Source organism: Erwinia mallotivora, assembly GCF_000590885.1.
GTDB classification, from domain to species: Bacteria; Pseudomonadota; Gammaproteobacteria; order Enterobacterales; family Enterobacteriaceae; genus Erwinia; species Erwinia mallotivora.
This window is the reverse complement of sequence record NZ_JFHN01000046.1, coordinates 1-51,436: the sequence shown is the minus strand read 5'-3', so window position 1 is coordinate 51,436 and position 51,436 is coordinate 1. Positions and strand designations below refer to the sequence as shown.

Annotated in this window: 47 protein-coding genes, 1 tRNA gene, 5 pseudogenes and 1 other annotated feature; of the genes and pseudogenes, 27 read left to right on the top strand and 26 right to left on the bottom strand. The window is 49.4% G+C overall.

Features of this window, described 5'->3' with window-relative positions; genetic code table 11:
- Positions 1–758 (bottom strand): annotated as a pseudogene (locus tag BG55_RS21445) (hypothetical protein); the annotation flags it as partial.
- A gap of 471 nt (positions 759–1,229) precedes the next feature.
- Here BG55_RS21445 and dnaX point away from each other — a divergent pair.
- The 4 genes from dnaX to htpG all read left to right on the top strand — a co-directional run bounded on the left by dnaX (position 1,230) and on the right by htpG (position 6,114).
- Positions 1,230–3,161, top strand: coding sequence for a DNA polymerase III subunit gamma/tau (gene dnaX / locus BG55_RS11020; protein ID WP_034937539.1), 1,932 nt, complete (start codon positions 1,230–1,232; stop codon positions 3,159–3,161).
- Positions 2,506–2,567, top strand: a sequence feature (DnaX frameshifting element). (Overlaps the previous gene by 62 nt.)
- 43 nt (positions 3,162–3,204) lie before the next feature.
- Positions 3,205–3,534, top strand: coding sequence for a YbaB/EbfC family nucleoid-associated protein (locus BG55_RS11015; RefSeq protein ID WP_034937538.1), 330 nt, complete (start codon positions 3,205–3,207; stop codon positions 3,532–3,534).
- Entirely contained in the window at positions 3,534–4,139 is a 606-nt protein-coding gene (recR, locus tag BG55_RS11010) for a recombination mediator RecR (RefSeq protein WP_034937536.1), read from the top strand. Before BG55_RS11015 ends, recR begins: the two co-directional genes overlap by 1 nt.
- A 103-nt stretch (positions 4,140–4,242) precedes the next feature.
- Positions 4,243–6,114 carry a molecular chaperone HtpG gene (htpG, locus tag BG55_RS11005; protein WP_200871614.1) on the top strand — a complete coding sequence of 624 codons (1,872 nt, stop codon included), beginning with the start codon at positions 4,243–4,245 and terminating at the stop codon, positions 6,112–6,114.
- On the opposite strand, the gene BG55_RS22565 is transcribed toward htpG, so the two are convergent.
- Positions 6,080–6,355 carry a hypothetical protein gene (locus BG55_RS22565; protein WP_152542739.1) on the bottom strand — a complete coding sequence of 92 codons (276 nt, stop codon included), beginning with the start codon at positions 6,353–6,355 and terminating at the stop codon, positions 6,080–6,082. The genes htpG and BG55_RS22565 overlap by 35 nt on opposite strands.
- 88 nt (positions 6,356–6,443) lie before the next feature.
- Between BG55_RS22565 and adk the strand changes: the two genes are divergently transcribed.
- From adk to BG55_RS10990, 3 genes are all read left to right on the top strand, one after another.
- A complete protein-coding gene (gene adk / locus BG55_RS11000) occupies positions 6,444–7,088 on the top strand; it encodes an adenylate kinase (RefSeq protein ID WP_034937533.1) in 645 nt (214 codons plus the stop codon).
- 114 nt (positions 7,089–7,202) lie between these two features.
- Complete coding sequence (gene hemH / locus BG55_RS10995; protein WP_034937530.1) at positions 7,203–8,162, top strand: ferrochelatase; 960 nt, start codon at positions 7,203–7,205, stop codon at positions 8,160–8,162.
- Between the two features lie 80 nt (positions 8,163–8,242).
- Complete coding sequence (locus BG55_RS10990; RefSeq protein WP_034937529.1) at positions 8,243–9,550, top strand: inosine/guanosine kinase; 1,308 nt, start codon at positions 8,243–8,245, stop codon at positions 9,548–9,550.
- A 29-nt stretch (positions 9,551–9,579) separates the two neighbouring features.
- On the opposite strand, the gene ybaL is transcribed toward BG55_RS10990, so the two are convergent.
- On the bottom strand, positions 9,580–11,262 hold the full coding sequence (gene ybaL / locus BG55_RS10985; protein WP_034937526.1) for a YbaL family putative K(+) efflux transporter: 1,683 nt from the start codon (positions 11,260–11,262) through the stop codon (positions 9,580–9,582).
- Positions 11,263–11,480: 218 nt separating this feature from the next.
- Positions 11,481–12,683, bottom strand: a complete 1,203-nt coding sequence (locus BG55_RS10980) for an MFS transporter (RefSeq protein WP_034937525.1) — start codon at positions 12,681–12,683, stop codon at positions 11,481–11,483.
- 84 nt (positions 12,684–12,767) lie between these two features.
- On the opposite strand from BG55_RS10980, the gene ushA reads away from it, so the two are divergent.
- Together ushA and BG55_RS23240 are read left to right on the top strand one after the other, a co-directional pair.
- Positions 12,768–14,411, top strand: a complete 1,644-nt coding sequence (gene ushA / locus BG55_RS10975; RefSeq protein WP_420889618.1) for a bifunctional UDP-sugar hydrolase/5'-nucleotidase UshA — start codon at positions 12,768–12,770, stop codon at positions 14,409–14,411.
- A 261-nt stretch (positions 14,412–14,672) separates the two neighbouring features.
- A complete protein-coding gene (locus BG55_RS23240) occupies positions 14,673–14,831 on the top strand; it encodes an antiterminator Q family protein (RefSeq protein WP_235192749.1) in 159 nt (52 codons plus the stop codon).
- Between the two features lie 409 nt (positions 14,832–15,240).
- On the opposite strand, the gene BG55_RS10960 is transcribed toward BG55_RS23240, so the two are convergent.
- From BG55_RS10960 to BG55_RS10950, 3 genes are all read right to left on the bottom strand, one after another.
- A complete protein-coding gene (locus tag BG55_RS10960; protein ID WP_034937518.1) occupies positions 15,241–16,254 on the bottom strand; it encodes a membrane protein in 1,014 nt (337 codons plus the stop codon).
- Positions 16,255–16,504: 250 nt separating this feature from the next.
- Entirely contained in the window at positions 16,505–16,849 is a 345-nt protein-coding gene (locus BG55_RS10955; RefSeq protein ID WP_052018793.1) for a hypothetical protein, read from the bottom strand.
- 432 nt (positions 16,850–17,281) lie between these two features.
- Entirely contained in the window at positions 17,282–17,740 is a 459-nt protein-coding gene (locus BG55_RS10950) for a multidrug/biocide efflux PACE transporter (RefSeq protein WP_034937516.1), read from the bottom strand.
- Positions 17,741–17,827: 87 nt separating this feature from the next.
- Between BG55_RS10950 and BG55_RS10945 the strand changes: the two genes are divergently transcribed.
- Entirely contained in the window at positions 17,828–18,703 is an 876-nt protein-coding gene (locus BG55_RS10945; RefSeq protein ID WP_034937515.1) for a LysR family transcriptional regulator, read from the top strand.
- Positions 18,704–18,736: 33 nt separating this feature from the next.
- Here BG55_RS10945 and ybaK read toward each other — a convergent pair whose 3' ends face one another.
- The 3 genes from ybaK to copA form a co-directional block, all read right to left on the bottom strand.
- Positions 18,737–19,216, bottom strand: a complete 480-nt coding sequence (ybaK, locus tag BG55_RS10940; RefSeq protein ID WP_034937513.1) for a Cys-tRNA(Pro)/Cys-tRNA(Cys) deacylase YbaK — start codon at positions 19,214–19,216, stop codon at positions 18,737–18,739.
- Between the two features lie 181 nt (positions 19,217–19,397).
- Positions 19,398–20,198, bottom strand: a complete 801-nt coding sequence (locus BG55_RS10935; RefSeq protein WP_034937512.1) for a TraB/GumN family protein — start codon at positions 20,196–20,198, stop codon at positions 19,398–19,400.
- Positions 20,199–20,275: 77 nt separating this feature from the next.
- Complete coding sequence (gene copA / locus BG55_RS10930; RefSeq protein ID WP_034937510.1) at positions 20,276–22,789, bottom strand: copper-exporting P-type ATPase CopA; 2,514 nt, start codon at positions 22,787–22,789, stop codon at positions 20,276–20,278.
- Positions 22,790–22,884: 95 nt separating this feature from the next.
- Here copA and cueR point away from each other — a divergent pair, with 95 nt between their 5' ends.
- Positions 22,885–23,295 carry a Cu(I)-responsive transcriptional regulator gene (cueR, locus tag BG55_RS10925; RefSeq protein ID WP_034937509.1) on the top strand — a complete coding sequence of 137 codons (411 nt, stop codon included), beginning with the start codon at positions 22,885–22,887 and terminating at the stop codon, positions 23,293–23,295.
- 59 nt (positions 23,296–23,354) lie between these two features.
- Here cueR and BG55_RS10920 read toward each other — a convergent pair whose 3' ends face one another.
- From BG55_RS10920 to tesA, 5 genes are all read right to left on the bottom strand, one after another.
- Positions 23,355–23,819 carry an NfeD family protein gene (locus BG55_RS10920; protein ID WP_420842908.1) on the bottom strand — a complete coding sequence of 155 codons (465 nt, stop codon included), beginning with the start codon at positions 23,817–23,819 and terminating at the stop codon, positions 23,355–23,357.
- Complete coding sequence (locus BG55_RS10915; protein ID WP_034937504.1) at positions 23,819–24,733, bottom strand: SPFH domain-containing protein; 915 nt, start codon at positions 24,731–24,733, stop codon at positions 23,819–23,821. The genes BG55_RS10920 and BG55_RS10915 overlap by 1 nt, the downstream gene beginning before the upstream one ends.
- 111 nt (positions 24,734–24,844) lie before the next feature.
- Positions 24,845–25,702 carry a co-chaperone YbbN gene (locus BG55_RS10910; RefSeq protein ID WP_034937501.1) on the bottom strand — a complete coding sequence of 286 codons (858 nt, stop codon included), beginning with the start codon at positions 25,700–25,702 and terminating at the stop codon, positions 24,845–24,847.
- Between the two features lie 77 nt (positions 25,703–25,779).
- Positions 25,780–26,553, bottom strand: a complete 774-nt coding sequence (locus BG55_RS10905) for an SDR family oxidoreductase (RefSeq protein WP_034937499.1) — start codon at positions 26,551–26,553, stop codon at positions 25,780–25,782.
- Between the two features lie 4 nt (positions 26,554–26,557).
- Positions 26,558–27,208, bottom strand: coding sequence for a multifunctional acyl-CoA thioesterase I/protease I/lysophospholipase L1 (gene tesA, locus BG55_RS10900; protein WP_034937547.1), 651 nt, complete (start codon positions 27,206–27,208; stop codon positions 26,558–26,560).
- Here tesA and ybbA point away from each other — a divergent pair.
- Together ybbA and ybbP are read left to right on the top strand one after the other, a co-directional pair.
- Positions 27,179–27,865 carry a putative ABC transporter ATP-binding protein YbbA gene (gene ybbA / locus BG55_RS10895; RefSeq protein ID WP_034937496.1) on the top strand — a complete coding sequence of 229 codons (687 nt, stop codon included), beginning with the start codon at positions 27,179–27,181 and terminating at the stop codon, positions 27,863–27,865. The two genes, tesA and ybbA, sit on opposite strands and share 30 nt — an antisense overlap.
- Positions 27,862–30,279 carry a putative ABC transporter permease subunit YbbP gene (ybbP, locus tag BG55_RS10890; RefSeq protein WP_034937494.1) on the top strand — a complete coding sequence of 806 codons (2,418 nt, stop codon included), beginning with the start codon at positions 27,862–27,864 and terminating at the stop codon, positions 30,277–30,279. The genes ybbA and ybbP overlap by 4 nt, the downstream gene beginning before the upstream one ends.
- 100 nt (positions 30,280–30,379) lie before the next feature.
- Here the strand turns inward: ybbP and purK are convergent, their stop codons facing one another.
- The 4 genes from purK to ppiB all read right to left on the bottom strand — a co-directional run bounded on the left by purK (position 30,380) and on the right by ppiB (position 33,333).
- Positions 30,380–31,462, bottom strand: a complete 1,083-nt coding sequence (gene purK, locus BG55_RS10885; protein WP_034937491.1) for a 5-(carboxyamino)imidazole ribonucleotide synthase — start codon at positions 31,460–31,462, stop codon at positions 30,380–30,382.
- Positions 31,459–31,968 (bottom strand): 5-(carboxyamino)imidazole ribonucleotide mutase, encoded by a 510-nt coding sequence (gene purE, locus BG55_RS10880; RefSeq protein ID WP_034937489.1) that lies wholly within the window; start codon positions 31,966–31,968, stop codon positions 31,459–31,461. The genes purK and purE overlap by 4 nt, the downstream gene beginning before the upstream one ends.
- A gap of 139 nt (positions 31,969–32,107) precedes the next feature.
- Entirely contained in the window at positions 32,108–32,839 is a 732-nt protein-coding gene (lpxH, locus tag BG55_RS10875; protein WP_034937483.1) for a UDP-2,3-diacylglucosamine diphosphatase, read from the bottom strand.
- Positions 32,839–33,333, bottom strand: coding sequence for a peptidylprolyl isomerase B (gene ppiB, locus BG55_RS10870; RefSeq protein ID WP_034937481.1), 495 nt, complete (start codon positions 33,331–33,333; stop codon positions 32,839–32,841). Before ppiB ends, lpxH begins: the two co-directional genes overlap by 1 nt.
- Positions 33,334–33,567: 234 nt before the next feature.
- On the opposite strand from ppiB, the gene cysS reads away from it, so the two are divergent.
- Positions 33,568–34,959, top strand: a complete 1,392-nt coding sequence (gene cysS / locus BG55_RS10865) for a cysteine--tRNA ligase (RefSeq protein WP_034937479.1) — start codon at positions 33,568–33,570, stop codon at positions 34,957–34,959.
- 173 nt (positions 34,960–35,132) lie between these two features.
- On the opposite strand, the gene ybcJ is transcribed toward cysS, so the two are convergent.
- On the bottom strand, positions 35,133–35,345 hold the full coding sequence (gene ybcJ, locus BG55_RS10860) for a ribosome-associated protein YbcJ (RefSeq protein ID WP_034937477.1): 213 nt from the start codon (positions 35,343–35,345) through the stop codon (positions 35,133–35,135).
- The gene (gene folD, locus BG55_RS10855; protein WP_034937475.1) at positions 35,345–36,211 is read right to left on the bottom strand and encodes a bifunctional methylenetetrahydrofolate dehydrogenase/methenyltetrahydrofolate cyclohydrolase FolD; all 867 of its coding nucleotides are present in this window, start codon (positions 36,209–36,211) and stop codon (positions 35,345–35,347) included. Before folD ends, ybcJ begins: the two co-directional genes overlap by 1 nt.
- Before the next feature lie 187 nt (positions 36,212–36,398).
- On the opposite strand from folD, the gene BG55_RS10850 reads away from it, so the two are divergent.
- The 3 genes and pseudogenes from BG55_RS10850 (at position 36,399) to BG55_RS10840 (ending at position 38,650) form a co-directional block, all read left to right on the top strand.
- A tRNA-Arg gene (locus BG55_RS10850) sits at positions 36,399–36,475 on the top strand.
- A gap of 164 nt (positions 36,476–36,639) precedes the next feature.
- Positions 36,640–37,827 (top strand): annotated as a pseudogene (locus BG55_RS10845) (tyrosine-type recombinase/integrase).
- A gap of 10 nt (positions 37,828–37,837) precedes the next feature.
- The gene (locus BG55_RS10840) at positions 37,838–38,650 is read left to right on the top strand and encodes a DUF6387 family protein (protein ID WP_034937473.1); all 813 of its coding nucleotides are present in this window, start codon (positions 37,838–37,840) and stop codon (positions 38,648–38,650) included.
- Between the two features lie 315 nt (positions 38,651–38,965).
- Here BG55_RS10840 and BG55_RS22560 read toward each other — a convergent pair whose 3' ends face one another.
- Genes BG55_RS22560 through BG55_RS23405 form a run of 3 tightly spaced genes read right to left on the bottom strand, consistent with a single transcriptional unit; the run spans position 38,966 to position 40,751 of the window.
- The gene (locus BG55_RS22560; RefSeq protein ID WP_152542735.1) at positions 38,966–39,643 is read right to left on the bottom strand and encodes an HNH endonuclease family protein; all 678 of its coding nucleotides are present in this window, start codon (positions 39,641–39,643) and stop codon (positions 38,966–38,968) included.
- Positions 39,640–40,584 carry an AAA family ATPase gene (locus BG55_RS10830; protein WP_084276271.1) on the bottom strand — a complete coding sequence of 315 codons (945 nt, stop codon included), beginning with the start codon at positions 40,582–40,584 and terminating at the stop codon, positions 39,640–39,642. Before BG55_RS10830 ends, BG55_RS22560 begins: the two co-directional genes overlap by 4 nt.
- 35 nt (positions 40,585–40,619) lie before the next feature.
- Complete coding sequence (locus BG55_RS23405) at positions 40,620–40,751, bottom strand: hypothetical protein (protein ID WP_268745057.1); 132 nt, start codon at positions 40,749–40,751, stop codon at positions 40,620–40,622.
- Between the two features lie 427 nt (positions 40,752–41,178).
- Between BG55_RS23405 and BG55_RS21870 the strand changes: the two genes are divergently transcribed.
- The 10 genes and pseudogenes from BG55_RS21870 to BG55_RS10755 all read left to right on the top strand — a co-directional run bounded on the left by BG55_RS21870 (position 41,179) and on the right by BG55_RS10755 (position 50,994).
- The gene (locus BG55_RS21870) at positions 41,179–41,391 is read left to right on the top strand and encodes a helix-turn-helix transcriptional regulator (RefSeq protein ID WP_034937468.1); all 213 of its coding nucleotides are present in this window, start codon (positions 41,179–41,181) and stop codon (positions 41,389–41,391) included.
- 40 nt (positions 41,392–41,431) lie between these two features.
- On the top strand, positions 41,432–42,037 hold the full coding sequence (locus tag BG55_RS10820) for a hypothetical protein (protein ID WP_152542733.1): 606 nt from the start codon (positions 41,432–41,434) through the stop codon (positions 42,035–42,037).
- Positions 42,038–43,063: 1,026 nt separating this feature from the next.
- Positions 43,064–43,594 (top strand): DUF2778 domain-containing protein, encoded by a 531-nt coding sequence (locus BG55_RS10815; RefSeq protein ID WP_034937465.1) that lies wholly within the window; start codon positions 43,064–43,066, stop codon positions 43,592–43,594.
- A gap of 439 nt (positions 43,595–44,033) precedes the next feature.
- Positions 44,034–45,180 (top strand): annotated as a pseudogene (locus BG55_RS10795) (IS3 family transposase).
- 1,347 nt (positions 45,181–46,527) lie between these two features.
- The gene (locus tag BG55_RS10780; protein ID WP_034937459.1) at positions 46,528–47,370 is read left to right on the top strand and encodes a YPO3983 family protein; all 843 of its coding nucleotides are present in this window, start codon (positions 46,528–46,530) and stop codon (positions 47,368–47,370) included.
- Positions 47,367–47,762, top strand: coding sequence for a DUF943 family protein (locus BG55_RS10775; protein WP_034937457.1), 396 nt, complete (start codon positions 47,367–47,369; stop codon positions 47,760–47,762). Before BG55_RS10780 ends, BG55_RS10775 begins: the two co-directional genes overlap by 4 nt.
- A 73-nt stretch (positions 47,763–47,835) precedes the next feature.
- Positions 47,836–48,261, top strand: a complete 426-nt coding sequence (locus BG55_RS10770; protein ID WP_034937456.1) for a hypothetical protein — start codon at positions 47,836–47,838, stop codon at positions 48,259–48,261.
- A 353-nt stretch (positions 48,262–48,614) separates the two neighbouring features.
- The gene (locus BG55_RS10765) at positions 48,615–49,220 is read left to right on the top strand and encodes a pesticin C-terminus-like muramidase (RefSeq protein WP_052018791.1); all 606 of its coding nucleotides are present in this window, start codon (positions 48,615–48,617) and stop codon (positions 49,218–49,220) included.
- Positions 49,217–49,636, top strand: a complete 420-nt coding sequence (locus tag BG55_RS10760) for a hypothetical protein (protein WP_034937454.1) — start codon at positions 49,217–49,219, stop codon at positions 49,634–49,636. Before BG55_RS10765 ends, BG55_RS10760 begins: the two co-directional genes overlap by 4 nt.
- Positions 49,637–49,911: 275 nt before the next feature.
- Positions 49,912–50,994 (top strand): colicin-like pore-forming protein, encoded by a 1,083-nt coding sequence (locus BG55_RS10755; protein ID WP_084276269.1) that lies wholly within the window; start codon positions 49,912–49,914, stop codon positions 50,992–50,994.
- 71 nt (positions 50,995–51,065) lie between these two features.
- Here BG55_RS10755 and BG55_RS22555 read toward each other — a convergent pair.
- Together BG55_RS22555 and BG55_RS22550 are read right to left on the bottom strand one after the other, a co-directional pair.
- Positions 51,066–51,248: pseudogene (locus BG55_RS22555) on the bottom strand (colicin E1 family microcin immunity protein); the annotation flags it as partial.
- A gap of 30 nt (positions 51,249–51,278) precedes the next feature.
- Positions 51,279–51,436, bottom strand: a pseudogene (locus BG55_RS22550) (IS630 family transposase); the annotation flags it as partial.

Sequence of the window (51,436 nt, the reverse complement as noted above, 5' to 3'; positions counted from 1 at the left end):
GAGGCTCGGGTGCCATTTGTTCCTGCCACACCACCACTGTTACCTGCACCGCCGTTGCCGCCACTCTGGCCCATCTGACCATCACTGGCATCGCCACCAGCCGCGCCAATCACACCATTTGTGATGGTGAAACTGCTCTGGCTGATGGTCAGATTGCCGCTGCCGCCTGCTGCGCCATCCCCACCGTCGCCGCCGTCAGCGCCGTTACCCCCTGAGCCACCATTGCCGCCGTTACCGCCATCGCCGCCAGTACCCGTGGTGCCGCCGTTGCCGCCGTTCCCCCCGGTGCCGCCTGTCCCGCCGTCAGTGCCTGCCGATGCCTCGCCAGCTGTCCCGCCTTCGCCACCGCTGCCGCCAATTTGCAACAACCCCAATTGATCTTTAACGTTACGTAATGCAGAGGTGGCGTCATCTCCACTACTCCCCGCCTCTCCAGCGGATCCGGCACTGCCGCTGGCGCCGTTGCCGCCGTCTGCGCCATTACTTCCGTTACCGCCATTACTGGTATCTCGTGCATTTGAACCATTACTACCATTGCTACCATTAGTGGCACCCCCCGCACTGCTGGCGGAACTGCCACTGCCACCGCTACCGCCCTGAGATCCGATAGCAACATCCACACTTGCGTAAGTAATATTCATTGTTCCCAGAAAGGGAAGGCTGATAATAGCCAGCGTATTGATGACTGTAATCAGATGACGACGTTGGGGCGTTACAGCGAGAATTGAGGAGGCCTTTTTGGCATTGTGTATTTCCATTTTTTATATTCCATTATCTTTTTGTTAACAAGGTTTTCAGTGTGTCCATTGCACTGTTAATTAAAAAACATGATTACCATGATTTAATTCAACCTCATGTAATTATTGTGTTTTATTTAATTAAACTTTGCTTTGAGGGTTTATATCAGCCTGGTAATTTAAGTGCCCAATTAAAACAGGTGACCCTCACGTGTATTACTTTAATTATGACCTGTAGAAATTGATACTATTTATTTTAATGATTTTTTAATTTTTATTGCCTTTTTCTGAATTGATGGTTTTTATTTCATCCCTGTTATTTTTAAATAATCTGCCTCTTTGCCTGTTAACATCTGAAGAGACAACAGGATTTACTTAAAGGTATAGGAATGGCAACAGACGTACTGATACACTGTCGCAATGAAGTAAACTGAGGCTGAACTGCGCTGAAGCGGGGTTCAGGTGAATGACCTGTAAAAAGATGATGTGTTAATGAGCTATCAGGTACTGGCCCGCAAGTGGCGTCCACAAGCGTTTACCGATGTTGTCGGTCAGCAACATGTATTGACCGCGCTGGCCAATGGATTATCCCTTGGCCGAATCCATCATGCCTATCTGTTTTCCGGCACGCGTGGGGTGGGGAAAACCACCATTGCGCGTTTGCTGGCTAAAGGATTGAACTGCGAAACGGGTATCACCGCCACACCCTGCGGGCAGTGTGACAACTGTCGTGAGATAGAACAGGGCCGTTTCGTTGACCTGATTGAGATAGATGCGGCATCGCGCACTAAAGTGGAAGACACGCGTGACCTGCTGGATAACGTGCAGTACGCTCCCGCACGCGGGCGTTTCAAGGTTTACCTGATTGATGAAGTTCATATGCTTTCACGTCACAGTTTTAATGCGCTGTTGAAAACGCTGGAAGAGCCGCCTGAGCATGTGAAATTTTTGCTGGCAACCACCGATCCGCAAAAATTGCCGATCACCATTTTATCGCGTTGCCTGCAATTTCACCTGAAAGCGCTGGATGTTGCACAGATCCGTGGTCAGCTTGAGCACGTCCTGCAACAGGAAAAAATCGTTGCAGAAACCCGGGCATTGCAACTGCTGGCCAGAGCCGCTGACGGCAGTATGCGCGATGCGCTGAGCCTGACCGATCAGGCGATTGCCATGGGACTGGGGCAGGTCACCACCGCTGCGGTCAGCGATATGCTCGGTACGCTGGACGACGAACAGCCGCTGGCGTTGATTGAGGCTCTTGTCAACGCGGAAGGTGAGCAGGTGATGTCTTTGCTTAACCAGGCTGCATCCAGGGGCGTTGAATGGGAAGCTTTGCTGGTTGAGATGTTAACTTTGTTACATCGGGTGGCAATGATTCAGCTGCTGCCATCGGCGCTGGATAATGAGTTTGCCGCCAACGAACAGCGCCTGCGAGAACTGGCCAGGGTGCTGCCACCCGCCGATGTCCAGCTCTATTACCAGACCCTGCTGGTCGGACGTAAAGAGCTGGCTCTCGCGCCCGATCGGCGCATGGGGGTGGAAATGACGCTGCTTCGTGCGTTGGCTTTTCATCCCAAACAGGTCATTGCTGCACCTGTAGCGGTGTCGCGTCCGGCTGTGAGCCCGGCATCCAGCAGCGTTTCAGAGGTTCCACCCGCCACTCCGGCGGCAATCCCGGCGTCTCAGGTTACCCGCCAGAGCGAACCGGCGACGAAATTACCCGATACCACCAGCCAACTGCTTCAGGCGCGGACACAGCTGTTGAGCCAGCAGGGTGCCACTAAACCAAAAAAGAGTGAGCCGGCGGCGCAGGGGGCGCGGTCGGCAGGTTCGGCACTGGAGAGGTTGGCTGCGGTTGGTGAGCGTAGCCAGAAACGGCGGCCTGATGCACAGTCTGCTGAGCCGTTAAAAAAAGAAGCATATCGCTGGAAGGCGCAAACGGCTGAGGTCAAACCGGAACCGGTCGCCACACCCAAAGCCCTGCGTACGGCGCTGGAGCATGAAAAAACGCCGGAGCTGATGGCGCGTCTGGCCGCAGAATCGCAACTGCGCGACGCCTGGGCCGCTGAAATCGCCGCGCTGACGTTGCCAAAACTGGTGCAACAGCTGGCGCTGAATGCCTGGAAACAGCAGTCGGAAAATGTCATCACCCTGCATTTGCGCTCCAGCCAGCGCCATCTGAATTCACCTTCTGCGCAGAAGGTGTTGACGGAGGCACTGAGTCAGGCAACCGGAGAGCCGGTTGAATTAACGCTGATTGAAGACGATAATCCGGCGGTGTTAACGCCGCTGGAATGGCGTCAGAAAATTTATGAAGAGAAACTGGCGCAGGCGCGCCAGTCGATTATCGCGGACAGTCATATTCAGACGTTGTGTCAGTATTTTGATGCCGATGTTGATGAAGAGAGTATTCGCCCCCTTTGAAACGCTGCGTGTCATAACGCGGCCTGAGCTGAGAGAGAGAACTATGTTTGGAAAAGGCGGACTGGGTAACCTGATGAAACAGGCCCAGCAAATGCAGGACAAAATGGCGCAGGTTCAGGAAGAGATCGCCGCCATGGAAGTCACCGGTGAATCAGGTGCGGGCCTGGTCAAGGTGACGATTAACGGCGCGCATAACTGCCGCAGAGTGGAAGTGGACCCCAGTCTGCTGGAAGATGACAAAGAGATGCTGGAAGATCTGGTCGCCGCAGCCTTTAACGATGCTGCCCGCCGTATCGCTGAGGCGCAGAAAGATAAAATGGCAGCAGTTTCCAGCGGGATGCAGTTGCCACCCGGCTTTAAGATGCCATTCTGATGCAAACCAGTCCGCTCCTTGAAAGCCTGATGGAGTCGCTGCGTTGTCTGCCGGGCGTTGGGCCAAAATCGGCGCAGCGTATGGCATTTCAACTGTTGCAGCGCGATCGCAGCGGGGGGATGCGTCTTGCTCAGGCCCTGACGCGTGCCATGTCAGAGATAGGGCACTGTGCCGACTGCCGGACTTTCACCGAGCAGGAAATCTGTACTATCTGCGCCAATCCCCGCCGTCAGCAAAATGGCATTATCTGCGTGGTTGAGAGCCCCGCAGACATTCATGCGATTGAGCAGACCGGGCAATTCTCCGGGCGCTACTTTGTGCTGATGGGGCACCTTTCTCCACTGGATGGCATTGGTCCTGATGATATTGGTCTGGATCGCCTCGAACAGCGGCTGGAAAAAGAGCCCATCACCGAAGTGATCCTCGCGACCAATCCGACAGTGGAAGGGGAGGCAACCGCCAACTACATCGCTGAAATGTGTGGACAGTATGGCGTTGAAGCCAGCCGTATTGCACATGGTGTACCGGTTGGCGGTGAGCTGGAGATGGTTGATGGCACCACGCTGTCACATTCTCTGGCCGGACGACACAAGATCAAATTTTAGTCATTCAACGGCACGTTGCTACGTGCCGTCTTGAAATCCCGCCAACAGCCCCCATTCTTCACCTCAACCTATACAAACCGTATCAGATGAGGTAGCAATGACTATGAAAGGACAAGAGACTCGTGGCTTCCAGTCAGAGGTGAAACAGCTTCTGCACCTGATGATCCATTCTCTCTATTCAAACAAAGAAATTTTCCTGCGTGAACTGATCTCAAATGCCTCTGATGCTGCCGACAAACTGCGTTTCCGTGCGTTGTCAGCACCCGATCTTTATCAGGGCGATGGCGATCTGCGCGTAAGGGTTTCTGTTGATAAGGAAAACCGCACCCTGACGCTGAGCGATAATGGTATCGGGATGACGCGCGAAGAAGTCATTGAAAACCTCGGCACCATTGCCAAATCCGGGACCAAATCCTTTCTGGAATCACTTGGTTCGGATCAGGCGAAGGACAGCCAGCTGATTGGCCAGTTCGGTGTGGGTTTCTACTCTGCGTTTATTGTGGCTGACAAAGTTTCTGTTCGCACTCGCGCTGCCTCTGCGAGCGCAGATGAAGGCGTATTCTGGGAGTCGGCAGGCGAGGGTGAATACACCATCGCCGATATCAGCAAAGAAGATCGCGGTACGGAGATCACTCTGCACCTGCGTGAAGGTGAAGATGAATTCCTCGATGCGTGGCGGGTGCGCAGCATCATCAGTAAATATTCTGACCATATTGCCCTGCCGGTAGAGATTGAATCCCGTAACGAAGAAGATGACACCATCAGCTGGGAAAAGATCAACAAAGCTCAGGCGTTGTGGACGCGCAATAAGTCAGAGATCAGCGACGATGAGTATAAAGAATTTTATAAACATGTTTCCCACGACTTTGCCGATCCGCTGACCTGGAGCCACAACCGTGTGGAAGGTAAGCAGGAGTACACCAGCCTGCTGTATATCCCGACTCAGGCTCCGTGGGATATGTGGAACCGCGATCATAAGCACGGGCTGAAACTCTATGTACAGCGCGTGTTTATCATGGACGACGCAGAACAGTTTATGCCGAACTATCTGCGCTTTGTTCGCGGCCTGATCGATTCCAGCGATCTGCCACTCAACGTCTCCCGTGAGATCCTACAGGACAGCCGCATAACTCAGAATCTGCGCAATGCCCTGAGCAAGCGCGCGCTGCAAATGCTGGAGAAAGTGGCGAAAGATGATGAGACACAATATCAGCAATTCTGGCAACAGTTTGGTCTGGTGTTGAAAGAGGGGCCCGCTGAGGATAGCAGTAATAAAGACACCATCGCTAAGCTGCTGCGCTTTGCATCCACCAGCAGCGAAGGCTCTGCACAGACCGTGTCGCTTGAAGATTATGTCAGCCGGATGATTGAAGGCCAGAACAAAATCTACTACATCACCGCTGACAGCTATGCGGCGGCGAAAAGCAGTCCGCACCTTGAGCTGTTCCGTAAGAAAGGGATCGAGGTACTGTTGCTTTCAGACCGCATTGATGAGTGGATGATGAGCTACCTCACCGAGTTTGATGGCAAGACATTCCAGTCGGTCAGCAAGGCAGATGATGATCTCTCTAAGCTGGCCGATGAGGAAGAGAGCGAAGAGCAGAAAGAAGCCGAAAAAGCGCTGGAGCCCTTTGTGGAACGGGTGAAAACGCTGCTGGGTGAGCGGGTTAAAGATGTTCGCCTGACGCATCGTCTGACTGACACACCGGCGATTGTGACCACAGAAGCGAACGAAATGACCACTCAGATGGCGAAGTTGTTCGCCGCGGCGGGCCAGGAAGTCCCTGAGGTAAAATACCTGTTTGAACTCAATCCGGATCACGCACTGGTTAAACGTGCCGCGGATACCCAGGATGATGCCCGCTTTGCGGAGTGGATCGAAGTATTACTGGACCAGGCGATGTTTGCTGAACGCGGTACGCTGGACGATCCTAACCTGTTTATTTGCCGCTTAAACCAGTTGCTGCTGGGCTAAACCCCGCACTTGCCGCCAGAGGACTGGCGGAATGCGTCAGCATTTTGCCCGGGATGCAACAGTCCGGGCGGTAAAGGTCGTCACTGTTCGCCTTTACTGCCCGGAAAAAGGGGCTGAGTGGCGTTTTTTCATTATTAAATTCTGTATCAGCCGCCAGAATGCGCAGGACAATCGACGAAAAAGGTGTTTTTACCGGGTTTATGACGTTTATCTCTCTGAAGTCGTTGTAAGGGATAACCACCACGTTCCTTGTGGAGAGCAGACCATGATGGTATGTTCTTGCCCTGGATAACGTGAACATTAAAGCAATTCGCAAGGGGATTTACGCAATGCGTATTATTCTGCTCGGTGCTCCGGGTGCAGGTAAGGGGACTCAGGCTCAGTTCATCATGGAGAAATACGGTATTCCGCAAATCTCTACTGGCGATATGTTGCGCGCGGCCGTTAAGGCTGGCAGTGAACTGGGTAAGCAAGCTAAAGAGATCATGGACGCCGGTAAACTGGTGACTGATGAGTTGGTCATTGCGCTGGTGAAAGAGCGAATTGCTCAGGATGATTGCCGCAACGGTTTCCTGCTGGACGGTTTCCCACGTACCATCCCTCAGGCTGATGCCATGAAAGAGGCGGGGATCCGTGTCGATAACGTACTGGAATTCGCTGTTCCGGACGAGCTGATTGTCGAACGCATTGTTGGTCGCCGTGTGCATGCGCCGTCAGGCCGGGTTTATCATGTCACTTTCAACCCGCCGAAGGTGGAAGGGAAAGATGATGTGACAGGGGAAGAGTTAACCACCCGCAAAGACGACCAGGAAGAAACCGTACGTAAACGTCTGGTTGAATACCATCAGATGACCGCGCCGCTGATTGCCTACTACAGCAAAGAGGCTGCCGACGGTCATACTGCGTATCACAAAATCGACGGCACACGCAAAGTGTCCGAAGTCAGCGCCGAGCTGGCGAAAATCCTCGGTTAAAATGTTGTGGCCAGGTCAGCCTGGCCCTGTTGTAGCAATTGGTTTTCCCTCCGTCATTTTCCGCTAGAATAAGTCTCGTTTTCATCACCTGATATGCCCGTATAAGGAATAACAATGAGGCAAGACAAACCCGGTGTGCTGCTGGTCAATCTTGGCACCCCAGATGCCCCGACCGCATCAGCGGTTAAACGCTACCTTAAACAGTTCCTCAGCGACCGTCGGGTCGTGGATACGCCACGTTGGTTGTGGTGGCCAATTCTTAATGGTGCCATCCTGCCAATCCGTTCGCCTCGCGTTGCGAAACTCTACGCTTCCGTGTGGATGGATGAAGGCTCGCCGCTGTTGGTTTACAGCAGACGTCAACGCGATGCGCTGGCTGCGCGGCTGGATATGCCGGTCGAGCTGGGGATGAGCTATGGCAATCCGAGCCTGAAGAGCGCCCTCGATAAACTGATGGCGCAGGGGATCACCCGGCTGATCGTGTTGCCTCTCTATCCCCAGTACTCCTGCTCAACCGTGGCGGCGGTGTGGGATGGCATCACCCAGGTTTTTGCCGGTTACCGCAGTCTGCCATCGGTGCAGTTTATTCGTGATTATGCTGAACATCCGGCCTATATCGCCGCGCTGAAAGCCTCTGTCGAACACTCTTTTGCCCAACATGGCAAGCCGGATTTGCTGGTGACTTCTTTCCACGGTATTCCACAACGTTTTGCCGACCAGGGCGATGACTATCCTCTGCGTTGTCACAACACCTTCGACGCGCTGGTGGCCGCTCTGGGACTGAACAGTCAGCAGGCGATGCTTACCTTCCAGTCGCGCTTTGGTCGCGAGCCCTGGCTGATGCCTTACACCGACGAAACCATGAAGGGACTTCCGGCAAAAGGCATTAAGCATGTGCAGATTATGAGTCCTGGTTTTTCTGCCGACTGCCTGGAAACGCTGGAGGAGATCAGCGGAGAGAACTGCGAATTGTTCCTCCATGCTGGCGGGACGAAATTCGAGTATATACCGGCTCTTAATGACAGCCCGCTGCATATCGATATGATGGTGGAGCTGGTTAACAGTCAGCGCTGAGCCAACCGCAGGGATGCGCACCCAATGGCGCATTCCTGTGTTATCATTTCGTGATTGTTCTCTTTTCTGTCATCTGCATAATGAAATTTCCCGGCCAGCGTAAATCCAAACACTATTTCCCCGTCAGCGCCCGCGATCCTCTCTTACAGCAAATTCAGTCTGAAAATCCGGAAACCAGCAGCAGCTGGATAGTCGGAATTGATCAGACGCTGGTGGATATTGAAGCGAAAGTCGACGATGCATTTATCGCCCGCTACGGCCTGAGTACCGGGCATTCAGTGGTGATTGAAGATGATGTGGCAGAAGCGCTTTACGCTGAGCTGACGTGTGAAAATCTGATAACCCATCAGTTCGCGGGTGGCACGATAGGCAACACCCTGCATAACTACTCTGTTCTGGCCGACGATCGCTCTGTGCTGCTGGGCGTGATGTGCAACAACGTACAAATTGGTGGTTATGCCTACCGCTATCTCTGCAACACCTCAAGTCGAACCGATCTTAACTACCTGCAAGGTGTGGATGGGGCTATTGGACGCTGTTTCACCCTGATCGGTGAGCATGGCGAACGCACCTTTGCCATCAGTCCGGGGATGATGAATCACCTGCACAAGGCAAGCATTCCTGAAGATGTGATTGCAGGCGCAGCGGCGCTGGTGCTGAGCGCTTATCTGGTGCGCAGCAAACCCGGAGAGCCAATGCCGGAAGCCACCATGCAGGCGGTTGCCTTTGCTAAAAAACACAATGTTCCGGTGGTACTCACGCTGGGCACCAAATACGTCATTGCCAGCGATCCGGCTTTCTGGCGTGATTTTCTGCGCGATCATGTGTCGGTGGTGGCGATGAATGAAGAGGAAGCTGAAGCGCTGACCGGGCTGGACGATCCGTTACAGGCTGCCAACATGGCGCTGGACTGGGTGGATCTGGTGCTGTGCACGGCAGGACCCAACGGGCTGTACATGGCTGGTTTTACTGAGGAAGAAGGTAAACGTAAAACGCAACATCCGTTGCTGCCAGGGGCGATTGCCGAGTTTAACCAGTATGAGTTCAGCCGCGCCATGCGTCAGAAAGACTGTCAGCAGCCATTGCGCATCTTTTCGCATATTGCACCCTATATGGGCGGCCCTGAAAAAATTATGAATACTAACGGTGCGGGAGACGGGGCACTGGCGGCAATGTTGCATGACATCACCGCCAATAACTATCACCGGCTTAATGTGCCCAATTCCAGTAAGCATGGCCGTCAGTATCTGACTTACTCTTCGCTGGCGCAGGTGTGTAAATACGCCAATCGCGTAAGCTACCAGGTGCTGAACCAGCACTCACCGCGTTTGACCCGTGGCCTTCCGGAGCGGGAAGACAGCCTGGAAGAGTCCTACTGGGAGCGGTAAGGGGCCGCGCTCTGTGATGACGCGGCCAGTCAGATCGGGCACGCTTTCGGTGCCGCATCTGACTCGATCTGCATCAGCGTCAACATGCTGTTGGCAATCTCCCGCTCGCCCATGACCACCTGGTCGGCACCCCGGGCGGTGATGTAGTCCACCTCATCGTCATAATGAGCGCGGGCGATGATATCGATGGTCGGACGTTTCTCTCTGGCTGCGGTGACAATCTCTCCGGCTTCGTAGCCATTCGGAATGGTCAACAGCAGCCAGCGGGCGCAGTCAAGCCGCGCCAGCTCCATCGTTTCAGCGCGCGCGGCATTGCCAAGCACCGCACTGATACCCTGTTCCCTCAATGCTTCCACCCTTGAGCGGCTGTTTTCCACCACCACGATGTCAATGCCGCTCTCCATTAACTTTCGTCCCAGCATACTGCCGACACGGCCAAAACCGACCACCACGGCATGGTGACAGATATCCACCGGGATCTGCTTTTCCTCCTCTGCTTCCAGTTCAGGCTGTTGTTCGTCGGTAACGGCCGTCCTGTCGGCATAGCGCTGCAACAGAGCAAACAGGACAGGATTCAGCATGATTGACAGGATTGCCCCGGCCAGCACCAGGTTACGCCCTTCTTCTGACAGCAGATTAAGTGAAATGCCAAGCCCGGCCAGGATAAAGGCGAACTCCCCAATCTGCGCCAGACTGACAGAGATAGTCAGCGCTGTGCGCCGCGAGTGGCCAAACAGGCGCACCAGCAGCAGCGCTGCCAGAGATTTACCCAACATAATAATTGCCAGCACACCGGCGACGGCCAGCGGCTCATTCAGCAGGATCATTGGATCAAACAACATACCCACGGAGACAAAGAACAGAACCGCGAAGGCATCGCGTAGTGGCAGGGTGTCATGCGCGGCACGGTGGCTGAGTTCGGATTCATTCAGCACCATGCCGGCGAAGAAGGCTCCGAGGGCGAAAGAGACATCAAACAATTCAACCGCGCCAAAGGCGATCCCCAGCGCCAGCGCCAGCACGGCAAGGGTAAACAGCTCACGGGAGCCGGTCGCGGCGCTGCGGGCAAGGATCCAGGGAACGGCCCGGCGGCCGACAACCATCATCAGCACCATAAAGGCCACGACTTTGCCGATGGTGATCAGCAAATCAATCAGGATGTTGCTGAAGGTGGCACTGCCTTCTTCAAACATCCCGGCGATAGCAGGCAGCAGAACCAGAGCCAGTACCATGACCAGATCTTCCACAATCAGCCAGCCGATGGCAATCTGGCCGTTTTTGCTGTCGATCAGCTGACGCTCTTCCAGTGCGCGCAGCAGCACCACGGTGCTGGCGGTGGACAGACACAGGCCAAACACCAGCCCGGTCAGCCAGGACCAGCCCATAGCCCAGGAAAGCGCCATTCCCAACAGTGTGGCAACGGCAATTTGCGCAATTGCACCGGGAATGGCGATCGCTTTCACGGCCATTAAATCTTTCAGTGAGAAATGCAGACCCACGCCAAACATCAGCAAAATAACGCCCAGTTCGGCCAGCTCCGGAGCCAGATTAGTATCGGCGACAAAGCCTGGCGTAAACGGCCCGGCCAGCACCCCCGCCAGTAAATAACCCACCAGCGGAGAGATGCGCAGCTTGTTCGCCAGCATCCCCAGCAGGAAGGCCAGAACCAGCCCGCCGACAATGGTGGTAATGAGTGGGGTGGTGTGATGCATATCTCTCTCCCTGGTACGGTAAATGTGTCCGGATGTAATAATTAATTGTATGGCATAACGCCGCCGGTCGCGTGTAAGGATTGGTAAAGATGGCAAAAAAAACAGAACTTCATGCAGAGATGAACTGTGATGTGTATTTTCAGCGGTTATCTGTTTGAGGATTTGATTTATTGCAGAAATAATACGGCATGGATATCAGTAATCCATGCCGCTGTGGCTTATTTCGTGTGGTTGTCAGGCAGGAATAGGGTGAGAATGCCAAGAAGTGGCAGGTAAGCACAGATTTGGTAGACATAATTGATGCTGGTGTGGTCAGCGACAACACCCAGCACTGCTGCGCCGAGGCCGCCCATGCCAAAAGCAAAACCAAAGAACAATCCCGAGATCATACCTATACGGCCAGGCATCAGCTCCTGGGCGTAGACCAGGATGGCCGAAAACGCTGAGGCAAGGATAAAGCCAATAATTACTGAAAGTACCCCGGTCCACATCAGAGAGGCATGTGGCAGCAGCAGAGTAAAAGGGGCGACACCAAGAATTGACACCCAGATCACCCGCCTGCGTCCCACTTTATCTCCCACCGGGCCGCCGATAATGGTGCCTGCTGCCACAGCAAACAGAAATGCAAACAGGTGGAATTGTGCATTCTGCACCGACAGGCCGAATTTATGCATCAGATAGAAGGTGTAATAGCTGCTCAGGCTGGTGAGATAGAAATACTTAGAGAAGATCAGCAGCAGCAGGATGGCGACGGCAAAAGCGACTTTACCGCGTGGCAGGGTGTTTTTTTCCGGAGTGGACTGGCTGGCTTTTGCTACCCGGTGCCGGGCCTGATACCAGCGGCTGACCTGTAACAGCAGCACAATAGCCAGTAGCGCGGCCAGAATGAACCAGGCGACGTTGCCGCGTCCATAGGGGGCAATGATCAGTGCCGCCAGCAGTGGGCCGAGAGAGCTGCCAAAGTTACCGCCAACCTGAAAAAGTGACTGCGCCAGACCATGACGACCACCTGAGGCCATTCTGGCTACGCGTGAAGACTCAGGGTGAAACACCGAGGAGCCAGTGCCAACCAGCGCAGCCGCCACCAGAATGGTGTAAAAATTACCGGCCATTGCCAGCAGAGCCAGCCCACACAGGGTAAAGGTCATGCCAATCGGTAAAGACCAGGGCTGGGGATGTTTATCGGTATAATAGCCAATTAGTGGTTGTAATAACGAAGCCGTGACCTGAAACGTCAGGGTAATCAATCCTATCTGTACAAAACTGAGAGAGAATTCACCCTGCAACAAAGGATAGATGGCGAGGATCAGCGACTGCAACATGTCATTAAGCAGATGTGCCACGCTGATCGCGCCCAGAATGCTGAAAACCGTACGTTGTGCCGCAACCGGGGAGGAGGGATAAATCTGTTCACTTGCCATTAAGTTAACCTGCCGTTAATTTTGATTATCACTTTACGCTAATAGTTTTTGACGTTTTTTAACAAGGAAAAGATGATGTCGGTTATGAAAAAAAATGCGCTGGCCCTGCTGGCGTTGACCATTTTCACCACGCCGCTGGCTGCACAGGCCTGGGTTAAAGATAAGGTGTATAAATTTACCGTACTGCACACCAACGATCACCACGGGCGCTTCTGGCAAAACGATCGTGACGAATATGGCCTGGCGGCGCAAAAAACCATGATGGACAAAATCCGTTATGACGTTCAGGCACATGGCGGCGCGGTGCTGGTTCTCTCCGGAGGCGATATTAATACTGGTGTGCCGGAGTCTGATCTGCAAGACGCAGAACCGGATTTTCGCGGGATGAATCTGGTGGGTTACGATGCGATGGCAATCGGTAACCACGAGTTTGACAATCCTTTATCCGTACTTCGCCAGCAGCAAAAGTGGGCTAAATTCCCGCTGCTTTCAGCCAATATTTACCAGAAAAGTACCGGTAAAAGGCTGTTTCAGCCTTATGCATTATTTACCCGCATGGGGCTGAAAATTGCCGTAATCGGTCTGACGACTGATGACACGGCAAAAATTGGCAATCCGGAATACTTCACTGATATGGAATTTCGTAAGCCCGCGACGGAGGCCAAAGCGGTAGTCGAACAGCTCCGTGCTAAGGATAAGCCGGATGTGGTCATCGCCGTCACGCACATGGGGCATTATGACAATGGCCATCACGGTTCAAATGCGCCGGGAGATGTGGAGATGGCGCGTGAACTGCCCGCTGGCTATCTGGATATGATTGTCGGCGGCCACTCTCAGGACCCGGTCTGTATGGCACAGGAAAACGTCAAACAGGTGAATTATGTGCCCGGTACGCCCTGCAAACCGGACCGTCAGAATGGAACCTGGATTGTTCAGGCTCACGAATGGGGCAAATATATTGGTCGGGCTGATTTTACCTTTACTAACGGCAAGCTGACGCTGGAACATTACGAACTGGTGCCGATTAATCTGCGGCATAAAGTCACCAATGCGGATGGCAGCAGCAGCCTGGTGAACTACACCGAAGAGATAGCCAAAAATCCGGCGATGCTGAAATTACTGACACCTTTTCAGAAAAAGGGCGAAGCGCAGCTGGGCGTGAAGATCGGTAGCGTCAACGGGGATTTGCATGGTGAGCGAAATAAGGTGCGTTTCGAGCAGACCAACCTGGCGCGAATGATTCTGATGGCGCAGATTGAACGGACCAGTGCCGATTTTGCAGTAATGAGTGGTGGCGGGGTGCGCGATTCGGTAATGACCGGGCCCATTACCTATAAAGATGTGCTGAAGGTACAGCCGTTTGGCAATACGCTGACTTATGTCGATATGAAAGGCAGTGAAGTGGAAAAATATCTGGCGGTGGTTGCCAACATCAGCGTTGACTCAGGTGGCTATGCGCAGTTTGCCCGCGTCAGTCTGGTGGCTGATGGCAAAGGGGTCAGTGATGTCAGAATCAACGGTGAGCCACTCCAGGCCGACAAAACATACCGCATGGCGACGTTGAGTTTTAATGCCACCGGCGGTGACGGCTATCCGCCGGTTAATCACCTGCCTGGCTACGTCAACACCGGATTTGTTGATGCGGAAGTGCTCAAGCAGTATATCCAGAAGCATTCACCGCTGGATGCAGCGGCTTATGCGCCAAAAGGTGAGATTGTTTATAAATAATTAAATACAGGGGTGGTTTTCTTTCAATGCGATTGAAAACCACCGGTTTCTAACCTTATTAAAACCCTTCTGCAAAACGGTACGTAAAACGACGGATATCAAACCGCAATGCAAGCATCCCTGTATTCCGCCAGCGGCGGGATACAAAGGCCTTCTACCTGAGAATGTCAGCGGCGTTAGTTGCACTGACAATGACGCGAGGATTGTTGATACCTGCCCAGGGGGCTGAAACAAAAGCGCCCGGATGAATATGCTTCGTTGGTGGACCACTACATCAGGGATATTTCAAAGCGGGCGCTGGGCCGAAAGCTGAAGCTGTCACAGGGCATAATCCGCATAAAGTTTCAGATGGCTGAGGGATTTATTGACGGATGTTTGTCGATGCTGGAAGTTGAGCTGAAGATGGATCACTCATTCTGACAAATGTGGCCCACAAAAGGGCCACACTAATAACTATGGTAAAAAGAGGGCGAGAATTGCAGAAAAAATAAAAAATACAGTAGCTGTAATCCACAGATAAGAATAAATTCTCATCCATGTTTGTACTTTAATAGCTGCATCATCGAAGAATGAGTATGCAGGATCATCATTCTTCATAAAAAAAATTTTGTTTTTATTGGATAGTTTTATAAAAAAACGTATCACAGTAAAAGCGCCGAAGAAACCAAGCATGTGATGAAATGAACTTGGAGCAGGAAACCTGAAGCTTTTCTTGTAAAGCGATATCAGGTCATAATAATTTTGTCTTTTGACAGCATAAATTATGAAAGATAGAAATATCATTGCACAGCCAGAGAGTGCAAAAAATAGCCCCATTGCAGCTATGTTTTTATAAGTTATCATAAAAATCTATAAATTTATCGACTAAAGTTTCAAGCCCCGAGCCTCCCAGGTAACCACCTGCGATGCCACCAACAGTTGCGCAGGCAATGCCCCCCACACCAGCAGTGACTATACCTATTCCTGTACAGACGCTTAGTGCGGCTGCACTACCATATGCACCCCCCACAATGCCCCCAGCAGTTCCGGCAGCAAAGGTTGAATACTTCCTGAAAGCTATTTTTCCACATTCACCTTCGCGCCCTGTCGTACAGGCATTGGCTACTTCATTTGTGGTGCCTAAAAATGAAAAACCTATCCCAATAAAGCCCCCGCCTTTAAGGAAACGAGCCGCCCTTGCTGCATTACCCACATACCAGGAATAACCGGGAATGCCTCCCAGCCCTGCCGTTGACCACTCATACACAATGAATTTACTCGACAGGTTTAACGCCCGCTTCAGATTCTCATACTGCTTGAATTTCACAACATAACGCGCAAGTGATTTTAAAAGCGGCTTGTTGACCAGCTCCTTTAACTGATTCAGCAGCCGATTACGCTCAACAAAAAACTGCTGACCAATCAGCGTTCCCTGAGTGCGGAACTGATTCTGATAGCTGACCTCAATTTTTTTCAGGGTCTGCTCAATGGCTCTGAAATATTTCTCACCGGCATCGCCTGCGATGCTGAAAATCTTATCTCCGGCACCGGTCAGCGCGGCAATCAGCCCGTAATGCTTCTGCATAAAACTGGCGTCGTCGCTACTAACGCCGGTAAAGGCCCGGTTGGTCTTGTTCTTCGCCTGCCTGAGCGAATGCAGCATATGCATAGTAAGCTGAGTGGGTGTGTCCGGGTCAGCCACAATCAGAATCTGTCCGGGCTTCAGATACGGCGTATCCGCATTGAGTTGCATAAACAGGCTGACAGCAGGGGAACGCATATCCCTGAACAGTTCCCGCGCCTGATAATCCAGCGTACCGGGCCTTTCCACCACACAATATCCGGGGGCTATGTTACGCGCCATGCTTCCGTGCTCCGTTCGTTATTAATTAACGTTGGTGATTGCCGTCAATGGCAGTACCAGAGGTGTCGAAAAAAACTGCGGTGAATATAAACAATCCGGCTGCGTTACGCAAAAAGTGTTGTCACTCAGCCGCGAAATGCGAAATGCGAGATCGAAGAAAACCATGCTGATGCAAAATTCAGGAAGTTCACACGTTAATTTAAAGCGTTACAGAGGGGGTAAAGATCCCCTCTGGTATGTAAAGCCAAAATCAAAGATCGGCATATTCAAGAATATCCTCTCCCATCAGGGCGCAGTCCGCTTCAGGATAGTAAGTAAAGCGCATTCGGTACTTACCTTTGTAGATATACCCCCAGGTTTCCAGTACATCAAATTTCTGGGAATTATTCTGAGGGTTATTTAATCTATTTAGTGGGGTAACTTTTTCCTCAATTAATATGCGGTCGTCGTTATCACGATAAAATGATAAAAGCTTTTTGGCATCTTTAAGTGTATTTTCCTTGCATGTCATTGAAGACTTTTCAGCAGCCCCAAAAGAATTAAAGGCAGTAATCATCAAAGCGGCGGCAACAATATTTTTTAATTTAAGCATCATGAAATACCCATCTCTTTTTTTATGCGGTCCAGTGCCTGTTTTCTCATAACAAGGCCGTTATAACCACCGTTAACGATGTAGGTTACTGAGTGTAAATCATCCCTGTCAGCGTGAGGGTTAATGTTCCGTCTGCGCCAGAATTCACATGCAGTTCTGACGGCAATATGCTTTTGTCAGTTCTATTGGCTCCGGGGCGATACAAAGAATCGTAGCCCCGGCCATTTCAATGGCACCCATAATTAGCTCAATACTGCCTCAGAGGCGATTACGCATGCGGTCAGATTGCTGAGGTTGTCTTTGTTAAAAAATAAATTTAAAGCTTTGTTATTTAACGGAGTTAATGGCGGTCAGGCAGCGGCGCTTCACGGCACCAGTAGCCTTCACCTGCGTTAAACCTGTATGCCGCCATCTGAGCTTTGTTGCCAGACGGCACTATTCTGAAGAGTGATGAACACGCTGGCTGTCACCATTTTTATGGCGGATAAATCTGCCGCGCAGCGTGTCATACAACCAGTTGTAGCCGATGGTATAAGGCAGAAAAAACAGAAAAAAAGCCACTTCAACCATAAATGCATGCCACAACGTGATATCCAGCATTCTGGCAGCAATCGGTAAACCGATACAGATAAAACCGCCTTCAAATCCCAGGGCATGAGTAATGCGCAGCGGCCAGCCACGACGGGCGTCTGCTGGTTGGAAAATCCGGTCAAAGGCGGCGTTGTAGATCACGTTCCAGCCCATTGCCACAGTTGACAACATAATGGCTAACGCCCCCATCTGAAAAAGAGGTTTTCCCATAATATATGCCGCCAGAGGTGCCACTAATAAAATGGCTAACACCTCGAAGCCCACTGCGTGACAGATGCGTTCTTTGATTGTCCGGGTATACATATCGACTCCTTAACTGAATCCGCGACTATTTTCTGGCGGTTATCTGCTAAGGTAAAATGAGGTTCTATCTAAAAAAGCGATACATCTGTGCGATATTCACCGGAATCATTGTTAGCATTTGTGCAGACCGTGGAGAGTGGGTCTTTCTCTGCCGCCGCACGGGTGCTGCGTAAAAGTCAGTCCACGGTCAGTACCGCCGTGGCAAATCTGGAAACTGACCTCGGTTTTACCCTGTTCAGCCGTGATTCCCGGCTGCCTGTGCTGACAGAAAATGGTCGTCGGGCACTGGTGCAGGTCAGGGAGATCCTCGCCGCCAGCGCGCAGTTGGATGAGCTGGCCGTCAGACTGGCAGAGGAGTCAGAACCCTGCCTCAGCCTGGTGATGTCTGATTTCTGGCAGGCTGATTATCATGAGTCTCTGCTGAAACGTTTTGCCGTACGCTATCCGGAAATTGAGTTTGATTGCATGATTGCCGAGGACAACGATGTCATTGACCTGCTGCTGGCGGGCAGAGCACATGTTGGCATCATCCGCGCGCAACCTGACTATCCGCCAGATATCGTCAGTTCCCGCTTGCAGGTGGAAGCACAAATGGCGTTGTACCTGCGCTATGATCACCCTCTGGCACAACAGCAACAGGTCAGCGAGACCAGTCTTAAACGGGTGCGACAACTCTGTCTGAATACCTGGGTAGAAAATGCGCGTTACCAGCCTGGTAAAGGGGGCTGGTCAGCCCCGTCCTACTTACTTTTGCTGGAAATGGCAGAGCAGGGATTTGGCTGGAGTATTCTGCCGCGCTGGCTGGTGCAGCAGTTCGGACATCAACTGCTGTGCGAACTGCCCGTTAAGGGCTGGCCGCAGCGGATTTCGGTCGACGCCGTCTGGTCACGTCGTACTCCACCCGGACCGGCCGGTCGCTGGATGATCGACCAGCTGCTGGCGCAAAAAGCCGATGAGCCGTGACCTGATGGCGCTCAATACAGTGTAGCGTTGCTGTTAATCCCGTCTGGCGATATCACTGAATGAGGCGTTTACCTGCTGCGCCAGCGCTTCAGCGGCCAGTTCAATCTCCAGCCCGCGTTTACCGCCGGAGACAAAAATGGTCGGGAAACTCAGTGCAGAGCGATCGATCACCGTCGGCAGACGTTTTTTCTGACCCAGCGGGCTGATGCCGCCCAGCAAATAACCGGTGGTTCGTTGGGCAATCTGCGGACTGGCCATTTCAACCTTTTTCACTGCGAATGCTTTTGCTACCTGTTTCAGGTCCAACTGTCCGGCAACAGGTGTGACGGCAACAGCCAGCGTTTTATTGTCACCGTTGAGGGCCACCAGCAGCGTTTTATAGACCTGGCTGGCATCCTGATTCAGCTGTGTTACTGCCTCATCGCCAAAATGCGTTTCGTTGCTGTCATGCTCATAGGAGTGCAGACGAAAACTGACTTTATGTTTTTCCAGAAGTTTTACTGCTGGCGTCATCAAAACCACCCCATTGATAATTAACCTGATAAACAGAGTCTTTGTTGTTGAAAAAAAGTACTGGCGAAAATCCAGGCTTTACGCGACAATCTGCTACCGCCAGCAACCTGATTGCTGGTGGCTAACTAAAATCATTAAAAATTTCTCTTTGACAGGCCGATATTCATATTGGCCTTTTTTTTCAGGTTTTTTTCAGCATCTCCGGCAAATTGCCGTCACCGTAGAGATGTAATGCACCCACGGCCACGACATACTTTCCTGGCGGTAAACACTGCAATATCTGGCACCAGCGCTGATTGCGCTGCAACATCAGTATGTCGTTCAGTCCTGCATTAAAGGTGGCAGGCAGAGCGCTTTGCGGGCGGGATGGGGGACTTTCCAGCCACCAGCCGATCATCATTTGCAGCAGGCGGGCATTGGTGTGCCAGTGTGTCAGCGTATCTTCCAGCAGCGAACGGCCATTATCCGGCAACGCTTTCAGCAGCGCCAGCTGGGTTTCCGCACCCTCCAGCTCAATCACTTTTTTTTGCTGCGAACGGGCGGCTTTCAACAGCTGGTAATCGATACCACAACCGGCATCCAGTCCGAGTCTCTGCGCCTGCTGTGCCTGAAGCATCAGCGCTATCTGCCAGGCAGGCAGCAGGTCGATTCCTTCACGCTCAATCATCACTTCGTTACAGCAGCGGTTCAGGGTCTCCAGCTGTGAGGTGGTAAGACGTTCTGTCAGCGGTGGGCACTGTTGGCGCTCACTGAATGGCGACGCGCCTGTAGCGATATCTGCTTCAACAATCAGCGCATCTGCCTGTTCCAGCTTTAAAAGCAGGCCGCGGGGCAGCGGCACCATGTTTTGCGTACCCATGTGAATACTGCCCACCAGATGCAGCCGCCTTTGCCCGAGGGTGATATCCACTGCCGGCCAGCTGTAGCCTGTCGCAAAGAATTTTTGCCACAGAAAAGCGACCCTACGCCATAGTTTTGCCATACTTTCCGCCTTAGCCGTTGTCGCACTATGCTAACGCGTTAACGGAGTGAGGACCAGGCCGCAGCCGTTGGCTGGCATTACTTATCAGACGGTGGCTGGTAGCGAATCAGTCGGTTAGCGTTGCTGACAACAGTAACTGATGACAGGGCCATCGCCGCCCCCGCCACCACCGGACTCAGTAGCGTACCGGTCAGTGGGTAAAGCACCCCGGCAGCAATCGGAATACCACAGGCGTTATAGATAAATGCCCCCAGCAGATTCTGTTTCATATTCCTCAGTGTGGCTTTGGCGATGGCCAGACCATCTGCCAGCGCCGTCAGATCGTTGCGCATCAGCGTCATACCGGCGGTTTCAATTGCCACATCGCTGCCGCCACCCATGGCAATACCCACATCAGCCTGGGCCAGCGCCGGGGCATCATTGATGCCATCACCCGTCATCGCCACCTGATGGCCCTGCTGTTGCAGAGTGCGAATCGCCTCTGCTTTACCTTCTGGCAATACGCCAGCAATGACCTTATCCAGTCCGGCCTCATCTGCAATCGCTCTGGCGGTAAGCTCGTTATCACCGGTCAGCATCACCAGTTGATAACCCCGCAGCCTGAGACGTTTCAGCGTTGATACCGTGTCGGCCCTTAACGGATCGCGTACTGAAAACATGGCTTTTATTTCACCATCAGCGGCAAACAGAACCGGGGTAATCCCTTGCGCAGACTGCGTAGCTATCTGCGCTTTGGCCGCTGTGATGTCAATCTGCTGCTGTAACAGCAGCGTGCTGTTTCCCAGCCACAGTGCGGTGCCGTCTGCCTTGCCGCTGACACCCAGTCCACGCAGGGTACGAAACTCGGTTATTTCCGTCAGGGGCTGGTCGGCGGCGCGATTGAGGATAGCGCGGGCCAGTGGATGCTGTGAACCCTGCTCCAGCGCGGCAGCCCAGCTCAGCGCCTGCTGTTCGGTGGTGCCGTTGTAGAGTGATATATCCACCACTCTGGGTGTGCCTTCGGTCAGCGTTCCGGTTTTATCAAACACCAGCATCGAAACAGTACTGGCTTTTTGCAGGGCATCGGCGTCGCGGACCAGCACGCCGGCCTCAGCAGCGCGTCCAACCCCGGCGATAATGGACATCGGGGTCGCCAGACCCAGCGCACAGGGACAGGCAATAATTAATACCGTGGTGGCGATGACCAGCATATAAACCATCTGTGGTGCCGGGCCAGTGAAATACCAGACGGCGGCGCTGAGCAGGGCAATCGCCACCACGGCAGGCACAAAAATGGCTGAAATCTGGTCTGCCAGTTGGCCTGTTCGGGGTTTGCTGCTTTGAGCCTGACGAACAAGCGTAATAATGCGCGACAGCGTGGTATTTTTTCCCACGGCGCGGGCAGTGAACAACACGCTGCCATCCTGCATAACGGTGCCTGCATGAACATTGTCACCGGCAGATTTATGCAGCGGCTGTGCTTCGCCAGTTAACATTGCTTCATCAAGCCAGGCTTCACCCTGCGTGATAATGCCATCTACCGGCACTCTGTCGCCGGTTGTCAGGCGCAATGTCATTCCTGGCTGCACTTCGCTCAGGTCGGTAATTTTATCTCCGTCCGCTGTCACCACGCAGGCCGTCGGCGGTGTCAGGTCAAGTAAGCGTTCCAGTGCCTGTGAGGAGCGCTGGCGAGCACGCTGTTCCAGCATATGACCCAGGTTAATCAGCCCGATAATCATGGCGGAGGCTTCGTAATAAAGATGGCGGGATTCTGGCGGGAATGCCCCAGGCCACAGATTAACGGTAATGGAAAAGAGCCATGCGGCTGAGGTCCCCAGCGCCACCAGTGTGTCCATGGTGGATGTGCCTTTCAGCAGGCTGCGCCAGGCACTGCGATAAAAATGTCCCCCTGCGACCACCATCACCAGCAGGGTCAACAGGCCCACTACCAGCCAGCCGTGGCGATTACTGTCAGTCAGCATCATGTGGTCGCCTGCCATACCCCAGATCATCAGTGGGATACCCAGCGCCAGTGCCAGCGTCGCCTGCCAGCGGAACCGGCGGATGGCGTTATCCGCCGTCTGCTGCTGTTTTTCCCGGCGCTGACGCTCATCTCCGATAATTTCTGCCTGATAGCCAGCGTTTTGCACCGCCTGAATCAATGCGGAGGGGGAGGGCGCACCCAGCACCAGAGCACTGCGTTCAGCCAGATTGACGCGTGCCTGGCTGACCCCGGACACCTTATGCAGTGCCTGCTCTACCCGACTGACACAGCTTGCGCAGCTCATGCCATCAATCAACAGATGAAAACTCTCACTCTCCTGTGCCGGAAGCTGATTAATAGCCGCTGTCAGCGCTTCCGGCTGAGGTTCTGATACTGTCAGCGGATCAGGCTTTGGGTGTGAAGCGTCCTGTGCCGGGACGGCGTGGTATCCGGCCTGTTCAACGGTGGCGATCAGATCTTGCTGACTGGCTGCACCGCTGATACGGGCTTCAGTGGTGGTGACTTCGGCCTGCTCAACGTCGCCACGCTGTTCCAGCGCCTCTTTCACCCGTTTTACACAGTGGCCGCAGGATAACCCCTCCAGCATCAGTACCGTAGTCTGTGTCATGGTAAAACTCCTTGCATTCAGGTTTGACCCCAGCGGGGTTTTGGAATAGTTATGGAGCTTAAACCCTCCTTTGAGGGGAAGGTCAAGGAGATAAAATGAATATCAGCGATGTGGCTCGTAAAACCGGGCTGACTGCCAAAGCTATCCGGTTTTATGAGCAAAAAGGGCTGGTTACCCCACCTTTACGCAGCGAAAATGGCTATCGCAGTTACACGGCAAAGCATCTTGAAGAACTAACATTATTACGCCAGGCCCGCCAGGTTGGATTCAACCTGGAAGAGTGCCGGGAAATGGTTTTACTGTTTAACAATCCCCGGCGTCACAGTGCCGATGTTAAAGTCCGTACGCTGAAAAAAGTGGCGGAGATTGAGGCGCACATCCAGGAGCTGACACTGATGCGCCAGCGTTTGCTGGCGCTGGCTGAGAGTTGCCCCGGCGATGAAAGCGCTGACTGCCCGATAATTAATCAGCTGTCAGGATGCGGTAATGATAAAAACTGCGTTTGAGGCCGTTTATATCGTTGAAGGCTGGCCCTGCTATTGTCATCTGCCGGCCGCCCGACGGCTCAGGGGGCGGGACTATATTCTGCAAACCGGATTATCTGTAGGGTGATACCTTCCACCGCCACCACGACCACCTGCGTACCCGCCGGATAATCCTCCGCTGCCTGCACCCGCCAGCTGCTGTCGCCAATTTTTACATGGCCAAACCCGTCAACCAGGGGTTGATCCAGTGTCAGTCTGCGGCCTGTTAACTGACCGCCACGCTGATTAAGGAAAGAATCAGGCTGTTTACGCTGACGGCTCTTCAGCCAGTAATACCAGCCCAGGGCGGAAAGGACGGTCAGAATGGCAAAGCTGATGCTTTGCCATTCCCATGACAACGGCACCAGCCACACCAGCAGGCTGACCAGCAGGGCTGCCATGCCGCTCCACAACAGATATCCACTGGTGCCCAGCATCTCTGCTACCAGTAGCAGACCGCCGATGGCAAGCCAGAGTAACCAGGGATTTGCGAATAATTCAGCCATCAGCGTTGCCGATCTTTTTTGGTTTCGCTCAGCAGTTCTGATATCCCGGCGATGGAGCCCATCAGGCTGCTGGCATCCAGTGGCATCAACACCATTTTACTGTTATTCGCCGTACCGATATGTTGCAGGGCATCGGTATATTTCTGAGCCACGAAGTAGTTAATGGCCTGAATATCGCCAGCGGCAATGGCCTCTGAAACCATTTTCGTGGCGGCGGCTTCAGCTTCGGCACTACGTTCCCGTGCTTCGGCCTGTAAAAATGCGGACTGTCGTTCCCCTTCAGCTTTAAGGATTTGTGCCTGTTTTTCTCCTTCCGCACGGAGAATCGCCGCCTGACGCACGCCCTCAGCTTCAAGAATATCGGCGCGCTTGGTGCGTTCAGCCTTCATCTGCGCATTCATTGATGCAGTGAGTTCGGCTGGTGGTCGCACATCGCGAATTTCGATACGGGTAATTTTCACGCCCCAGGGATTGGTCGCTTCATCAACAATTCGCAGCAGTCGGGTGTTGATGTTGTCACGCTGCGACAGCATTTCATCCAGCTCCATTGAGCCCAGTACGGTGCGCATATTGGTCATGGTGAGATTGACAATCGCCAGTTCCAGATTGCTTACCTCATAGGCGGCCCTGGCTGGATCCACCACCTGAATAAAACAGACGGCGTCAATGGTGACACTGGCGTTGTCCTTCGAGATGATCTCCTGAGACGGTATATCCAGCACCTGTTCCATCATGCTGATCCTGCGCCCCACGCGGTCCATAAAGGGCACCAGCAGATTCAGACCCGGCTGCAACGTTTTGGTATAACGGCCAAAACGTTCCACCGTCCACTGATAGCCCTGGGGAACAATTTTAATGCCTGACCAGACAAGGATTAGCGCCAGGATGATAATAACGGGTATGACAGTGAGCATATAACCTCCGGATTGTTGATATTACAGGCCGAATAACTCCCTTCGGCCGTTTGCTACCTATTTTTATTGGCGGGTAGCATGGCTGCTGCCATCCGCTGGGGCAGACAGAGCCTAATAGAGCAGAGAGTAAAGCTGTCGACGATATTTAGCGGCCAGTGCATCTCCGGTACCCAGCGCGGCGAGAATTTCCTGGAGCATTTTACGCGCCTGACCTTCCGCAGCACTCAGATCTTTTTTCAGAAAGCCGAACAGCAGTTCCAGCGCTTCCTCATTACGGCCAACCTGGTGCAGTTGCAATGCCAGCTTTGTCGCCAGTTCAGCGTTTTCAGGCTCCGCTAAAATCTGTTGCTGGAGCAGCTGGATTTCTGGCGTATCAGCCGCCTGCTTCAGCAGATCAATCTGCGCGATCAACCCCTGATAACGGGTATCTTTATCCTGTAAGGGCACCACATCCAGTACGGCCTGCGCCTCATCGCTGCGGTTAAGCGCAATCAGGGCTTCGGCCAGCAGAAAGCCCATCTCGCTGTTCTGCCTGCTTAACTGCCATGCCTCTTTCAACAGCGGCAGTGCTTCCAGCACTTTGCCTTCGTCCATCAGTTGCATCCCCTGACGGGCTTTCAGCTCTTCTTCTTTAGGCAGAACTTTGTGCAAAAGTGTACGAATGGCTTCTTCCGGCTGCGGCCCCTGAAAACCATCCACCGGCTGACCGTTCTGGAACAGATAGACGGTGGGAATTGAGCGCAGACCAAACTGTTGAGCTACCGCAGGTTCAGCATCGCAGTCCAGTTCCGCCAGGATAAACTGACCGGCATATTCCTGCGCCAGCCTTTCCAGCACCGGCGTCAGCTCCTGACAGTGCTGGCTGCGACCTGACCAGAAATAAAACAGCACCGGAACCTGCATCGACTGTTCCAGCGTCTGATGCAGATTGCTCTCGTTGATGGTGATGATGGCAGCTTGTGATGACATGGATTGGTCTCTTATACAGGGTTTCTTACTCTATTGGGGCAGCGGTCCGTGCTTCAAGGTTTATTCGCGTTATCTGCTTATTTACCGCGCAAAATGCGATCCATTATCCAGCCGGGAAGTAAGCGGCGCAAAAAAGTCATGGCATGAGCGACCAGCGTCACGGGATAACGTAAACGTGCTTTTTTGCTCTCCAGCGCATGACGTAGTTTAGGCAAAATTGCCTCGGGGGGGAGTGAAAAGCGGGCAGCGATGCCGGGATTTTTTACCGGTTTGTCCCGGTGTGCCTGATGCACATTGTTGGTGAAGCGAGTTTCAATCGGGCCGGGTTCAATCAGGCTGACCTGAACGCCGCTGCCATACAGCTCCATGCGCAGGGCATCCGACCATGCTTCCAGCGCGTATTTGCTGGCGGCATAGGTTCCTCTGCCTGGGGTGGAAATCAGTCCAAGCACCGAGCTGGTATTAATAATCCGCGCATTACCGCTGGCCCGCAGAGCGGGAAGTAGCAGGGTGGTCAACTGATGGGTGCCAAACAGGTTAGTGGCAAATTGCTGCTCCATTTGTTTCCGGGTAATGGATTCCAGCGGGCCGTAAACGCCATAGCCGCCGTTGTTGAACAAGGCAAACAGCTGATTGTTACTGAGTTCAAGGATCTGCCGGGCAGCACGCGTCACGCTGTCGGCATCGTTAAGATCCAGCTCAATGCCGGTAAATCCCAGTTGATTCATGCGCTCCACGTCCTGAGGTTTACGGCAGGCGGCGAAGATATGGTAACCGCGCCGTAGCAAATCACTGGCGGCAACCAGCCCGATGCCGCTGGAACATCCGGTTATAACGACTATTTTTTGCATAACTTTACCTGTTGGTTTCCTGCAAAGCGGAGGACTCATGCTTAACTAGTGGAGCCAGTGTTTTTGCCATCAGTTCAGCAATAAATGGCTGGGCGTCGGCAGCAGGGTGAATGCCATCCGGCTGCATCCATTCGGGCTTGAGATAGACCTGTTCCATAAAAAAGGGCACCAAAGGAACGCTAAGCTCCTGAGCCAGTTTCGGGTAAATACCACTGAAGGATTCGGTGTATCGTCGCCCATAGTTGGCCGGCAAACGGATTTGCATCAGCAGCGGTTGGGCGTTGGCCGCTTTTACCTGGTTAATGATTTTACTAAGATCCTGCGCGATATTTTGCGGCGGAAAACCGCGTAATCCATCATTGCCCCCCAGTTCAATCAGTACCCAGCGCGGCTGATGTTGTTTCAGCAGGGCAGGCAGGCGAGCCAGTCCCTGAGTGGCAGTGTCGCCACTTATGCTACCGTTAATCACAGCGGGCGATTTTTGCCATTTATCATTGAGTAATGCTGGCCACGCGGCGCTGGCCGACATCCGGTAACCGGCGCTGAGGCTGTCGCCCAGCACCAGTAACGTATCTGCTGCGGCTGCACGCAGCGTCATCAGTAACATTAAAATCAGGAAAGGGTAATGCCAGCGGAAAACATTGTGGAAGTTCATCGTCTTAGTAAGTCCGTCGGTCAGGGTGAGCATCAGCTTTCCATCCTTACCGGAGTTGAGCTGGTTGTCAAACGGGCGGAAACCCTTGCCCTGATTGGTGAGTCCGGTTCCGGCAAATCGACCCTGCTGGGCATTCTGGCGGGCCTGGATGATGGTAGTGATGGTGAAGTATTTCTGCTTGGCTCGCCGTTACACCAGATGAATGAGGAGCAGCGGGCTGAACTGCGGGCGAAAAATATCGGCTTCGTTTTTCAGTCGTTTATGCTGGTCCCCACACTCAACGCGCTGGAAAACGTGCAGCTTCCCGCACTACTGCGTGGAGAGAGTGACCGCCAGAGCCGTGAGCAGGCCCGTAATCTGCTGGAACAGCTCGGGCTGGCAGAACGTCTGACGCACCTGCCTTCGCAGCTTTCTGGCGGTGAGCAACAACGCGTTGCCCTTGCAAGAGCATTCAATGGTCGTCCTGCACTGCTGTTTGCCGATGAGCCGACCGGTAATCTGGACAGAAAAACCGGCGATCGCATTGCCGATCTGCTGTTTTCCCTCAACCGCGATTTTGCCACCACGCTGATTCTGGTCACCCATGATGAACAGCTGGCGGCACGCTGCGATCGCCGACTGCGGGTCCGCGATGGCAAGCTGTGGGAGGAAGCATGATCTGGCGTTGGTTCTGGCGTGAATGGAAATCACCTTCGCTGCTGATCGTCTGGCTGGCGCTGACCCTGGCGGTCGCCTGTGTACTGGCGCTGGGATCGCTCAGTGACAGGATGGAAAAAGGGCTGACTCAGCAAAGCCGGGACTTTATGGCCGGTGACCGGACGTTGCAGAGCCCGCGTGAAGTGCCACAGGAGTGGCTGGACGAAGCACGTAACAGCGGATTGCAGGTAGGTCGCCAGCTGACATTCATGACCATGACCTGGGCCGGAGAGACACCGCAGCTGGCTGCGGTTAAAGCGGTAGATAATGTCTATCCGATGTTTGGCACCCTGACAACCCGTCCGGCGGGACTGAAACCGGCTGAAGGGACCGTTCTGGCGGCACCGCGCCTGCTGTCATTGCTTAACCTGAAAGCAGGCAACAATCTTGATGTGGGCGATACAACCTTGCGTATTGCTGGCGAGGTGATTCAGGAGCCGGACGCCGGGTTTAATCCTTTCCAGACCGCGCCCCGGTTGTTGATTAATCTGGCGGATGTGGCAAAAACCGGCGCGATCCAGCCTGGTAGTCGCATTACCTGGCGCTATAAGTTTGGCGGTACGGCAGAGCAGTTATCACATTATGACCGCTTTATCGACTCGCACATCAGCGCGGATCAGCGCTGGATAAGTACTGATAATTCAGACGATGCGTTGGGCAAATCCATGCAGCGTGCCCGGCAGTTTCTGCTGCTTTCAGCACTGCTGACCCTGATGCTGGCTGTTGCAGCGGTGACCGTCGCGATGAGTCACTACTGCCGTAGCCGCTACGATCTGGTGGCGGTGCTGAAAACGCTGGGGGCGAATCGTGCTGCTTTACGCAAGCTAATTTTGGGCCAGTGGCTGGCGGTGCTGCTGCTGGCTGTGGTGTCAGGCGGCATAATCGGACAGGTATTTGAATGGCTTTTGTTAAGGATGTTGCAGCCTGTGCTGCCTGGTCAACTGCCTGCCGCCAGCGCGTGGCCGTGGCTCTGGGCGACAGGCTCTTTGTTTGTCATCTCGCTGCTGGTCGGATTACGGCCTTATCGCTTACTGCTGGCGACTCAGCCATTGCGCGTACTGCGACGGGATGTGGTCGCCAGGCTCTGGCCGCTGAAATATTATCTTCCGGTGATGGCACTGATCGTGGTCGGGCTGCTGGCGTTGCTGGTGGGCGGCAGTAAGCTGCTCTGGGCGTTAGTCGGCGGGATTGTGCTGCTATCACTATTGCTGGCTGGCATCGGCTGGCTGGCACTGATGCTGCTGAAACGCATCAGTGTACGTAACCTGGCATTCAGGCTGGCTGTAAACCGCCTGCTTCGTCAGCCCTGGACCACCCTGAGTCAACTGGCGGCATTCTCCCTCTCTTTTATGTTGCTGGCGCTACTGTTAGTAATGCGTGGCGATCTGCTGGATCGCTGGCAGCAGCAGCTTCCTCCGGGAAGTCCGAATTACTTTTTGCTGAATCTGACTCAGGATCAGGTGCCGCAGGTGAAAGCCTTTCTCCAGCAGCAGCGAATTGAGCCACAAACCTTCTACCCGATAATCAGGGCGCGACTGACGGAGATTAAGGGTAAGCCCGCCGATCCTGCGCTGGATAATTCACTTAACCGTGAACTGAACCTTACCTGGCAGGCCGCATTGCCAGATCACAATCCGTTGACTGCCGGTAGCTGGCCGCCGCAGAAAGGTGAAGTATCAATGGAGGCGGCGCTGGCTGAGCGGCTTGGCGTTAAACCGGGCGATAAGCTGACTTTTACCGGCGATACACAGACGTTTTCGGCCACCATCACCAGCCTGCGCAAAGTTGACTGGGAAAGCCTCAAGCCCAATTTCTTTTTTATCTTCCCGCCGGGGGCGCTTGATGACCAGCCACAGACCTGGCTGACCAGCTTTCGTCTTGATGATAACAATGCGCTGCTGGCGCAACTGAATCGCCAGTTTCCAACGCTCAGCCTGCTTGATGTTGGCAGCATTTTGCGACAAATAGGCCAGGTGCTGGCTCAGGTCAGTCAGGCACTGGAGATTATGGTGGTGCTGGTGACTGCCTGTGGTGTGCTGCTGTTAATGGCGCAGGTACAGGTCGGAATGCGTCAGCGCCGGCAGGAACTGATCGTCTGGCGCACGCTGGGCGCGGGTAAAAAACTGCTGCGTGGCACGCTGTGGTATGAGTTTGCTCTGCTGGGGCTGGTGTCAGGCATTGCTGCTGCCATTGGCGCAGAAGCGGCTTTATGGGGATTGCAGCGCAAAGTGTTTGATTTTCCCTGGCAGCCGGATGTGATGTTATGGCTGACGCTGCCCTTAACCGGAGCGCTGTTACTGTCGCTCTGCGGGGGCTGGCTGGGTATCCGGTTACTGAAAGGGAAAGCGTTGTTCAGGAATTATCACGCAGAGTAGCTTCATCGCGTCCCTCACCAGTTCGTGAGGGACGCGCAGGCTTTTTAAACCGGGCCTTGAGTCAGTGAAACTGTGCCACGAAGGCGATTTGAGTGTTTTATCAATCCAGGCGGGCATCCTGTAGTTTTTCGACCGCCCAGCCAATACCACTGGCATACTCTTCCGGCAGTTGAGGTAGCAGGGCATGAAGCGTGTCCTGCAATGCGTCCGTACTGACATCTGACAGGTTCAGGTGGCCAACTTTACGCCCCGGACGGACCTCTTTTTCATACCAGTGCAGATGGACCAGCGGCAGGCTCAGCCAGTCGCGGTTGACCGCTGTGCCAATCAGATTAACCATCACCGAAGGCGTGCTGACCACCGGCTGCGGCAGCGGTAAATTCAGAATGGCCCGCAGGTGCAGTTCAAACTGGCTGATGGATGCGCCATTTTGCGTCCAGTGGCCGCTGTTGTGTACACGGGGAGCCAGCTCATTGATCAGCAAACCTTCCGGAACCACGAAGCACTCCATCGCCATCACGCCGACATAGTTCAGTTCGTTCATAATGGCTGAAAGCATGGTTTCAGCCTGCCGTTGCTGAGTCTTGTCCGGATGGGGAAATGCCACGCTGGTGCGCAGAATGCCTTCCTGGTGCAGATTATGAGTCAGCGGATAAAACACCGTGTCGCCATTATGTCCACGGGCACCCACCAGCGACACCTCAGCGGAAAAATTGATCCCCTGCTCGACGATGCATTCACCGTAGCACTCGGCTGGCAGTGAGCTGGTGCCATCTTTGCGCAGACGCCACTGGCCGCGTCCGTCGTAGCCGCCAGTACGGCGTTTGACGATAGCCAGTTCACCCAGCGTGGCGAATACCTGTGACCATTCACTGTTGTCCGCCAGCAACTGCCAGGGCGCGGTGGGTAAGCCCAGTTGATCCAGCAACTGTTTTTGCGTCAGACGATCGGCAAGACGAGGAAAAATATCGCGGTTAACAAAGGCGTTGTGATCGGCCAGTTCACGGGTCAGGGCGGTTTCCGGCCAGCGTTCGATCTCTGCGGTGATCACGCTTTGCTGGATCGGTAGGGCTTCGGGTTCGGCATCCAGCCCGACCGGATGGACAGTGATACCCAGCGGCTCCCCTGCCTGGCGCAGCATCCTGCCCAACTGTCCGTTACCTAATACGCAAACCGGCTTCATGCTTCCTCCTGCGGATCCGGATTGTTCAGCACTTCATCCGTCTGCTTTTGCCGCCAGCCGTCGAGGCGGGAGGCCAGTTGATTGTCATGCAGTGCCAGAATTTGTGCTGCCAGCAGCGCGGCGTTGGCGGCGCCCGCTTTGCCAATTGCCAGCGTCCCGACCGGAATACCGCGAGGCATCTGCACAATGGAGTAGAGACTGTCGACACCGCTCAGCGCTGCACTCTGAACCGGCACGCCCAGCACCGGCACCAGCGTCTTCGCCGCCAGCATGCCCGGCAGATGTGCTGCGCCACCCGCGCCTGCAATGATCACCTGAAAACCGTTTTCAGCTGCCTGTTCGGCAAAACTGAACAGTTTGTCCGGCGTGCGGTGTGCTGAAACCACTTCACAATGAAAAGGCACGGCCAGGCTGGTGAGAATGTCGGCGGCAAATTGCATGGTTGCCCAGTCACTTTTGGAACCCATAACAATGGCAATACGGGCCGGTGCAGCATTGGAAGACATGCGGGTGAGACTCCTGTGATTGTACAAACGTCATCTTCAGGTCGGTTACGCCATCAGATGGGAAGGGCAGAGAGAATACCATGACTGCACGGTGAGGAAAACGGTTGCGTGGGCGTCAGTAAAGCAATCGCGCGGCTCTTTATTTCTCAAAAGGAAAGGAAATCAGCGTGGTTTCGCTTTCGCTTACGCGGATTAACCAGCCTTCGTGATGCCATGCGCCGGATACCAGCCTTTGGGCGGGTTGTCCGTTGACCGTCAGTTGATGGATCGCGGGGCGATGTGTGTGGCCGTGAATCAGATAGTGCACATCATGGTGAGTCATGGTGCGGATAACCGCGTCCTGATTCACGTCCATGATGGCCGAATCTTTGCCACGATTGGCCTGCTTGCTGTCAGCCCGCATTCGAGTGGCTATACGCTTACGAATAAACAAGGGCAGGGTAAGAAACAGCTTTTGCAGCCAGCGCTGATGAACTTTGCGGCGAAAGCGTTGGTAGGCCTGATCGTCGGTGCACAACGTATCGCCATGCATAATCAGAATACGTTTGCCGTAGAGAGCCAATACTTTTTCTTCTGGCAGCAGCGTCATCCCGCAGGCAGCTGCATAATTTTTACCCAGCAGAAAATCACGATTGCCGTGGATAAAGTAACAGGGAATACCGGCCTGGGTTAATGCTGACAAAGCGGCGGCAATTTCGGTGTGTAGCGGTTGGGTAAAATCATCGCCAATCCAGGCTTCAAACAGGTCGCCAAGAATATATAAGGCTTCTGCCTGACAGGCTTCACGTTGCAAAAAGGCAAGAAAACCGGCGGTGATTGCCGGTTCTTCTTTACACAGATGGAGATCTGCGATGAACAGCGTATGAGGCATTATTCGCTGACGGTAACGTTCTGAATGACCACGTCATCTTTTGGCACATCCTGATGCATGCCGCTGCGACCGGTTGCCACCGCTTTGATTTTTTCTACCACGTCCATGCCTTCAACCACTTCAGCAAACACGCAGTAACCCCAGCCTTGCAGGCTTTCATCACGGAAGTTCAGAAAATCGTTATCTGCCACGTTGATAAAGAACTGTGCGGTTGCAGAGTGCGGTGCCTGAGTACGGGCCATTGCCAGCGTACCTTTGGTGTTTTTCAGACCATTGTTGGCTTCGTTGCGAATTTCTTCTTTGGTTGCTTTCTGATTCATACCCGGCTCAAAACCGCCGCCCTGAATCATAAATCCGTTAATGACACGGTGGAAAATGGTGTTGTTGTAAAAACCTTCACGGCAATAGTCCAGGAAGTTTTTGACGGTAGCCGGTGCTTTATCATCAAAGGTTTTGATAACGATATCGCCATGATTAGTCTGGAAAGTGACCATATTTTCATCCTGTCCGGGTTCAAGTAATTAATGGTTAGCCGGTGCCGCCTGATTGCTGAGGTGGCACATTTCAGCAGACCGTTCTTATATCACAAAATGTGATGACGAGTCAGCATTGCTGCATAACGCCCTGACAGCACAACCTTGTTTTGCATGGCGCTTGCGTTAACAATGCGTCAGAATAGACGTTTCACACGTAATCCCCGCACACGCTAAAAAAAACGGAATGTGTCAATGCTTAAGATTTTCAACACCCTGAGTCGCCAGAAAGAGGAATTTAAACCAATCAATGCCGGACAAATCGGTATGTACGTGTGTGGCATTACCGTTTACGACCTTTGTCATATTGGCCATGGTCGCACTTTTGTCGCCTTCGATGTGGTGGCCCGCTATCTGCGCTATCTGGGCTATTCGTTGAAATATGTCCGTAATATTACCGACATTGATGACAAAATTATCAAGCGCGCCAGTGAAAACCAGCAAACTATTCAGCAGCTTACTGATGGCATGATCGCTGAAATGCACAAGGATTTTAAAGCGCTGAACATTCTGCCGCCGGATCTTGAACCCCGCGCCACTCAGCACATTAACGACATCATTGAACTGGTCAGCAAACTGATTGATCGTCAACACGCTTATGTCGCCAGTAACGGCGACGTGATGTTTTCGGTTGAAAGTGATGCCTACTACGGTTTGCTCTCCCGTCAGGATCTTGAGCAGCTACAGGCCGGTGCCCGGGTTGAAGTCAGCGCCGAGGTGAAGCGTAATCCAATGGATTTTGTGCTGTGGAAAATGTCGAAAGCGGGCGAGCCATGCTGGCCTTCGCCCTGGGGAGACGGTCGCCCTGGCTGGCATATTGAATGTTCAGCGATGAACTGCAAACAGCTGGGAACACATTTTGATATTCACGGCGGGGGTTCGGATCTGATGTTTCCGCATCATGAAAACGAGATTGCCCAGTCATCCTGCGCCCATGACGGCCCGTATGTGAATTACTGGATGCATTCCGGGATGGTGATGGTTGACCGCGAGAAAATGTCCAAATCGTTGAATAACTTTTTTACCGTGCGCGATGTGCTGGCGCATTACGATGCGGAAACCGTGCGCTATTTTCTGATGTCGGGTCATTATCGCAGTCAACTGAATTATGGCGAAGATAATCTGAAGCAGGCCCGCGCTGCACTGGAACGTCTGTATACCGCGTTGCGCAATACTGACGCTGCCGCGACGGCTGCGGGTGGTGAAGACTTTGAAGCCCGCTTTCGCGAGGCAATGGATGATGATTTCAATACGCCAGAAGCGTATTCCGTGCTGTTTGACATGGCGCGTGAAGTGAATCGCCTGAAAAGCGAAGATGCGGCGGCGGCGAATACGCTGGCTGCAAAAATGCGTCAGCTGGCAGCGGTACTGGGCCTGCTGGAGCAGGACCCGGATCTGTTCCTGCAAAATACGCATCAGCACGATGATGACAGCCAGGTTGCTGAAATTGAGGCGTTGATCCGGATGCGCAATGATGCCCGAAAAGAGAAAAACTGGGCGCAGGCAGATGTGGCACGCGACAAGCTGAACGAGCTGGGAATTATTCTCGAAGACGGCCCGCAGGGAACCAGCTGGCGTCGCAGATAACAACGGATATCTGCTTTTCAGCCGGGCAAACGCAGCAAAGCCGCCCTCATCAAAAGGCGGCTTTGCTTTAGTGTGATATGGCGGGGTGGCAAACACCTGACGGAGCTGTTTCCACTTGTGCAGGTTCTGCACAAAAAGGCCTTGGTGCCAGAACCTCACCACCTGACGTGATATCAGGCGGTCACCTTAACCGACATACTGTTGAAGCTGACCTGCTGGCCCGCGGTAATTTTACAGCGTTTGCGGGTTTCAACGTTGCCATCAACTTTTACCAGACCGTCAGCAATAACCTCTTTTGCTGCACCACCGCTTTCCACCCAGCCTTCCAGTTTCAGCAGGTCACAGAGATCGACATGGGGATGTTTGCCCAGAGAAAACGTTGCCATTACTGTGCTCCTCCATCGTGAAACTCTTCACAGGCTTGCATCGTGTTCTGAATCAGCGTGGCCACCGTCATTGGGCCCACGCCGCCCGGCACCGGCGTTATCCAGGCCGCGCGTTTTTCTGCTGCGTCGAAATCGACATCGCCCACCACTTTGCCATTGTCCAGACGATTGATGCCAACATCGATAACGATTGCGCCCGGCTTAATCCAGTCACCCGGAATAAAGCCGGGTTTTCCTACCGCCACGACCAGCAGATCGGCATGTTCCACATGATGACGTAGATCTCTGGTAAAGCGATGAGTCACGGTGGTAGTACAGCCAGCCAGTAACAACTCCATGCTCATTGGCCGGCCCACGATGTTGGAGGCCCCAATCACCACGGCGTTAAGGCCGAAGGTGTCGATGTTGTATCGTTCAAGCAGAGTAATTATGCCGCGTGGGGTGCAGGGACGAAGCCTGGGGGCGCGCTGGCACAGACGGCCAACATTGTAGGGATGGAAGCCATCAACGTCTTTCGACGGTGAGATATGCTCCAGCACTTTGACGTAATCAATTCCTGCCGGCAGCGGCAACTGAACGAGGATCCCGTCAATGGTGTCATCGTTATTCAGGCGTTCGATCAGCGCCAGAAGTTCAGCTTCGCTGGTGGATGCGGGCAGATCGTACGAGCGGGAGACAAATCCCACTTCCTCACAGGCGCGGCGTTTGCTACCAACATAAATTTCTGAAGCGGGATCCTGACCGACCAGAATAACCGCCAGTCCGGGCGCACGCTGGCCAGCTGCAAGGCGTTGCTTTACTTTTTCGGCAACCTCTTGTCTCACCTGCTGCGCAATCGTTTTACCGTCAATAATCTTAGCTACCATCAGAAAGGGGATCCATCTGTGTTGAGTTGAAACGGGGAATGGTGGCTATTTTGTCAGAAGCAGGCTCTGCTGTCAGGCACAGTTTCAGCGGGAGTTGTTTAATAGTGCAGCAACAGGACGTTTTACCCGGTAAAATCGTTGACTCGTCGGGTTCGCACCGTATAATTCGACCCACGCAGTATCCCGTGCGCCCTTAGCTCAGCTGGATAGAGCACCGGCCTTCTAAGCCGTAGGTCACAGGTTCGAATCCTGTAGGGCGTGCCATCTTTTCTTCTATTAACATCCTTTCTAGTCTACTTTTTCCTTTCAAATCAGAATATAACACTTCACTATGGTCCATCTTGGTCCAAGGTCACCTATTGCGTTCTTGTTCCGATTGGGGGCAGGATAGGGGGCATTACTAGGTTCAATGAAATGGATGCCCCCATATGAAGTTGACAGCTCGACAAATTGACTCAGCTAAGCCTAAGGAAAAATCATACAAGCTTGCCGATGGTGGTGGGATGTATCTTGAGATTTTTCCAAATGGAACAAAGAGTTGGAGGCTAAAATATAGGATCGCAGGTAGAGAAAAACGAGTTACTTTCGGCACATATCCATTGCTCACACTCGCTGAAGCAAGGATCAAACGATCTGAAGCTAAGAAACTCCTGTCTGAAGGTGGCGATCCAAGCCAGCAAAAACAAGATATCAAAGCAGCTAAGATTATGGCTGTAAGCAACAGTTTTGAACTGATTGCCATTGAATGGCATGAACATAAGAAACCTTCTTGGTCTGAGGGCTATGCTGATGACATTCTTGAATACTTGAGGAAGGATGTCTTCCCTTACATAGGCAGAAGACCTGTTGCTGAGATTAATGCTAAGGAAATGCTCGATGTTCTTCGTAAAATGGAAAGTCGTGGTGTTCTCGATAAGCTGAAGAAAACTCGTCAGGCATGTCGTCAAATCTTCACCTATGCAGTCATTTCTGGCAGAGCAGAACATAATCCAGTATCAGATCTGGTAGGTGTGCTGAAAGCACCAAAACAAAAACATTTTCCTCATCTGTCGGTAGATGAGCTGGGTGAGTTTCAAAGGCATCTGGAAGATTACTCTGGTAGTAAAATCACTCAAATCGCCACACAGCTTCTCATGCTAACTGGACTCAGGACGATTGAGCTTCGTTCAGCAGAATGGTCTGAAATAGATTTCGTGAAACGACTCTGGCAGATACCAGTTTCCCGAATGAAAATGAAGCGACCTCATATAGTCCCTTTATCACAGCAATCAATCGATCTCTTGGAAGAGTTAAGAAGTTTTACTGGTGGGTTCAAATTTATTTTCCCTGGAAGAAATGACTCATGAAAAAGTATGAGTGAAGCCAGTATAAACCAGGTGATAAAAAAGATTGGTTATGACGGAAAGGCAACAGGACATGGCTTTCGACATACTCTAAGCACAATTCTGCATGAACAGGGTTTTTAAAGTTCATGGATTGAGACTCAGCTTGCACATGCTGACAGAAATACAATTAGAGGCACTTACAACCATGCTCAGTATTTGGAAGGGCGTCGTGAGATGATGCAATGGTATGCAGACTATCTAAAAGAATTGCAAAAAATATCAATTAACTAAAGGTCTGAGTATGAAAACAGTCGAGATTTATACAGAGATTCAGAAATGGTTCAACTACGACAATTATCTTGAAATTGAATTCTGCACTTTGAAAGCCTTCCACAAGGAATTCCAAGTTAGAAAAAGCATACTTGATTCAATTGAGTTTTTCGGTGAAGGGGATGTTTATTTTGAAAGGATTCTTGCAGGTAAACCAGTAATTAGTAAAGAGATAGATATCAATAATCATTTAACTGAGAGTCAAACACACATACGACAAGTGACATTCGCACACATCGAAAACCTTAAAAGATCTCTTGAGATGTTATCTCAAGAATCGTTTAACAAAGGAAGTGGTAAACTGAAGAAAGAGGTTAAAGAACTACCAATTGCTATGAGTATGAGATCTGTTGTAATAGGAAAAAATGAAAGTAGAGTTTATACTTTCTTTGACCTCGAAAGCTCATCAGATGATGAAATCATAGGCTCGCTTCGTACACTGCTTCCAGTATGGCGAAAAGAATATGGGATTACGGGGAAGAAGCAAGAAGTTTTTGGTCTGGGAAGGATTATAAAGTTAGTTGACTACCGTATCATTCCAATGATGGATTTGCTTATGTGGGCTAAGTTAAAAGATATTCCTCTTTCAAACACCATACTTTCCAGAGTGCTTTATCCTAAGCTTACAGATGAGGTTCGAGGAGAAGAACAAATCAAGGATACAGATCGTCCAATAGCAGAAAAAGCATTGTCAGGTGAGACCAGTAAAAACATAGAGAATTATATTAACAAAAACAGTCACCTTATCGATGTCAAACTAACAGAGTTGAAAAAAATGCTTTAAACAAATGTAAGTGTAGAATATTCAATTACATTTTAGCTAAGTATTAATAATAAAAGCCGAAGATTATTATATGTAAATACAGAAAGGTTTTAATTAAGTCTTAAAGCATAGCAAAACGAATCGTATGAAATCACAAATATTTAATATTAAATGATTGCAAATAATTAAAGAGAATATTTTTATTGAATCCATTTTTTTTAATGATATTGAATATTGATTTAATCTTAAAAGAAGGCCCGTAATTTGGTGAAGAACCTTCTCTATTTTGGAAAAATAAATAGTAACATCCTTTAAAGATGATGAAAAAATTAAATTTTAATTTATTTCATTTTTTACTTTATTTAATTCAATGGTGAGTCTGCGCATTCTTGCCATGCTCCTCAAATCATCTTTTTCAGCAAGTCTTCCAAGAATATCAATCAAACGATCTCGTCTATAAGCGAGTGTACTATGCCGCATCTCTAAATTCTTAATTTCATTGAGTTCTAAATCCTTTATCAATCGATTGGATTCAATTTCACGGCCAGAACCAACTATAGGTTCATACACCGGTCCAGGAAGCTTTCTAATACAATCAGACATCACATCGTAATATGGATGTGGCCATAAAAATGGAGATTCTGCCTCTCTCAAATATATTAATGTTTGCCGACCTACAGGAAGCATATCTTTGGTTGATTTTACGACGTTACAAGCCTGACAAGATAAAACTAAATTTGAAGCTGAGAAAGCGAATTTTAAATATTTTTTCTTTGACTTATCAAAAAAATGCTCAATATGCTCACCAACATTTCTTCTTTCAGGGATGATTAATCTTTGACAGTAGGGACAAATACCTTTCTGTTCTAATCTTAAAAGCGTTCTAATTATTTTTTTTACTTGTTTAAGAGAATTATCACTCCAAGATATATTACCAGAAAGAAAGTTTTTGATTGGTTCTTTAAATTCTTTTCTGTTTATAACGTAGCGTGCAACAGGTTTGAGAGGTTTCATAAATTAAAACTCAAGATTGTCTTGACGACCTTGTATAAGGGATCATCAGAAGTTAACTGTAAATTAAAACTTTTAAGGTTGAATTGAAGGTTCTTAAATTCTGAAGAATGTTTTTTATTATTAGAAATAAGATCGAGGCATTTATTGATGATTTCATAAATTTCTGGCGATCTAGCAGAATACAAGTGAAACTGTTCACGTAAAACAGTGTCGCTTGCTTGACCGAATAAGTCCGATTGTTTCCAAGATTGCCCAGAAGGAAAGTCACAGATAAATGTTTTATTATTGCGAACGCTACTTGCTATCAAAGGTGAATGAGTCGCAACTAAAAAAGTGGCATCAGGATATAATTTATCAATTATAAGTGATAAGTCATTTATTATGGTTAATTGCCATAAAGGGTGGAGGGAATTTTCTGGTTCATCATAGAAAATAATGCTATTCGAACAACCGCAATAAAAAAAACCAAAAAGAGCGAGAGCATATTGTTTTTCTCCAGAACTCAATTCTGAAAGTCCAAATGCTCTTCCTTTCCTATGAAAACTAATGTCGGAAAGCAGAATATCACCTAATTCAACATGATTTACATATTTTTTTAGTAAGTTTGTATTGTCTTGAGGATTAGTAAGGCTAATAGTCAACTCAGATGGAACTGACGAAAACACCTCCTCTTTTCGGTTTTTACCATAGCGAAACTTAAAAATAAATTTATCTTCAAAGTTAAGCCTTGATAACGCATAGTCGATTAGATATTTATTAGTAGTTATAGGTTCATTATAATCACTAACTTTTCTTAATACGAACTTACAAAGAGTGCGGAAGGGGGCAATGTCTGAAATCATATTATTGTTGACTTTATTTCCAAGGTAAACAATATTTTGATTTTCAATGTTTTTCTTATAAATTTCTGGAGGGAATTTGTCATGCATTGTTCCTGACATGCAAATTATTCTATTAAAAAAAGACGTTTTACTACTCAAAATGTGTTTTGTTGAATATGAAAAAATCTTGATTTACCTGAACCATTTTTCCCAGTGATAAAATAAATGTTTCCAGGTTTCAAGCCGTTGATTAAAGTATTATATATTTCTTCTTCTGTATGACTCATAAACTAATCCTTTGATAGTAACTCATCAAGTGGCATAAAGCATGGAAGCTTTTAGGAAGAGTTGTGTTTTGGCGGATGTTTTTCTGACTAAAGTCGCTAGCCCAACAAACGTAAACATAAATATAATTAAAGTAAAGTAAATTTTTAGCAAGATAAGTTGATTAGTTTAGTTTCCACATTATTAGTTTGTGTCAAGGAGTAGGTATGCATATCTGTATAATCGTGAAGGAACCGCGAACTGAAATTTAAGTTTTAAAAGTCTATTTATCCATCCCAGAAAAAAAGTCAAGGCATCAATGTATTTTTTTCTCTCCCGTAAAATATTTTATAATTATCCTCCAAGAAAATTTTATTTGGACAGAATCCCTTCAAAGGTCACTCTCGTCTCTTTAGTATCAACTCATCGACCAGACGAGGGGATAAAACCATGATTACAGCAACTCCAAGCACTACTCGACTCATTCGCTTACCTGAAGTCCTGCATAAAACAGGCTACAAGAAAGCATGGGTTTACCGATTGATTTCTGAAAATAGATTCCCTAAACCTATCAAGTTAGGTTCCAGAGCAGTTGCCTTTATTGAGGCGGAGATCGATCAGTGGGTTTCTGACACCATTAGCAATTCGAGAAAAGCTCGATAGTAATGCTTCAAACCAATAACAACTAAAAAGTGAGGACATTGTGGAAATAAAAGAATTCATGAATATTGGCAGTCTTTCAAGTCTTGTGAGTCAAAAGAACTTTGATAAGCTTTTTGATGGTGAAGCTATCAGATTATTACCTATGAATACATTTAATAGGAGATCTATGGTTTGTTTAAGCTATTACCTTGAAGACAGCCAATTCAACCCATTCCAGTTTTTACCAGAGTTAGATGAAGAGAGTCGAAATTATATCTATGAAACCATACTGTCAGTGGTCAAATGTAATGAGTTACTAAGAGGACTATCAAAGAAAATCACACAGAATGAAATTAATATCGCTGTAAAAAAGACTGAAAAGGGCGAAGACTATGTATTGCTATGTAGCTTAAGTATCAAAAGAAGTATGCTCAACCATTATGTGGACACAATGCCAGATCTTTTACCAGATGAAGATTCATTTATGACAGATGACATTTACCTACTCAAGCTTAGCATTGAAGATATAACAAAGATGTTTCTTAATCATATATTAGACAATGGAATGTTGATAATTCACATGACAGATGATCTTCGAAGTAAAATTAGCGCAATGAAGGAAAAATACTGGAAGGAAGTAGAGAGACTTTACTATAAAGAAAAATGATAATAAAGATTTTCATCTGAATTGCCAAAATTTCAAATTATGTAAAGTTTGAAGTCAAAAACATGCTGAAATTTAACAAAATACTTTGCAATTTATTTTTTTTTCGGGTTTGTATTGCTTGTGCAGTAAGGATTTATTAACTTTTCTTCTTTAATCGGGTATGACTACGTTCAATCTTTTTTTTGTAGTGAAGATGATCAGTTTTTTGTCGATTCCTTTCATTTAAAATTAATCCCTTTAAATCAAATGATTAAGTATTGTACATTTTCTGTTTGTAAGGTAGATTGAGAATTTTCTTAACATTTACTATGTTCAGAGTCATTTACGCCCACACATTCATGCAGTGATGAACCTCAGCCGTGAGAGTGGTTATTTTCTAAGGGTGCATCTCTGGGGGCAGATCGCAAATTGTAATGAAAAAAATCACATACAGAACATATAATTGGTTAGAAGGTTCGAGTTCTGCAAGTGTTGTCATTTAAATCAATATCTTACGATAATTTAATTCCGCCTGATTTCCTCCTTGTGTCGTATTTGTGTCGAGTGAGTCAATTTTACATACAGGTTCTGTTCACGGTTGGCCCATCAAACAAATGGAATGTCTGGCCGAAAGCACAGATGCCGATAAGCATCTAAAGGGTTTCTTCCAGGTGCTCCACCTGAGCATGCTGGTAAGTTTCGCAATAGCTGGAAGTATGAGCTGCATGGACTGGAAGCGGTAGTTGCTTAAAAGGATGAAAGGGCTGAAAGGTTCGAATTCGGCACATCGAAAATGCCGCCGTGCCCGGTATTGGAGCCAGCAGTAATCCACAGCGGCAACGTTATCCGCTGTATTGTTGGACGTGTAGCAGTTGAAGGGGTGGGGAGCGCTAAGGGCCATGCCATTTACCCTTAGCTAAGTTATGACGATTTGCTGTGATCCCACCACGTCACATCCCAGTACCATTTCATGATCAAATCACCAGTAACTGAAATCATCAATCCACGTTAACATTATTGACATCTTTTTGAATGGAATTCTTAAAAATGCTGACAATGCGCATGGTGTATGACGACCAGGCCAGAAAAAGCGGGCAGGGAGAATTACTGATTAATGGCGTTGGCCGTTTTCCCGTTCTTAGTGGCCGCAAAACACACATCAACGATCCGAATTGTGAATATCTTGCTGATGAGGGGTCAATACCAGTCGGTCGCTACTGGATTGTGGAACCACCTCAGGGCGGTGTTTACACGCAAGCCAGGCGAGCCTTTCTGGATTTTCTGCATAATACAGACCATTCAGAATGGTTTGGACTATATAATTCGCAGACGATGGATGATTACGCCTATGTTAATGGTGTAAAGCGTACTGGTTTCCGTCTGCACCCATTGCGCCCGGATGGAAGTGGCGAATCATGGGGATGCATTACCTTGTTCAAGGTAAGTGACTTTAAGCAAATAAGGCAGGCTTTGTTGCGTACCAGCAAGGTAAAAGTGCCTAGTTCCAGAAGTGGCCTGATGGCTTATGGTTATGTCGATGTGATGGGGAAAGCGGATTATGCGAAATGTGTTAATTAAAATATTCGCTGGCCTGATTTACCTTTTCCTGGCAATGCTGCTGATCAGGTATATCACGCCGTTAAATAGTATGATCTTGACCTTCGGCTCATGGTTGTTCTTCAAAATTGGCCCCGGTGGTCTGGAGTGGGTGGGTAGCGATTACTTATGGGCAGAAGACCCGGCCACAACTGTAGTGACTATATTGGCGGTGGTTGTCATCGCGTGGTTGCTCTCATTAGCGGCCAGAAGTCTCATTTTCAGGAAGTGAGGCTTATGCTTTGATTATCGTCACCCCTCGTGCTCGCAGATTTTTGTTGCTTACCAACACACCCTGTCGCGGACAGGGTTGATTCTGACTTTAATGATGGGGTGGTTGCCCTGTAAGTATCCCGGCAAACCGGACCATTCACATTAGAGATCTTCTGACATACTGACTATGTTCCCGGAGGAGATTGCCATGCGCCAAGCACGCTTCACCGGGCACCAGATCATCGCCGTTCTGAAGTCCGTCGAAGCCGGACGCACCTCTAAAGACGTCTGCCCCGAGGCTGGCATCTCTTAGGCCCCGTACTACAACTGGAAAGCGAAGTTTGGCGGTATGGAAGCCTCTGATATCAAAAAGATGAAAGACCTGGAAGATGAAAACCACCGGCTGAAACAGATGTTTGCGGACGTGAGCCTCGAGTGCCGGGTACTGAAAAACGTTATTGAAAAAAATCTTTAAAATCAGCGATAAAGCGTGAATTCGTCAGCTCTCTGACCGCACAGTTTTCGATGAGCATACGCCAGGCATGCCGGACATTGTCGCTGAGCAGGACGGTATTTCTTTATCAGCCAGATACGCGACGGAATGAGCCGGTAATTGTGGCGCTGACCGTGGCGGCTGAACGCTATCCGCGATATGGATTTAAAAAGCTTTTTCAGGTACTGCGCAGGCAGGGCAACGTCTGGAACCATAAGAGAGTTCACCGGATTTACTGCCTGCTAAACTGAATTTTCGCCGCAAGAGTAAACAACGCCTGCCGGTGAGTAACCCGACTCCGCTGGCGACGCCAGAGGCGATGAACCAGAGCTGGTCGATCGATTTTATGCATGATGTGCTGGTGTGCGGCAGACGCTTCCGGACCTTCAACGTGATGGATGATTTTAACCGCGAAGCACTGGCGATCGAAATTGACCTCAATATCCCGGGGCAACGGGTCGTGAGAGTGCTGGACAGGATCGTGGCAAACCGCGGATATCCGCTAAAGATGCGGATGGATAACGGTCCGGAACTGATCTCGCTGACGCTGGCACAATGGGCTGAAGAGCATGGTGTGGTGTTGGAATTTATCAGGCCGGGTAAACCGACGCAAAACGCCTTTATCGAACGGTTTAATCGTACATACCGGACTGAAATACTGGATTTTTATCTGATCAAAACACTGAATAAAGTACGGGAATTTACAGAGTGCAGGCTGGCTGAATATAACGGCGAGCGCCCCCACGAATCCCTGAATAACCTGACGCCGGCAGAGTACCGGCTGATGGCTGAGAAATCGGAAATCTCAAAAAGTGCGTGGATCCAATATGGGTGTGCTTACAGTTTGAATAACACTAATTAAAAATATTTGAAATGAGAAATTGTCCAGTCGGACTACATACCACAACTTCAAGTGTGTATTCCTTATATTCATATTAGATTATCTGCTTGTTAAATCGCAATTTAAACATTCTGGTTTCATACCGGAGTTTCATAGTCTGCGCTGTCAAATTTGGTATAAATGTCTTTATTTAAAATGGTTAATTTTCTGTTGCAGCTGCGGTATCAGGTGAAAAATTGAGGTTTGATCCTGAGTTCTAAGCACGAGTTAAGCGTCAAAGGAAGGCCATTCGAAGCAGGCCAACAGAAAAAAATCTCAGGGTAATAATATTAGTTCCTGAATAGCGTTTTCAGTGTCTGAATCGGTAATCGCGAATTTTTTCCTGATTTAGCTGGTGGACGCGCAATGCAATCTGGTGCATCCGACGGCACCAGTAACTGATTTAACTTATTGTATGGCGGCTAATAAACTCAATTTAAGCTGGTTTGATTATTGTCCTGTTTCAGGGCCGGTTGTATTTTATGGTTATAAAAATTCTCTCGCCCGTTCTCTTATTTTATTTGAGTTAGCCGGTAAAAAACGCTTAACTGTTTCTTGCGCACAGGGATGAACGGACGGGACGATTAAAATCTAACGGGGGCAGACTATGTATATTCCAGAGGAATTAATACCAGGGATTGATAAATTAAGCGGACCATTATTAATTAACAGAAATGCTGACGGCATTTTTAAAGCGGGCCGTGTGCTGAGGGGTAATGAGTTTGTCACTAATATGCCGACATTAATAGAGAGCCTCCGACTGGTGGGACTCTACATTGTTGACAGTGAGGGCAACAGACTATAATTAAAGGAGGTATGAACAACCTGACTGTGGATCACCGTGCCATTTGAGAAACAAATGGCACTTTTTTTTAATTTTACATTTGTTATTTTTTTACGACGTGGACCAGCCACATCATTCGCCGCTTTCCTCTTGAACGCACAGGGGGCAGAGATGCAGGTTGACTGGTTTCGCGTCATAACTGATCTGGAGCGCGCAGGATTCACACATCAGCGCATAGCACGTCATCTCATCGCCGCTAAATCAACGGTGATGTACTCGAAAAACGGCAGTGAGCCACGATACAGCGACGGGGAGCGACTGATACGACTGTGGGAGCTGGTCACAGAGAAGACGCAGGATGATTTGCCGTTTACCCGGTGGGAGGTGGGCCGGTACCGCAGGAGATGATTCGAAATCGGTAAGGTTGGTTGTGAGATATCATAAGGATTGCTACTCTGTTGCTCCCGCTATCAGCAGGCGGGCAGTCACAGACAGCGAAACCGCGAGGTCTGTTTCAACAATGCAAAAGTAAAGGAGTACTTTTTGTGACTAACGCTATCTTTCCTCAAACAATATTTACGACACAGCGTCGCTTTAATGATTACGGTGCCAGCGATATGCGTCACGGCGATCTGTCTGAAGCAAGGTTGAAAAGTGAATTCGGGCTGACAACGATTTCCAACGTGATTGACCCTTATTCATTAACCCGGTTTACTGCCTTTGATAACCCTCAATCGCGTTTCTCTGGCGCATACGGTGGTGTTCATCGGGGCGGAAAGGTCAGCGTTCAGGAATGTGCTCGGCTGTTGTTTAAAGAAATGCAGATAACCTCTTTGCCTTTCTCCTTTGTTGGCCCTTACAGACATCTCATCAATCAGATGTTAAGACACTTTCAACGTGCATCAGGCTCGCCTTTTAATGATACTCAGCTGAACGCGGCTTATCGTCAAAAAATTAAATCGAATTACGCAATAAAGAACACTTTCACTGTTATGCGGGAAGCTATCACTACTTTCATCGATTACGAAAATAAGGGCTTTCCGCAGGAAAAAGTAAATGATTTAAAATCCGCAATAAATTTCTCGGTGCTTCCTAAGTTTGATACATTTTTGAATAAAATAAATGGAATGGGTATAACGGTGCATGACGTTCATGCAACCAGAATTGATATATTAAGCCTCGATGTGAATGATACAGGATGGAAAGCCAGCGTCAGATTTACGGCGCAGGATCACTTTGGTCTTGATGCTGAAGATATAAGAAAACAAAAATTTAATCAGTTTCATTTTTTCAGGATTTGGTTTGTTCTTCAGCGCTTCAATAAATTTGGCTTTCGTCCATTTCTGACTAAGATGGATGCCGTCATTGAAATAGAAGGTAGCCGATGAAAAAGATGATTCCCTATACTGCTTTATTTTTGTTAATCGCAGGAGTCTTGTTTTTTTTCTATACTAACAGGCAGTCAGTTAAAGTAATTGATGCACACTATGACGGAAGTACAGCACAGGTTATTGTAGACAGGTTGCCTTTTAGTGAGGAAAACAAGATTAAATGGTGGATCAGTAATCAGGATGGAATACGTCAACAATATCACATCCCTTCCGGTAGTTCCGGACCGTTTCTGATATTTATTTATGAGTTCGGAAAAGGCTATCAGGAAGAAGGGAAAGAAGAACGGGCTTGTTTCAAAGACATTCCTTCACCTAAAAATTGCCTCGATAAAAATATACTTATGACAATCTGGCGCACAAGAGATGGTAGCGTGAAGTATGATTTTTGAATGTAATCTATCCACAGGATCATTTTGAACCCAATCGCAGCTTTATTCGCCTGGGCAGGGGAGAACCTGACGCATGAAAAAGCCATTGAAAATTATGCTGGCCGTTCTGGTTGTATGCGTAATTATTATTTTTTACGGAATAAAATATTTCAGAATGGAGTTTGTTGATGGTGCTGATTATACGGAACAGGATAAGCAGGAATATAATTTTTATACGCCGAAATTGCTGAAAAATATGCCTCGTGCCAGTGACGTTTACGACTTCCATTACAGCAATGTATCCGGGCCTAATCCGGCGAAAATATATCAGGTGATTTTTTCAGGCACAACGGAAACAGGCAAAATTAATGCGTATCTGGAAAAGAAAGGTTATAAAAAAAGTGGTGGGGATATAAACAGCAGTAACTGGATTGGCAATGATCCTGATATAACAGTATCTGTTGAAATTGAAAAAAAACCTGTCTCCATTCGTGTCGAGATGGTAGAGAAGGCGGAATAAAATATTGCATAGAAAATAAGTTTTAAAGTCACTTTAAGCTTTGGGCGCTTCAGGTGACAGGGCAATACTAACAAAATCCCCGCTTCCCTCTCTCAACGGTGATGTACTTGAAAAACGGCAGTGAGCCACGATACAGCGGCGGGGAGCGACTGATACGACTGTGGGAGCTGGTCACAGAGAAGACACAGGATGATTTGCCGTTTACCCGGTGGGAGGTGGGCCGGTACCGCAGGAGATAAAATACCGGGCAGGCGTCTTAATCCTTTCTGACCCGGTTGTGGGAAAACATGCAGATTGCTAACATGTTTCCCACGCCAATGATGGGCGGAAATTAACAGGGAAGGAGTTTTATTATGCTGGAACCAAAAGAAGGACTACTGACCTTCAGGGCTGAAGGAAATAACCTGGCTGGCAGTCGTTATTACTCAAGAAAGCTGCACTGGCCTGGCGTGGCATCGAAATGTAATACATATGGCTCAGGTGTTACGTTTGGACGTGGTTATGACATGAAGCACAGGTCTGCCGGAGAAATCATTGCTGATTTAACCTTTGCAGGCATCCCTCTGGATGAAGCGAAAAAAATAGCCGGAGGCGCTCATAAAAGTCACTGTGCTGCCAGCGAATTCGTAAAAAACAACAAAGGCTCCACGATTGAATTAACCGAACATCAACAGCTGAGGCTTTTCGAAAAAGTCTATGCCAGGTATGTAAAAGATTCTATTCGATTTTATAACAAATATAAAAAACAGGATTCGGTTTCATGGGATAAAATACCCCCGGCTTTGAAAGAAGTTTTTGTTGACATGAAATATCAGGGGGCCATGTCACGGGAAATGGTGCCAGTTTTTGGGAGGAACAATAAAGATTATGTTATAAAACTGATAAGAAATAATCCTGATATAATGCTGCATGAATCTGCAAGATGCCGTATCCCGTATATTCAGAGATATGTAAAATGAGAATAGTCTATGCTGTTTTAATTTATATGCTTACACTAAGCAACTCTTTGGCTGAGTTAGTGGAAAAAAATACTATCACTGAGGCATTAAAACCATGCATGAGTATCAGGCATTCTGGTGAAGTAGAATCGTGCCTCATCGATCTTAAAGAGCAAAAAGAAAAGGATTATGAAAAGGAATATAAATCTTATATTCAGTCAGTAAAAAATTCAAAGGAAACTCCGGCTGATAAAATCAAAATAATAAATATCGAACAAAAAGCAAAGGAGGGGTGGGATGTTTACCTTAAAAATTCCTGTCTGGCTGAAGTTGCTTTATACGAGAAAGATTCTTTTGGATACAATTCCAAATACTATGTTTGTCTCACTGGGAATTATTTAAGTCGAATTGATTATTATATAAAAAACAAATTCTGACGAAGATGGCAGAAAAGGATTCACAGAAAACGCCGGCGAAGGAACTCGCTCTCGCCAGAAAGCTCTATAATTATTTTTTCATGTTAACTATACTGAATTTTAATTACAGAAATTCTAGTTATACCTCTTGTTAAATGTTTATTTGGAGGGGTTTTTAAATTATTATCAACTAAATCTGCATGTAAAAAAACGGAGAGCTGGTTGTTAAGGTTATGAATGAAAGTTAAAGACTTATCACAAAATATGGAATTAAAAAATCATTAAGGATAACTGTTATGAGCAATTTTGGTGACGGAACAGGATGGAGTTCTGAACGTGGTGATTCATCAGGTTATAATGGTAGCACTGGTAACTCAGGAAATAGAGAATCTAACTCAGGAAATGACTCTAATACAAATGGCTATATGGCGGAATTAAGCCGACTTATCGCACAAGAAACATCAAAAAGTAAAGGGATACCTTTAAATACATTCTCAGTTTACGTCTATTCTACCGATGGTGAGGTAATTGGCATCCCAGATCAAAACCCTAAGCCTGGGGATAGTTATGGCATAAATCTCGGTTACCCTCCTCCATCTACATCTAATGGATCTTCAGGAAACAGCGAGGCTCCGGGTGGTTCTGTTTCTTATAATCTGGACCTTTCTGATGCAAATATTGCTTCACTTAAAAACACCATCGCAGTGAATGAACCGATGGCTAATAGCAGCCAATCAGGCACTCGAATAACAGCCGCCAGAAATGCTGTCAGAAGATCTAAAGCAGAAATTGCAGTTATAGAGTATACCCGTAAAAAGTTACCGCCAGATTCAGAAATTCAGGAAGCCATAAAATTCACCACAGACTTCTATAGTGTCCTTACTGATAAGTTCAGTGAAAGATTTGCGAATCACGCAAGAAACTTTGCAAACAAAGCTAAAGGTAAAAGACTCAGAAACGCAACTGATGCCTACAACGCATTTCTAAAAAATTATAAAGATAAAAATGTGATGAAGTTTTCAAAATCAGATCGCATGGCAATGCTCAACGCATTGAATTCAGTTGAATACAGTAGCATGGCTCGTAATCTCAAGCGCTTTAGTGTAGCGATGGGTTATTATGGCACCATTGCTGACATTGTAGATGTCGTAGGAGAGATTCGTACTGCCCTTCAAACTAACCAGTGGAGATCTGTCTTTGTAAAACTTGAAACGATTGCAGCAGGTAAAGTTGCAGTTGTAGCAACTGGTTTTGCTTTTAGTCTGATTATTGGAACGCCTATTGGCATAATAGGGTATGCTGTAATAATGGCTGTAGTTGGTGCGATGATTAACGATAGTCTTATTAATGAAATTAACAGTTCTTTAGGTCTTAAATGATTTAAAATTATAATTTTCATATTTTTTATAAATGTAAAACCACATCAGCCGGGGGTGGTCATTATCAATTTTCACTTTTTCATAAATAAATAAAAAACATTGAAGGGTATGGCAAATATGAAACAAAACAGAAAGTAAATTGCATACAATCCATATTTTCCTATGTCTTCAGAAAAATACCCACTTTCCCAAAACTTGCGAGAGGTAAATTTTAAAGCAATTTTTTCGATGAAAAATTTTGAAGAAGGATATAATAAACAACTAAATAGGTGCGCCTAATACCGCTACACTTTTGCCTGCCCATGTTTCGCCCCGGGGAATGGACTGACGGTTTCCATAAAATGGCTAACCTTCCTCAGCAGTTGCCACATTGTCCGGCACCGATGATTCCGGGTTATTGTGTCGTGCAGTGCCTGCCATAGCCGTTCAACGTGGTTCACCC

Excerpts from the sequence above, each read along its gene's own strand:
- dnaX (WP_034937539.1), top strand. The coding sequence starts at position 1,230 with ATGAGCTATCAGGTACTGGCCCGCAAGTGGCGTCCACAAGCGTTTACC.
- BG55_RS11015 (WP_034937538.1), top strand. The coding sequence starts at position 3,205 with ATGTTTGGAAAAGGCGGACTGGGTAACCTGATGAAACAGGCCCAGCAA.
- recR (WP_034937536.1), top strand. The coding sequence starts at position 3,534 with ATGCAAACCAGTCCGCTCCTTGAAAGCCTGATGGAGTCGCTGCGTTGT.
- htpG (WP_200871614.1), top strand. The coding sequence starts at position 4,243 with ATGAAAGGACAAGAGACTCGTGGCTTCCAGTCAGAGGTGAAACAGCTT.
- adk (WP_034937533.1), top strand. The coding sequence starts at position 6,444 with ATGCGTATTATTCTGCTCGGTGCTCCGGGTGCAGGTAAGGGGACTCAG.
- hemH (WP_034937530.1), top strand. The coding sequence starts at position 7,203 with ATGAGGCAAGACAAACCCGGTGTGCTGCTGGTCAATCTTGGCACCCCA.
- BG55_RS10990 (WP_034937529.1), top strand. The coding sequence starts at position 8,243 with ATGAAATTTCCCGGCCAGCGTAAATCCAAACACTATTTCCCCGTCAGC.
- ybaL (WP_034937526.1), bottom strand. The coding sequence starts at position 11,262 with ATGCATCACACCACCCCACTCATTACCACCATTGTCGGCGGGCTGGTT.
- BG55_RS10980 (WP_034937525.1), bottom strand. The coding sequence starts at position 12,683 with ATGGCAAGTGAACAGATTTATCCCTCCTCCCCGGTTGCGGCACAACGT.
- ushA (WP_420889618.1), top strand. The coding sequence starts at position 12,768 with ATGAAAAAAAATGCGCTGGCCCTGCTGGCGTTGACCATTTTCACCACG.
- BG55_RS10960 (WP_034937518.1), bottom strand. The coding sequence starts at position 16,254 with ATGGCGCGTAACATAGCCCCCGGATATTGTGTGGTGGAAAGGCCCGGT.
- BG55_RS10955 (WP_052018793.1), bottom strand. The coding sequence starts at position 16,849 with ATGATGCTTAAATTAAAAAATATTGTTGCCGCCGCTTTGATGATTACT.
- BG55_RS10950 (WP_034937516.1), bottom strand. The coding sequence starts at position 17,740 with ATGTATACCCGGACAATCAAAGAACGCATCTGTCACGCAGTGGGCTTC.
- ybaK (WP_034937513.1), bottom strand. The coding sequence starts at position 19,216 with ATGACGCCAGCAGTAAAACTTCTGGAAAAACATAAAGTCAGTTTTCGT.
- BG55_RS10935 (WP_034937512.1), bottom strand. The coding sequence starts at position 20,198 with ATGGCAAAACTATGGCGTAGGGTCGCTTTTCTGTGGCAAAAATTCTTT.
- copA (WP_034937510.1), bottom strand. The coding sequence starts at position 22,789 with ATGACACAGACTACGGTACTGATGCTGGAGGGGTTATCCTGCGGCCAC.
- cueR (WP_034937509.1), top strand. The coding sequence starts at position 22,885 with ATGAATATCAGCGATGTGGCTCGTAAAACCGGGCTGACTGCCAAAGCT.
- BG55_RS10920 (WP_420842908.1), bottom strand. The coding sequence starts at position 23,819 with ATGGCTGAATTATTCGCAAATCCCTGGTTACTCTGGCTTGCCATCGGC.
- BG55_RS10915 (WP_034937504.1), bottom strand. The coding sequence starts at position 24,733 with ATGCTCACTGTCATACCCGTTATTATCATCCTGGCGCTAATCCTTGTC.
- BG55_RS10910 (WP_034937501.1), bottom strand. The coding sequence starts at position 25,702 with ATGTCATCACAAGCTGCCATCATCACCATCAACGAGAGCAATCTGCAT.
- BG55_RS10905 (WP_034937499.1), bottom strand. The coding sequence starts at position 26,553 with ATGCAAAAAATAGTCGTTATAACCGGATGTTCCAGCGGCATCGGGCTG.
- ybbA (WP_034937496.1), top strand. The coding sequence starts at position 27,179 with ATGCCAGCGGAAAACATTGTGGAAGTTCATCGTCTTAGTAAGTCCGTC.
- tesA (WP_034937547.1), bottom strand. The coding sequence starts at position 27,208 with ATGAACTTCCACAATGTTTTCCGCTGGCATTACCCTTTCCTGATTTTA.
- ybbP (WP_034937494.1), top strand. The coding sequence starts at position 27,862 with ATGATCTGGCGTTGGTTCTGGCGTGAATGGAAATCACCTTCGCTGCTG.
- purK (WP_034937491.1), bottom strand. The coding sequence starts at position 31,462 with ATGAAGCCGGTTTGCGTATTAGGTAACGGACAGTTGGGCAGGATGCTG.
- purE (WP_034937489.1), bottom strand. The coding sequence starts at position 31,968 with ATGTCTTCCAATGCTGCACCGGCCCGTATTGCCATTGTTATGGGTTCC.
- lpxH (WP_034937483.1), bottom strand. The coding sequence starts at position 32,839 with ATGCCTCATACGCTGTTCATCGCAGATCTCCATCTGTGTAAAGAAGAA.
- ppiB (WP_034937481.1), bottom strand. The coding sequence starts at position 33,333 with ATGGTCACTTTCCAGACTAATCATGGCGATATCGTTATCAAAACCTTT.
- cysS (WP_034937479.1), top strand. The coding sequence starts at position 33,568 with ATGCTTAAGATTTTCAACACCCTGAGTCGCCAGAAAGAGGAATTTAAA.
- ybcJ (WP_034937477.1), bottom strand. The coding sequence starts at position 35,345 with ATGGCAACGTTTTCTCTGGGCAAACATCCCCATGTCGATCTCTGTGAC.
- folD (WP_034937475.1), bottom strand. The coding sequence starts at position 36,211 with ATGGTAGCTAAGATTATTGACGGTAAAACGATTGCGCAGCAGGTGAGA.
- BG55_RS10840 (WP_034937473.1), top strand. The coding sequence starts at position 37,838 with ATGAAAACAGTCGAGATTTATACAGAGATTCAGAAATGGTTCAACTAC.
- BG55_RS22560 (WP_152542735.1), bottom strand. The coding sequence starts at position 39,643 with ATGAAACCTCTCAAACCTGTTGCACGCTACGTTATAAACAGAAAAGAA.
- BG55_RS10830 (WP_084276271.1), bottom strand. The coding sequence starts at position 40,584 with ATGTCAGGAACAATGCATGACAAATTCCCTCCAGAAATTTATAAGAAA.
- BG55_RS23405 (WP_268745057.1), bottom strand. The coding sequence starts at position 40,751 with ATGAGTCATACAGAAGAAGAAATATATAATACTTTAATCAACGGCTTG.
- BG55_RS21870 (WP_034937468.1), top strand. The coding sequence starts at position 41,179 with ATGATTACAGCAACTCCAAGCACTACTCGACTCATTCGCTTACCTGAA.
- BG55_RS10815 (WP_034937465.1), top strand. The coding sequence starts at position 43,064 with ATGCTGACAATGCGCATGGTGTATGACGACCAGGCCAGAAAAAGCGGG.
- BG55_RS10775 (WP_034937457.1), top strand. The coding sequence starts at position 47,367 with ATGAAAAAGATGATTCCCTATACTGCTTTATTTTTGTTAATCGCAGGA.
- BG55_RS10770 (WP_034937456.1), top strand. The coding sequence starts at position 47,836 with ATGAAAAAGCCATTGAAAATTATGCTGGCCGTTCTGGTTGTATGCGTA.
- BG55_RS10765 (WP_052018791.1), top strand. The coding sequence starts at position 48,615 with ATGCTGGAACCAAAAGAAGGACTACTGACCTTCAGGGCTGAAGGAAAT.
- BG55_RS10760 (WP_034937454.1), top strand. The coding sequence starts at position 49,217 with ATGAGAATAGTCTATGCTGTTTTAATTTATATGCTTACACTAAGCAAC.
- BG55_RS10755 (WP_084276269.1), top strand. The coding sequence starts at position 49,912 with ATGAGCAATTTTGGTGACGGAACAGGATGGAGTTCTGAACGTGGTGAT.